Raw genomic sequence first — 56352 nt, 5'->3', positions numbered from 1 at the left:
TGGCCGGCGCCTGCAGCCGATCGACGACCGAATCCGTCTTGCGCTCTCCATGCACCAGGTAAGCCAGCGCCAGGCTCACCGCAAAGAACACGGTGGCCAGCCAAGCGGTCGTGCGCGACAGGAAATTGGCCGATCCGCGCGCACCGAAAACGGTGCCCGAAGCTCCGCTACCGAAAGCGGCACCCGCATCCGCGCCTTTGCCGTGCTGTAGCAGGATCAGACCGATCAATGCAACCGCGACGAGAACCTGGACGATGACCAGAACCGTATACATGCCGTGCTCACTTGCTCCGCGCCTGCGCAGCTGCGCAGATCGCCATGAATTCCACTGATTTCAGCGACGCGCCGCCAATGAGGCCACCGTCGACGTCGGGACAGCCAAACAAAGCTCCCGCATTTTCGGCCTTGACGCTGCCGCCGTAGAGAATGCGGACTGAGCTTGCAATTTTAGCATCTGATCGGGCGAGTCTGTCACGCAGGAATGCGTGGGCCTGCTGGGCTTGCTCGGGAGTCGCCGTGCGGCCCGTGCCGATGGCCCACACCGGCTCATACGCGATGACTGCCCGTCTGAACGCTTCGATGCCGCACCGATCGAGCACGGCCTGCAACTGCCGCGCGAGTACCGATTCGGTCTGTCCATTTTCGCGTTCCGCAAGCGACTCGCCGACACAGAGAATCGGGATCAGGCCGCAGATCTGCGCCGTGCGGAATTTTGCTGCGACCCGGTCGTCACCCTCGCCGTAAAGGGCGCGTCGCTCGGAATGCCCGACGATGACATGGGAACACCCGACGTCCCGCAGCATGCCGCCATGGATCTCGCCGGTGAAAGCGCCCGGCTTTTCCTGCTCGCATAGATTCTGCCCCCCCAGCTGGACCGGGCTGCCTTCGAGCTGGCGTCCAACCGATTCGAGATAAATCGCTGGCGGGCAGACCAGCACGTCGATATCGGGGTATTTGCGTACATCGAGCACGATGTCGTGGATCAGGCTGGCATTGCTGTCGCGCGACCCATTCATCTTCCAGTTGCCGGCCACCAGTGCGCGTCGGGCCATTGTCACTCCTTGCTTGGGCGGTTCACGAACAGGCATCACGCACGCGTTCGGCCAGATATTCGGCCATCTGCCGCGTTTCGGCCGGATCTTCGGCTTCTACCATGACACGGATCAGCGGTTCGGTGCCGGAGGGGCGCAACAGAATGCGGCCGCGTCCGGCCAGACGCGCACGCACATCGGCCTGCGCAGCGACGACCTGCGGAGTCTCCAGGATGGCGGCCGCTGCAGCCGACACCGGCACGTTGATCAACACCTGCGGATACTTCGGCATGGCGCAGGCCAGTTCCGCCAGGCTGCGATTCTCGCGCAGCAGCGCGGACAGCACTTGCAGCGCGGTGACGATGCCATCTCCTGTGGTGGTCTTGTCCAGGCAGATCGTATGTCCGGAGGTTTCCCCGCCGAGTATGCCGCCACAGGCGCGCAGCGTCTCCATGACATAGCGATCGCCGACTTTGGCGCGAACGAATGCGATGCCCAGGGCACGCAGGGCATGCTCAAGCCCCAGATTCGACATCAAGGTGCCGACAACCGGACCCGACAGACCGCCAGTGGCCTGCCGCAGGCGGGCGATGATGTAGAGAATTTGGTCGCCGTCGACTTCATTGCCCTGCGCATCGACCATCAGGCAGCGGTCGGCGTCACCATCGAGCGCAATGCCCAGATCGGCTCCGGTCTCGACGACTGCGCGCTGCAGCGATGCCAGGTGAGTCGATCCACATTCGAGGTTGATGTTGAGACCGTCGGGCTGATTGCCGATCACGGTGACGTCGGCATCCAGTTCCTGGAATACGGCCGGACCGACCTTATAGGCGGCGCCATTGGCGCAATCGAGCACGATGCGCAAACCCGCGAGGCTGCGTTCGCCAAAACTGCTCTTGCAGAATTCGATGTAGCGCCCGGGACCATCCGTGAGTCGCTTGGCGCGCCCGAGCCGGTCGGGTTCGACACAGGTCATGGGCTGTTCGAGCATCGCCTCGATTTCGAGTTCGATCTCGTCGCTGAGCTTGCAGCCGTCCGGCCCGAAAAACTTTACGCCATTGTCGTGATGCGGATTGTGCGAGGCGGAAATGACCACGCCGGCGCGCGCACGCAGCGCCCGGGTCAGATAAGCGACCCCCGGCGTCGGCAATGGTCCCAACAGGTCCGATTCCACGCCGGCAGCAGCAAAACCTGCCTCAAGTGCCGATTCGAACAGATACCCAGAGCGGCGCGTGTCCTTGCCGATGACAACGCGGGCCTGGTTCGTCCCCGCGCCGAGGACACGCCCCGCGGCCCAGCCGAGCTTGAGGGCGAAATCCGGGGTCATCGGCGGTGTGCCGACGCGTCCTCTCACCCCATCCGTTCCGAAATATTTGCGACTCAAGTTGCCGCTCTCCTCATCTTGAGGGCATGTGCGGTGCGCACCGCATCGACGGTGGCCGCGACATCGTGGGCGCGCACTATAACCGCGCCCTGGCTCACCGCAAACGCCGCCGCGGCCAGGCTGCCGGGCAGCCGCTGATCCACGGAACGGCCCAGCAGCGCACCGAACATCGATTTACGGGAGACACCGACCAGTAAAGGGCGCCCATGTACGGCGAGCCGGTCGAGATTCGCCAGCAAGGTCAGATTGTGCTCCAGACTCTTGCCAAATCCGATGCCGGGATCCAACACGATGCGCTCTGCTGCGATCCCGTTCCGCACACAGCAGGCCATCCGTTCCGCGAGAAAGTCGGAAACTTCCTGGACGACATCATCGTAATGCGGTGCCGCTTGCATCGTTTGGGGATCGCCTTGCATGTGCATCAAGCAGATCGCGGCCCCCGTTGCGACAGCGGCATCGAGCGCACCGGGCATCCGCAGCGCCATCACGTCGTTGATCAGCTCTGCACCAGCCGCACAGGCGGCGCGCATCACCGCAGGTTTCATCGTGTCGATCGAAATCACCGCGTCGGTACGTGCGCGCAATGCCTCGATCACCGGAATCACCCGATCGAGTTCCTCCTGCTCGCTCACAGGCGTCGCACCCGGGCGAGTCGATTCACCGCCGACATCGATGATGGCGGCCCCTTCCTCGACCATGGACAGGGCGTGCGCCACGGCCACCGCGCAGTCGGTATGGCGACCACCGTCCGAGAACGAATCGGGCGTGACGTTGAGCACGCCCATGACACAAGGCGTGCTCAGATCCAAAACCCGCTTGGGGAGAACGAGCTGCACGCTGCAAGGAAGCGCAGAACCGGGATCATCCGACCCCTTCAATCCAGAGAAACGGCCACCCGGTTAGGTCTGGCTCGCCGGCTTGGGAGGCACGCCCGGTTTGGCGGACGGCTCGGCCGCGGCCTTGGGGGAACCGCCCGCGTCTCCGGCATCCTGGGTGTCGTTCCAGCTCTCCGGCGGACCTGGATCCTGGCCAGCCATGATCCGGCGGATCTGCTCGGCATCGATCGTTTCGTATTTGATCAGCGCCTCGGCCATTGCATGCAACTTATCGAGGTTGTCCTCGAGGATCTTCTTCGCACGCGCATAATTGCTCTCGATGATCTTGCGGACCTCTTCGTCGATCGCGTGCGCGGTATCGTCGGAGACGTGCTTGGTCTGGGTCACCGACTTGCCCAGGAAGACCTCGCCGCTGTCCTCGGAGTACGACAGCGGGCCCAGGCGTTCGGACAGCCCCCACTTGGTGACCATGTTGCGGGCAATCTCGGTGGCGCGCTCGATGTCGTTGCTGGCGCCGGTGGTAACCCGGTCGGGGCCAAAGATGATTTCCTCGGCGAGGCGTCCGCCGAACAGCGAGCAGATCTGTGAGTTCAGCCGCTGTTTGGTATAGCTGTAGCGATCTTCCTCGGGTAGAAACATGGTCACTCCCAAGGCACGGCCACGGGGAATGATCGTGACCTTATAGACCGGATCGTGCTCCGGCACCGACAAGCCCACGATCGCGTGGCCCGCCTCATGGTAGGCGGTCAGCCGTTTTTCGTCTTCGGACATGACCATGGAGCGGCGCTCGGTCCCCATCATGATCTTGTCCTTGGCGCGCTCGAAATCGTCCTGATCGACCAGACGCTTGTTGGCGCGTGCCGCGAACAAGGCGGCCTCATTGACGAGATTGGCCAGATCGGCGCCGGAGAAGCCCGGCGTTGCGCGCGCGATGATTTCCGGCTTGACGTTGTCGGCCAGCGGCACCGAGCGGATATGGACCCGGAGGATTTGCTCGCGGCCGCGCACGTCCGGCAGGGGGACGACCACTTGTCGATCGAAGCGGCCCGGACGCAGCAGCGCGGGGTCGAGCACGTCCGGGCGGTTGGTCGCGGCAATGACGATCACGCCCTCGTTGCCCTCGAAACCATCCATCTCGACCAGCAACTGGTTCAGTGTCTGCTCGCGCTCATCGTGACCGCCGCCCAAGCCAGCCCCGCGATGGCGGCCGACGGCGTCGATTTCGTCGATGAAAATGATGCATGGCGCATGCTTCTTGGCCTGTTCGAACATGTCGCGCACGCGCGAAGCACCCACGCCGACGAACATTTCGACGAAATCAGAGCCCGAAATCGTGAAGAAAGGCACGCCTGCCTCGCCCGCAATGGCTTTGGCCAGCAGGGTCTTGCCGGTACCCGGGGGACCGACCATCAGCACGCCCCGCGGGATCTTGCCGCCCAGTCTCTGGAATTTGCCGGGATCCTTGAGGAAATCCACCAGCTCGGCGACTTCCTGCTTGGCTTCCTCGCAGCCGGCGACGTCGTTGAAGGTGATTTTCACTTGATCCGCATTGAGCATGCGGGCACGGCTCTTGCCGAACGACAGCGCGCCGCGCCCCCCGCCTCCGGCCTGCATCTGCCGCATGAAATAGACCCAGACCGCGATCAACAGCAGGATCGGGAAGGCGTTGAACAGCAGCTGCAGGATCCACGGGGTCTCCTTGGGCAGCTCGCCACTGAATTTGACTTTGTTGTCGAGCAATGTGCCGATCATGGCGCGGTTGTCCGTCTCCGGGCTGATCGTGACGAAGCGCGATCCGCCCTTGAGTTCACCGCGGATCACCGGGCCGTTGATCGTGACCTCGGCGACATTGCCCTGCTCGACCTGGGCCATGAATTCGGAATAGGCCAGCTCCGGCTGGGCCCGTGAGCGGGACGAAAAGCTCTGGAAAACGCTCATCAGGACGACGAGGATCACCACCCAGAGCAGCAGATTTTTGGCCAGATCGTTCAATGGAATTCCTCACAGTCGGGGACCCGCCTCGATCCGGCGGGCCGCATGATCAGAACACTACACCGCATGAAAGTTGCGCGCCAGCAGATAAACCTCGCGACTGCGCGGACGGGAGGCTTTCGGCTTGCGGATCGCGACGTTTTCGAACGCCTCCCGCAGGGATCCGAGGTAGGCATCAAAACCATCGCCCTGAAAGGCTTTGACCAGCAGCGTGCCGCGCGGTTTCAGATGCGCCTTGGCGAATTCAAAGGCCAGTTCGCACAGATACATGCTCGCCGCCTGATCAGCGGCGTCCACGCCGCTGATGTTGGGCGCCATGTCGCTCATGACGAGATCGACCATCTGGTCACCGACACGGGCTTCGAGCTGATGCAGTACGGCATCCTCGCGGAAATCGCCGATGATGATGTCCACCCCGGGAATCGGCTCAAACGGCAGAATGTCGAGCGCGAACAACTGGCCGCGGCTGCCCAGCAGTGGCCGCGCCACCTGGCTCCAGCCTCCGGGGGCGGCGCCGAGATCGACGACGATCTGGCCGGGTTTGAGAATGCGATCCCGCTCCTGGATCTCCTTGAGCTTGAAGGCCGCGCGCGAACGCAATCCGAGCCGCCGCGCTTCGTGCACGTAGGGATCGGCTTCATGCTCCGCCAGCCAGCGGGCCGAACTGGGACGACGTTTCTGACTCATGACGGACGGGAACGTGGAACGCGCGTACGATTCAGGGCAGGATGCACGGACGGCGATTCCCGACTCCCGATTCTCCGGTCATATGTGGTGCACTTTGAGGATTTCAAGCTCCCGTGCGCCGGCCGGCGTCGTCACCCGGACGATGTCGCCCTCGCACTTGCCGATCAAGGCACGGGCGATCGGCGAATTGACCGACAACAACCCGCTTTTGGCGTCGGCTTCGTCCTCACCGACGATCTGGTAGCGCAGCTCCTCGCCGGAATCGGCGTCGGCCAGATCGACGGTGACGCCGAAAATGACCTTGCCAGTTGCGGCCATCTGGGTGACGTCGATGATCTGGGCGGCGCTGAGTTTGGCCTCGATCTCCTGGATACGCCCCTCGTTGAACCCATGCTGCTCGCGTGCGGCATGGTATTCGGCGTTTTCACGCAGATCGCCCTGTTTACGCGCTTCCTCGATGGCCGCGATGATTTTCGGGCGCAGCTCGCTTTTGCGGTACCGGAGTTCTTCGCGCAGCTTTTCGGCGCCGCGGGCCGTCATTGGAATCTTGTTCATGGCAATCTTCGGGCAAAAACAAGGCCCGCCGCGCACCACGGCAGGCAAAAAAATCGGATGAATGCGGTAATGGTACTTACTGGATCGAGGCGTGCAAGCTCTGCAGGCGGTTGACGTCCAGGCGATCGAGATGATCCATCGCCGCCGCGGCGGCGAGCGCGCCGGCCATGGTCGTGAAATAACAGACTTTGTTCTGGATGGCCGAGGCGCGGATCGAGCGCGATTCCTCGATCGATTGCTTGCCCTCGGTGGTGTTTGCGATGAAGTGGATCTCCCCGTTCTTGATCATATCGACACAGTGGGGCCGCCCTTCCTTGACTTTGTTCACGCCCTGGCAGGGAATGCCGGCTTTCAGAATCGCCGCGGCGGTGCCGTGGGTGGCGATGATCCTGAACCCCTTGGCCGCGAGGATGCGGGCGAGCTCCACGGCTTTTTTCTTGTCCTGGTCGCGCACCGAGATGAACGCCGTGCCTTCGCGGGGGATGTTCATGCCGGCAGCGAGAATCGCCTTGTGGAAGGCCTCGCCAAAGTGGATGCCCGTGCCCATGACCTCCCCGGTCGAGCGCATCTCCGGCCCCAGCAGGGGATCGACGCCGGGGAATTTGTTGAACGGAAAGACCGATTCCTTGACCGAGTAGTACGGAGGCAGGATCTCCTTGGTCACGTTCTGCGCTTTGAGCGTCTGCCCGACCATGCAGCGCGCCGCAATCTTGGCGAGCGGCCGTCCCGTGGCCTTGGAGACGAAGGGTGCCGTGCGCGAGGCACGAGGATTGACTTCGAGCAGATACACCCGGCCCTCCTGCACGGCGAACTGGGTGTTCATCAATCCAACGACGTTCAAGGCCTTGGCCAGCTTGACCACCTGGCGGCGGATTTCGTCCTGGACCTTCTTGGGCAGGGAATGCGCCGGTAGCGAACACGCCGAATCGCCGGAATGCACGCCCGCCTCCTCGATGTGTTCCATGATTCCGCCGATGACAACGTCCTGCCCGTCCGCCAGTGCATCGACATCGACCTCGATCGCGTCATTGAGGAAGCGGTCGAGCAGCACCGGCGAATCATTGGACACCTGGACCGCCTCGCGCATGTAACGCAGCAGATCGGGGTCGTCGTAGACGATTTCCATCGCGCGGCCGCCGAGCACATAGGACGGCCGCACGACCAGGGGATAGCCGATCCGGCGGGCAACCGCGAGCGCCTGCTTCTCTGACGTCGCAGTGCCATTGGGCGGCTGCAGCAGACCAAGATCGTCGATCAGTTTCTGGAACCGTCCGCGATCTTCGGCGAGATCGATGGCATCGGGCGTGGTCCCGATGATCGGCGCCCCCGCCGCCTCGAGTCGCCGCGCCAGCTTCAGCGGCGTCTGTCCGCCGAATTGGACGATCACGCCCTTGGGTTTTTCGAGGTCGATGATTTCCATCACATCCTCGAATGTCAGCGGCTCGAAATACAGGCGGTCCGAGGTGTCGTAATCGGTCGAGACGGTCTCCGGATTGCAGTTGACCATGATGGTTTCGTAACCATCCTCGCGCAGGGCCAATGCGGCGTGCACGCAGCAGTAATCGAACTCGATGCCCTGCCCGATGCGGTTCGGACCGCCGCCCAGGATGACGATCTTCTCGCGGTTCGAGGGCGCGGCCTCGCATTCCTCGTCGTAGGAGGAGTACAGATAGGCGGTGGACGTCGGGAACTCGGCGGCGCAGGTATCGACGCGCTTGTAAACCGGGCGGATGCCGAGCTTGTGCCGCAGACGGCGCACCGAGTCCTCTTTGACGCCCATGAGTCTTGCGAGCCGCGCATCGGAAAATCCGAGCCGCTTGTAGCGGCGCAAGAGCTCGGCATCGAGTGCACTCAGTTTCTGACCGGCAAGCTGCCGCTCGGCGGCGATCAGTTCCTCGATTTGTTCGAGGAACCACGGATCGATTTTCGAAAGCTGATGGACTTCGTCGATGCTCATGCCGGCACGGAAGGCATCCCCGATGTACCACAGCCGCTTGGCGCGCGGAATCGCCAGTTCAGTCCGGATGCGATTGATCGACTCCTGCGAAAAATCGGGGACCTGCGACTCGAAACCCTCGGATCCGACCTCGAGCCCGCGCATCGCCTTGTGCAGGGCCTCCTGGAAATTGCGGCCGATCGCCATCACCTCGCCGACCGACTTCATCTGCGTCGTCAGTCGTGAATCGGCCTGCGGGAATTTCTCGAAAGTAAAGCGCGGAATCTTGACGACGACGTAATCGATGCTGGGTTCGAACGAAGCCGGGGTTCGCCCCCCGGTGATGTCGTTCTTGAGTTCGTCGAGGGTGTACCCGACGGCGAGCTTGGCAGCGATCTTGGCAATCGGAAAACCCGTGGCCTTGGACGCCAGCGCCGAGCTGCGCGATACGCGCGGATTCATCTCGATCACGATCATGCGCCCGTCTTTGGGGTTGATCGCGAACTGCACGTTGGAGCCGCCGGTATCGACGCCGATCCTGCGCAACACCGCAAGACTCGCGTCGCGCATGATCTGATATTCCTTGTCGGTGAGGGTTTGCGCCGGCGCAACGGTGATCGAATCGCCGGTGTGCACGCCCATGGGATCGAAGTTTTCGATCGAGCAGACGATGATGCAATTGTCCTTGCGGTCGCGGACAACCTCCATCTCGTACTCTTTCCAGCCGAGCAGGGATTCCTCGATCAGCACTTCAGTGGTTGGCGACAGATCGAGCCCGCGCGCGACGATTTCCTCGAACTCATCGACGTTGTACGCAACGCCGCCGCCCGTCCCGCCGAGCGTAAAACTTGGCCGGATGATCACCGGGAAACCGATTTCCGCCTGAATTCTGCGCGCCTCCTCCAGGGTGTGGGCGATGCCGGAACGGGCACAGCCCAGACCGATCTCGGTCATTGCATCGCGGAATTTCTGACGGTCCTCGGCGATGTCGATCGCCTCGGCCTTGGCGCCGATCAGCTCGACACCGTATTTCTCCAGAACGCCGTGCCTGACCAGGTCGAGGGCGCAGTTGAGCGCGGTCTGCCCGCCCATCGTCGGCAGCAGTGCGTCAGGCCGCTCCTTCTCGATGATTTTCTTGATCGCCTGCCAGCGGATCGGCTCGATGTACGTGGCATCGGCCATTTCCGGGTCGGTCATGATCGTCGCGGGATTCGAATTGACCAGGATGACGCGATACCCTTCCTGACGCAGAGCCTTGCAGGCCTGGGCTCCCGAGTAATCGAACTCGCAGGCCTGGCCGATGACGATGGGGCCCGCACCGATGATGAGAATGCTGTGGATGTCGTTACGCTTGGGCATGGATCGGATCATCCGCCGGCGACAACTGCCGGCCGGGCATTGAAGTGGGAAACGCGGCCTGCACGCCACGTCGGAGTGCCGTGCGCAGCATGAACGGCCCATTCGAATGAAGGCGGTACCCCACGGTCACCGCCCGATACCCCGGTGGCGAGGGTACTGGCACCGCACATGGTCAGTTACCGCCGGCCATCAGCCGCACGAAACGGTCGAACAGCTCACCGACATCGTGAGGACCGGGGCTGGCTTCCGGATGGCCCTGGAAGCTGAAAGCTGGTGCATCGAGCACACGCAAGCCTTGGTTCGAACCATCGAACAGCGAGCGATGCGTGACCTTCACATGCGCCGGCAAGGTCGATTCGTCGACGGCAAAGCCGTGATTCTGGCTCGTGATCATCACGCGCCCGCTTTCGAGATCCTGCACCGGATGGTTTGCGCCATGGTGGCCGAATTTCATTTTCAGCGTCTTGGCGCCGACAGCCAGCCCCAGGATTTGATGTCCCAGACAAATTCCGAACAAAGGCAGCTTTTTTTGTATTAAGGCCCGCGCGGCCTCGATGGCATAAGTGCAGGGCTCGGGATCGCCAGGGCCGTTGGAGAGCAGCACCCCGTCGGGTTTGAGCGCAAGCACCTCGGCAACGGGAGTCCTTGCCGGCACGACGGTGACGCGGCAGTCGCGGTCGACGAGCATGCGCAGGATGTTGCGCTTGACGCCAAAATCATAGACGACGACATGGTAGCGCCCACCCGGTCGCTCTGTTTCCCGGTTGGCTGCGAGCGTCCAGCTACCGCGGGTCCAGGTGTAAGCCGCGTCAGTGGAGACGACCTGCGCCAGGTCGGCGCCCTTGAGTCCGGGGTGGCGCTGCGCGGCCGACAGGGCTTTTTTTCCCGAGATGCGGCTGCCGGCGACGATGCAGCCATTTTGTGCGCCTTTATCGCGCAGGATACGGGTCAGCCGGCGAGTGTCGACACCGGCGATGGCAACCACCTTGTTGGCTCGCAGGTAATCGCGGAAATCTTGTGTCGAGCGGAAATTGCTCGGCCGCCGCGGTACTTCCCGCAACACCAGACCGGCAATGTGGACCCGGTCGGACTCGGCGTCTTCGGCATTGACTCCGACGTTGCCGATGTGCGGATACGTCAGCGTGACGATTTGCCCGCGGTACGAGGGGTCGGTGAGGATCTCCTGATACCCGGTCATCGCGGTGTTGAAGACCACTTCCCCGACTGTCTGTCCTTCTGCGCCGATGGAAACACCGTTGAATATGGAACCATCTGCGAGTACGAGCAGGGCCGGTTTGAGGTCTGGCATGGGTATCGTTTCTAATCCGGTCGTTGCATGAGGATCGACCCTGCAAGGCGCGCGGGCCGGTCCCATCGAAAGTTACGGTGTTTTGCCGAGAGGCTCGCTTCTTCAGCAAAACGGGGGCTTTATGCCCCCGCAGGATTAGGTCGGCATTATATCGCTGCGCTGCCGCATCGTCCATGCGGCCAAGATCGCGCCGCGCGCCGGGCCTGGGTATCTCGTCGCGGTCATAGTGGCAGCTCGATCTGGTCTCCGGCGCCCGGCGGCACACGGAAATGCGCCGTGGAAAGTACCGGCATCGGCTGCGCATTGAGCCCCAGCCGCTTGCACGCGGTGCGGAAGCGCTGGGCGATGACATCGGCGTAAGCTCCCTCCCCGCGCATACGCGTGCCGAAAGCGCTGTCGTAGTCCTTGCCACCGCGCATCTGCGTCACCAGGCTCATGACGTGCGCGGCCTTCAGGGGCAGATGTACATCGAGCCAGGCCCGGAACAGCTCCTTTACTTCGTGCGGCAGACGCAGCATCACATAAGCCGCATGGCGTGCCCCGGCATCGTATGCGGCTTCGAGCACGCGCTCGAGTTCGGCATCGTTGACGAAAGGGATCACCGGCGAAAACATCACCATCACCGGCACGCCGGCATCGGCGAGCTTGCGCATCACACGCAGCCGTGTCGCCGGCGCCGAGGCGCGCGGTTCCAGCGTGCGTTTGAGCGCGGGATCCAGGGTCGTCACCGAGATCGCGACCATGACGAGATCATCGCGCGCCATGTCCGCGAGCAAATCGATGTCACGCTCGATCAGAACCGCGCCTTTGGTGACGATCCCGACGGGGTGACGGAAACGGGCCAGGACCTCGAGGATGCCGCGTGTGATTCCGAGCCGGCGTTCCACCGGCTGCCATGGATCGGTGTTGGCACCGAGCGCGATCCATTGCGGACGGTAGCCCGGTTTGCGCAGCTCTGCCTCGAGCAAACGCGCGGCATCGGGCTTGTAAAACAGCTTGGTCTCGAAATCGAGTCCCGGTGAAAGATCGAGATAAGCGTGCGCAGGCCGGGCGTAGCAGTAGACGCAGCCGTGCTCGCAGCCACGATAGGGGTTGATCGACTGGCGGAACGGGATGTCGGGCGATACGTTGCGCGTGATGATCGTACGCGCATGGTCGATGAAAAGCTGGGTCGGCAGCTCGCGTGCGGCTTCCATCGATTCCGCGACGTCCTCGTCGGAGAGATCGGCCTGGCCATCCATGGGTGGATGATCCGAGCGCAGCGTCCTGCCCCATCCGTCATCGATGGGCTCGCGACGCAGGGTTTCGAAGCGCCCTTGCGGATTGATCGTGGCGCCACGCCCTTTGTGTGGGATCGGCGATCGAGTCAAGGTTCGCGCCTCCCGTCCAGATAGTCCCACACCAGATGCAGGAACAGCCGCATGCCGGTTGCCAGTGCGTGTTCGTCCATCGTGAAATGCGGTGAGTGATTGGCCGGGAACTCATCCGGCGGAATGTGTGGCGGCCGGATGCCGACAAAGAAATACAAGCCCGGGATCTCGCGCTGGAAGAATGAAAAATCCTCGGCTCCGAGAATCGGCTGGGCTTCGAACAAGGCATCGCCGAAGGCTTGACGCAGCCCCGGCAGCATGCGCGCCATCAATGCGGGATCGTTGTAGGTGACCGGATAGGCGTGACGTTCCGCGATGAACACCTCGGCGCTTGCGCTGGAAGCCTCGGCGATCTTCTCGGCAGTGCGTTGCACGCGTGCATGCAAATCCTGACGCATGTTTTCGTCGAGGGCACGCAAGGTGCCTTTCATCTCAACCCGATCCGGGATGATGTTGTCACGTACCCCACCCTCGATCTTGCCGATGGAAACGATCACCGGCGCCTTGGTCGCCTCGGTTTGACGGCTCGGGATCGTCTGCAGACCGAGTACGATTTGCGCCGCTGCGACGATTGGATCGATACCCAGCCAAGGGGCGGCGCCATGGGTTTGCTTGCCGCGGACCACGATGCGCAGATCGTCGGCACTGGCCATGATGCCGCCGGAACGGTAACCGACCCGGCCGACTTCGAATTGCGACAACAAATGCAAGCCAAAAATCGCCTCTGGTTGCGGATCGTTGCGCAGCACGCCCTCACGGATCATTTGTGCGGCACCACCCTCCTCTCCGGGAGGTGGACCCTCCTCGGCGGGCTGGAAAATGAGCTTGACCGTGCCCGGCAGGATGTCCCGCTGCTGCATGAGCACCTCGGCGACGCCGAGCAGAATGGCCATGTGGCCATCGTGCCCGCACGCATGCATGACGCCGACTTCCTTGCCATCGTAAGTTGTACGCACGGTGGACCGGAACGGCACATCGGTTTGTTCGGTAACCGGCAGCGCATCCATATCGGCGCGCAACGCGATCACAGGACCTGGACGAGCGCCCTTGATCACACCGACGACGCCTGTGCGCGCAATCCCCGTCTCGACCGGCACACCCAGTGCACGCAGCTGTTCGGCAATGTAAGCCGCCGTTGCGAATTCGCGATTGGACAACTCGGGGTGTGCGTGCAGATGCCGTCGATGCTCGATCACGTGCGGCTGCACGGCGTTGATCAGCGCCTGCAGATCGCGCGTATCCGGGCTCGCAGGGGGCATCTGCGACAGCGTCTGCGACAAGACTGCGGCGACGGAAACCGCGCTGGCTGTGTGCAGGATGCCCATCGTTCTCTCCTCAAGAAACGTCGCTATCGCCGTCTGTTCTAGCGCGGCCGCGCCTGGGCTGCCAGTGTATGGAGCGCCGGTCCGCTGATGCGGTGAACGGTCCAGTCTGCAAGCGCCTGCGCGCCGAATCTGCGGTAGAACGCGATTGCCGGTGCATTCCAATCGAGCACGGCCCACTCCAGGCGCCCGCATCCACGCGCCACCGCAACCCGCGCGACTTCTGCGAGCAGGGCCTTGCCGATTCCACGACCGCGGTATTCAGGACGCACAAACAAGTCTTCGAGATAAATCCCTGGCCGGGCGAGGAAAGTCGAGAAACTGTGAAAGTAGAGCGCAAACCCGGCCGCCTCGTCGCCATCCCAGGCCAGCACCGCCTCGGCATGCGGGCGCGGACCGAACAAGCCCGCATGCAGGGCTGCTTCAGTGGCTGTGACTTCGTGCAACAACTTTTCGTACTCGGCCAGCGCACGAATCAAGGCGAGGATCGTCGGTACATCCTGCGGCCGTGCCGGACGGATGCTCACTGCCGTCATCAGAGACCCAAGACGTCGCGCATCGAGTACAAGCCTGGCGCGCGGCCATGGATCCAGGCAGCGGCGCGCACGGCGCCGCGGGCGAAATTCTGGCGGCTCGAGGCCTTGTGCGTGATCTCCACGCGCTCACCTTCGCCCAGAAACATCACCGTGTGATCGCCGATCACGTCGCCGCCACGCACTGTCGCAAATCCGATCGCGCCCGCCGGACGCGGACCTGTATGCCCCTGACGGGCATAGACGGCGGCTTCCTCGAGCCTGAGTCCGGCACCGCGCGCAATTGCTTCCCCCATCGCCAGTGCCGTACCCGAAGGTGCATCGACTTTATGGCGGTGGTGTGCCTCGACGATTTCGATATCGAAATCAGACCCAAGCACCCGCGCGGCATCCTCGAGCAGCTTCAGGCAGACGGTCACCCCGATGCTGAAATTGGCGGACAGACAAATGGGAATCCGCCGCGCCGCCGCTTCGATCTGCGCCTTTTGGGCCGCATCGAAACCAGTGGTGCCGATGACCATGCCCGTGCCGGCGGCCACACACAGCGGCAGCGCGGACAGGGTGGCTTCCGGTCGCGTGAAGTCGATCAATACATCACAGGCATCGAGGCCGGCGCGCAGGTCTGCAGCGATCGGTACCCCGAGCTCGCCGACACCGGCCAGCGTACCGGCATCGCGCCCCATCTCGGTGTGGCCGGCGCGCTCTAACGCAGCGCCGAGTGTCACCGCCGGGGTTGCGGCCACAGCCTGGATCACCGCACGCCCCATGCGTCCCGTGGCACCGAGAATGGCAAGACGGGTAATGCTCATGCACGCTCCGTGAGATCAATGACGGGCGCATAGCTTAAGCGGTGCCGGCCCTGTGCTCACAGATCCAGTTCGTGTTCCTCGGCAGCAAATGCGATGGCGAGCGCACCCTCGCCGACGTTGATCCCGCCGGTGATACTCATGATGCTCTCGAAAACCTCCACACCCTTGCGCCGACAGACATTGATCATCGCGGCATAACCAGAAAGCTTGTGCACTTCGGCGAGTTCGCCGCCGTAGCTGATCGCAAGCGTGGGCGTCATCAACCCCTGTTCGATGCGGCGGGTGACGTAACCGAACAGCCTCTCCGCTGCGTCGTCGAAGTGCCGCAGCTTGGCCACCGGCCCGGTTTCGTTGCGATAGCCGCGCAGCAGCGGCTTGATGTCGAGCGCGGTTCCAAGCATCGCGCCAAACCAGCCGACACTGCGATCCCCCTTTTTCTGCGCGCGCACCCGCAGGTAGTGCAGATCGCGCGGAATCATGTAGCCATAGGTGTTGGGGATGATCTGCTCCAGCCGTTCGCGGATCTTGTTCGGATTGGCCACGCCCTGGCGGATCATGCGCACCACTTCGACCGCGGAGATCGCCTGTCCGGCGAACAGATTTTGCGTATCGACGACACGCAGCGAAAAAGGCCCTGGAACCCCGGCCTGCGCACGGATCGGCTTGTAGTCCGACAGAATCGCGAACGAAGCTTTCACCGCATTTTCGTAGATCGGGCTGCGGCTGCTCGCGATGGTGAGACAGAACACGAAGTCGTAATCGAGCACCAGGTTCGATAAGAACACGTCCTTGATCTGCTCGGGTGACAGCGGTGAAGTGCTGGCATCGGCGACTTCGGCACGATGGTGCCGATAGAACTCGAGTGTTTCCTGTGGGTCGCGCCGGTCCACCAGATCCCGCCCCTCGAGGTGGATCGTGATCGGCAGAATGCCGATCTTGTGCTGGGCAATGAATTCCGGCGGCAAATCACAGCCGGAATCGACGACGATTCCGATACGCATCGTTGTTCTCCTCCTGCGCCGGTATGCCCCCGCAAACCAGGCGCTCCTGCCTTCAGCTGGCGACTCGCCAGACCCTAACCGTTCTTTTCCAGACGCTTGGCTTCGAGCCAGAGCGCCTCCATCGCGTCCAGACGCCGAGCATCCCCGATCGGCGGCAGAAGCTCAAGCCGTGCGGCGACGTAGGCAAAGCGATGCGTGAATTTGGCATTCGTGCGCGCCAGCGCTGCAGCGGGATCGACACCGAGATGGCGTGCCAAGTTGACGACCATGAAAAGCAGATCGCCCAGCTCGGCTTCCACGGCATCGCCCCCCTGGGGCACGGCCTGCTTGAGTTCCTCGATCTCTTCGGCAAGCTTGGCCCACAGCTCGTGGAGATGGCGCCAGTCGAAACCCAGCTCGGCCGCATCGCGCTGCAGTGTCAGGGCATCTCTGAGCGGATCGGACGCGCTCATGCCGCTCCCACCTTCTGCACCAGATTCCACAGCATGCCGGCCGTCGCGCCCCAGATGCGATGCTGCCGCCAGTTCAGTTCGAGCACCGGCAGATGGATCCCCTCGCGGGACAGGCGCGTGCGCTTGAAATTCCGGGAGTCGAAGACGAAAGCGAGTGGCACCTCAAAGACCTCCGCGACTTCATTCTGATCGATGCTGAGATGAGGCTCACCCTCGATCAGACCGACGACGGGCGTCACCCGGTAACGCGACAGCGTGGGATAATCGTCGAGAAAGCCGATGACCTCGACGCAGGCGGGATCGAGCCCGATTTCTTCGCGCGCCTCACGCAACGCGGTATCGACGGCATTGCCGTCGGCGGCGTCGCACCCGCCGCCTGGAAAACTGATCTGGCCACTGTGCGAACGCAGATGGCCCGCGCGGACCGTGAACAACATCGATGCGTCATCGCCGCGGCGAATCACCGGCACGAGCACCGCCGCCGCACGCAGACGTGTGCCGAGCAGCGGTTCCAGCAGCTTCTGCGCCTTGAATGGCAAGGCCAGATCGACCATCGGCCGCGGCGGCGCAAGACTCGTACCGGCGAGCGCGCAGCGCAGACGCTGCTCCCATTCGGTCATCTCGGTTACCGGAGATTCGGCGTTCATTCCCGGAGTTTAGCGGATGCGATCTACAATCCAGGGCACCATGCCGATGCCGACTTTCCAGGACTCGCTGCGCCAGCGCCTGCTCGACTTCACGCCGCACATCGCGGCCTGCGGCATGCAGATCGAGCGACTCGACGCCACCGCCACCGAGCTCAGATTGCCGTTCCGCGAGGAGTGGATCGGCGATGCCGAGCGTGGATTCCTGCATCCCGGCATCATCACGACGCTGATCGATTCGGCCTGTGGCGCCGCCGTGCTGGCGCGCATCGGACAGGCAGAGATGATCGCGACGCTCGACCTGCGTGTCGATTTCCTGCGCGCGGCCGTCCGCGATGCCGACACCCTTTGCCGTGCGCACTGTCATCGCTTGACTGCCCACATTGCCTTTGCGCGGGCCACGGTCTGGCAGGCGCCCGAAGGCGAGCCGATCGCATCGGCACACGGTGTGTTCGTGCGGACGCAGCGATCCACGCGGGAACCGGCATGAGCGAGGCCCCGCTGGCCGAAATTCTCCGGCAGGCCCGCGAATCGGGTTGCTACGAGGCTTTGCTGGCACGGATGCCTTATGCGCGCTTTCTCGGCGTGCGCATCGAGCGGCACGGCGACATCCTGCGCTCACATCTGCCTTATCGCCCCGTTCTCATCGGTAACCCTGCGCTGCCGGCCCTGCATGGCGGGGTGACTGCCGCATTCATGGAAAACGCGGCGATGCTGCACCTGTTGCTCCAGCCCGGACAAGACCGCATACCCAAGATCATCGATTTCGCGATCGATTACCTGCTCCCGGGTCGGCCACAGGATTGTTATGCCGAGTGCCGCGTCGCGCGCGCCGGCTTGCGCATTGCGCAGACCCAGATCCGCTGCTGGCAGGGCGACCCGGACCGCCCGATCGCGATCGCGCGGGCGCATTTTCTGCTGGCATCGCCATGACCCGGGATGCACTGCTCGAGCGCGGCCGCACGCTGCGTGAGCTCGACCAGGCCGCGCACGCCCCCAAGGGCAGCGCCTTTCGTGCATTCAAGCATCTCGCGGAGCGGTTCGAAGAAGACCGCGACTACGTGGTGCTGCACCATGAACGCGACCGCGCACGGATCGAGGCGCTGCGCGCACGGCAGCGCATCTACGCCGGCAGCCTCAATGTCATCGTCCTGGCGCCCCACGCAGCCGAAGCGGTGGCGGCGGCATTGCGAGGCTCCGGGCCGGCTTCTCGGTAATGATGGTTTCTCTCATCCATTCGCAGGGTTGCGTGTGCAAGAGGCGATGGTTAGGATGCCTCACCGTTCACAACCTTTCCGGGAGCATCACATGTCTGCCGCTGCACTGCTTCACAAACTGCCCGCCGCCTTCAACGCCAGCCAAGCCGCCGGCACGAATTGCACGATCCAGTTCATGTGCTCGACGCCGGTGCATGCGGTGATCAAGAACGGGACGTGCACCGTTAACGATGGCCAATCCCCCAATGCCGACGTCACGATCACGATGGAAGACGACGACCTCGTCGCCCTGATGAAAGGCGAGCTCAACGGCATGACCGCATTCATGACCGGCAAGCTGCAAATCGAAGGCGATCTGATGCTTGCCCAGCGCATGGCGAGCTTCTTCGACGCCAGCAAGCTGTAAAAGCTTGTCCACAAGATGTTCCGCAACCCCGGGTGGCGACGCCCGGGGTTTTGCATTTGAACTGGTCGCCGGCGAAGCCGGACTGGAGCTGGTGGCGCGACATCATCCCGATTACAAGCCGCTGACCCTGGCCTGGACCGGCGCGTCACAGCGGCGGCGTATCGCCGCAGGCCGCAAGCAGTTGCTGGCGCGCGCCGTTGGTCTGCACAAGACGGACTCGCTGAGCGTGCTCGACGCAACGGCCGGTCTGGGGCGCGATGCCTTCACACTCGCCGCACTGGGCGCGACCGTCACGCTGGTCGAACGCCAGCCGTTGCTGGCCGCGCTTCTGCGCGATGCATGGCAACGCACCGCAACCGATCCAGTCTGGCAAAAAGCCGCCGCGCGCATGCAGATCATCGAAGGCGATGCGGCCGCCCTGCTCGCCGGCCCTGCACGCTGGGATGTCGTCCATCTCGATCCGATGTACCCGCACCGCGGCAAACAGGCGCTACCGCAAAAAGAAATGCAACTGCTGCGCGAGTTGTGCGGCCATGACGACGATGCGGCCGAGCTACTTGACCTGGCGCTCGGCGCCTGCCGTCGGCGGGTCGTGGTCAAGCGACCACTGAGCGCACCGTTTCTCGCCGGCCACCGGCCTGATTTCCAGTTGCGCGGCACCCAGGCACGATACGACGTCTACATCCCACCGTCATCCGCAGACCGATAAGATGGCATGACTCGGCAAACCGTTTACCCCATGCGCCTGCTCACGCTGGTCCGCCATGCCAAATCGTCCTGGGACGACCCGACCTGCGTGGACTTCGCCCGACCGCTCAACGAGCGCGGCCGTCGCGATGCGCCACGCATGGCCACGCATGTCTTACGCGCGCTCGGTCGCCCGGACCGGCTGATCAGCAGCCCGGCGCTGCGCGCGCTGACAACCGCGCAGATCTTCGCCGAGACGTTCTCGATCCCCCAGCACGCGATCGTCTGCGAGCCGCGAATTTATGAAGCGGCGCCAGAAACCCTGCTGGGTCTCGTGCAGTGGCTCGACGACGCCGACCGCCACGTGATGCTGTTCGGTCACAATCCGGGTCTTTCGGAACTCGCGCATCTGCTCGCGCGCTGCAGCTTCGACGATCTGCCCACCTGCGGCGTCGTCCAGATCGGCTTCGACAGCACGCGATGGTGCGACATCGACGAGCGCGCCGGCACACAGCGCTTCTACGCCTTCCCCAAGCAGCTGCGTGAGCGCAGTTGAGCGCACAGAATCGACGGGTCAGCGCACCGGCTGCAGGGCTCGCCGGTAACGGGCAGCATTGGCGACGTAGTGCTGGGCGGTTGCACGCAGGATCTGGATTTCCGTGTCCGTGAGCGCGCGCGCGACCTTGGCTGGCGCACCGAGGATGAGCACGCCATCCGGAAAGGTCTTGCCTTCGGTGACCAGTGCGCGTGCACCGACGATGCTATTGGCGCCGATACGGGCGCCATTGAGGACGACAGCGCCGATGCCGATCAGGCTGTTGTCGCCCACAGAGCACCCGTGCAGCATCGCCATGTGACCGATCGTGCAGCCGCACCCGATGGTCAGGGCGATACCCTCGTCGGTGTGCAGTACCGAGCCGTCCTGGACATTGCTGTCGTCACCGATGACGATGGGGTCGTTGTCGCCGCGCAGCACGCAGTTGAACCAGACGCTGGCGCGCCGTCCCAGCGTCACCGCGCCGATGACCTGGGCGTTGTCGGCCACCCAGGCATCCGTGCCGAGCTGCGGCTGGCGACCGTCGAGCGTGTAGAGCATCAGGAGCCCCGAACATGAAACACCAACGCAGCGTAGCGATCGTCCTGCTTTGGCTGCAAGCGCTGATCGGCTCGTCGATCATGGCCTGCAGCCAACCGGTCCCGCGTCTGCCGCCGCTGGCCACCGATGGCGTAGTCCTCGCCTTCGGCGACAGCCTGACCTACGGCACCGGTGCAAGCCGCGAGCAGGCATACCCGGCGCAGTTGTCGGCCTTGATCGGGCGTCCGGTGGTCAATGCCGGGGTGCCCGGTGAGACCACGGCCGAAGGACTGGCGCGATTACCGGCAACCCTCGATGAAATCCAGCCTGCACTGGTGATCCTGTGCCTGGGCGGCAACGACATGCTGCGCCAGATGGATCGCGCGTCGATGCGCGCCAATCTCGCGGCGATGATCCGCGAGATCCGCACTCGCGGCATTCCGGTCGTTCTGCTGGGGGTCCCGGAACCCAAACTGCTGCGCCTCAAGGCCGAACCCAGCTATGCGGCGCTCGCTGCTGAATTCGGTGTACCCCTCGAAGCCACCGTGATTCCCACCGTGCTCGGTGAGCGCACGCTCAAGTCGGACCAAATCCACCCCAACGCCGCCGGCTATCGCCGCATCGCCGAAGCCATCGCGGCATTGCTGAAAAAAGCCGGCGCCGTGTGAGAAAACGCTAGGCCGGCTCCATGGCGCGGGGACGTGCGCTGGCGATGAAGCCGTGGCCGTGATCGAGCAAATATTCCAGCCACTTGTTCAGCAGCAGATTGCGCCGCCATTGCGCGGATAAGAACGCATGCGCGGCGGGATCGCCGTCACGCTCGGCGAGCCACGGTGGACGGTGATTGCATGCCAGCGCCTCGGCCACACCTGCATCACGGTATAGCCGTACCCACAGATCGGGCTGCCGGCGGATACCCGACTCATCGGTGAATTCATAGGTCAGGCGCAACGTCAGCGTATAACGGTCGCGCTCGACGATTTCCAGATGCAACGGGCAGTCGCTCAAGCTGTGCGAGACGGCCCGATGGCATGGCGCATCGGGCTCCGGCACCAAACGCTGGATCAGTCGGTAATTGCGCTCGTACAGTTCGAGCAGGTGCGCGATCCTGCGCGGTTTTCCGCAACAGGGGCACGCGTGCATGGAGGCTTGCATGAGCGGACTATAAGATAGGCTCACGATCCGCGACAACGAATCGAGGCGAACAACATGCCCATACGTGAAATCACGACGAAACCCTACCTCGATCAGAAACCCGGCACCGCGGGATTGCGCAAGAAGGTCGCCGTATTCCAGCAGCCGCATTATCTGGAGAATTTCCTGCAGTCGATTTTCGACTGTGTGCCGGCGCTCAAGGGCGCGACCCTGGTCATCGGCGGCGATGGCCGCTATCACAACCGCGATGCCATCCGCACCGCCATCGCAATGGCCGCCGCCAACGGCGTTGCCCGTGTCGTCGTCGGCCAGGGGGGGCTGTTGTCCACACCGGCGGCCTCGCACCTGATCCGCAAGCTCGGTGCCGCCGGTGGTTTTTTGTTCACCGCCAGCCACAACCCGGCGGGGCCGGATGGCGACTTTGGCGTCAAGTTCAACATCGCCGGCGGCGGCCAGGCGGGTGAGGGGTTGACCGAGCGCATCTATGCCCAAAGCAAGACGATCAGCCGTTACCGCACGCTCGACGATATCGAGCTCGATCTCGACCGCCGCGGCACGCAGACCATCGCCGGCATGAGTGTCGCAGTGGTCGATTGTGTGGACGACTATGCCCAGCTGATGCAAAGCCTGTTCGATTTCGACCGCATACGCGACTGGATCCGGCGCGGCAACGCACTGCGCTTCGATGCCATGCACGCCGTCACCGGGCCGTATGCACAGCGCATCCTGGTCGAGCAATTGGGCGCACCGGCGGCGGCCGTGCTCAATGCGATCCCGCTCGAGGATTTCGGCGGGGGGCATCCCGACCCCAATCTCGTCTATGGCAAGCACTTGGTCGAGCTCGCCTTCTCCGACGGCGCCCCCGAACTGATCGCAGCCAGCGATGGCGATGGCGACCGCAACATGATTCTCGGCCGTGGCATTTTCGTTTCCCCGGGGGATTCGCTGGCAGTGCTCGCGGCGCATCTGCCGCAATTGCCGGGCTATCGCGACGGCCTGTGTGGCATCGCCCGCTCGATGCCGACATCGCGCGCCGCCGACCGCGTCGCCCACGCCATGCACTTGCCGCTGCACGAAACACCGACGGGTTGGAAGTTCTTCTGCAACCTGCTCGACGCTGGCCAGGCCACGATCTGTGGCGAGGAGAGCTTTGGCACGAGCTCCGCACACACGCGCGAAAAAGACGGACTCTGGGCCGTACTCGCCTGGCTCAACGTGCTGGCGATCACCGGAAAGCCGGTACAGGCGATCATGCGCGAGCACTGGCTGCGCTATGGCCGGCATTACTTCCAGCGCCACGATTACGAGAATCTGCCGGGCCCGGCAGCCGAGGCCGTAATGCAGGCCTTTGCTGGATCGCTGGCCAATCTGCGCGGGCAGAAACTGGGCGACTGGGAAGTCACGCTCGCCGATGAATTCAGCTATCACGACAGAATCGACGGCAGCATCGCCACCGGCCAGGGTTTACGCGTGGTCTGCGGTGAACACGCCCGCATCGTCATGCGCCTGTCCGGAACCGGCACCCAGGGCGCCACGCTGCGGGTTTATCTGGAGCGCTACGAGCACGATGCCAGTGCCCTGCACTGGAAACCCGCCGACGCGCTGGCACCGCTTTCTGCCGCCGCGGACCGGCTCGGCCGCATCGGCGAGCTGACCGGCCGCAGGGCAGCATCGCTGGTCACATGATCCGGGCTGCGCCCGGCAGAACGGGCATATGGCGGATCAAAACCCGAGATGGACACCCGGCGGCAGCTGCAGACCGGCGGTGACCTGCGCCATCCGCGCCTTGGATGCGTCCTCGACTTTTTGTGCGGCGTCGTTGATCGCGGCCGCGATCAGGTCCTCGAGAAACTCTTTACCTTCCTGCAAGGCTTCCGGTGCGATCTCGACCCTGCGTGCCTGATACTTGCCGCTGAGCGTGACCTTGACCATGCCGGCCCCTGCCTGGCCGGTCACTTCCATCCGCGCGATCTCGTCCTGTGCGCGCTTTAAGTTCTCCTGCATTTGCTGGGCCTGACGCATGATCTGGCCGATCGCCTGTTTCATGTCTGTTCTCCGTGGTTTGCCCGACTAGCCGTCGAGCGGATGGATGCTGCCGGCACGTACCTGCGCGCCGAATTGCTCGCGCAAGGCGCGCACGACCGGATCGGCGAGAATCGCGGCCTCGGCCTCCTGCTGGCGTTCGCGCTCGCGGCGCTGCGCCAGTTGCGCGGGTGATTCGACGGCTGCTTCGGCCTCGGCGATATCGATCTGCAGCCGTATCGGCATACCCAGTTGTACTGCCAGCGCCGCCTCCAGCGCAGCACGGCGCCCTTCGACGAGCAGATGGCGCGCCTTGGGGTCGAGCCCCAGACGGACGAGCGTGCCGTCACGTCCCAGCCAGGCGCAATGGCGCGCGAGCTGGCGCGTGAGGCCCTCAAGCGCCATGGCCTCGACGCGTTCTGGCCAGCTCGCATCCTCGGGCAGACGGGCCGCCGCCGTCGCGCCGGGTGTCCCGGCACGCGGTTCTGCTGCGCGCACGGCGCCGCTGTCGGCGGCCGGTGCGCCATCGGCGCCATCGGGCTGGAACGCGAACATGCGCAGCAGCGTCATCTCGAAACCGAGCCGCGGAGCCGGCGCCCATGGCAGATCACGCCGGCCGTGCACGGCGATCTGGTAATACAACTGCAAGTCCTCGGGCGCAAACCGCGACTTGAGCGCGACCAATTCGACATCGTCGTCCTCGGTTTGCGCATCCGGCAATAGTTGCAGCACGGCCAGGCGCTGCAGTGCACCGGCGAGCTCATTGAGCAATGCCGCATAGTCGGGCGCCTGCGTCTCCAGCCGCTGGATGCAGGCGAGCAGCGCCTGGGCGTCGCGGTCGGCCAGCGCTGCCAGGATCTCGAACAACAGACGGCGACCGGCGGTGCCGAGCATGTCCTCGACCACGGCACGGCGCAGCGTCTGCCCGCCGCAGAAAGCGATCGCCTGATCGAGCAGCGACAATGCATCGCGCATCGAGCCATCGGCGGCGCGCGCGATCTCGATGAGCGCCCCCGGCTCGAAGCTGACGCTCTCGGCCTCGAGGACCTTGGCGAGTTGCTCGCGGATCACCGCAACCGGCAGGCGTTTGAGACTGAATTGCAGGCAGCGCGACAGTACCGTCGCCAGAAGCTTTTGCGGATCCGTCGTCGCGAGGATGAATTTGACATGCGTCGGAGGTTCCTCGAGCGTTTTCAACAATGCGTTGAACGCGCTCTTGGACAGCATGTGGACTTCGTCAATCAGATAGACCTTGTAGCGGCCGCGTACCGGTGCGTACTGGGCGTTTTCGATGACCTGGCGGACGTCATCGACACCGGTATTGCTGGCGGCATCGATCTCCAGCAAATCGACGAAGCGGCCCTGATCCACTTCCTGACAGGCCGAGCATCGTCCGCAGGGCTGGGCGCTGACACCGGTTTCGCAGTTGAGGCATTTGGCGATGATGCGCGCCAGCGTGGTTTTGCCGACGCCGCGCGTGCCGGTCAGCAGAATGGCCGGATGCAGACGATCGCCGGCGAGCGCGTGGGACAAGGCTCTGACGACATGATCCTGGCCCATCACGTCCTCGAAGCGGCGCGGACGGTACTTGCGGGCGAGTGCGAGATAGCTCATGCGTCTAGTGTCCGGTGTGCAGTGTGCGGTTTTCTACCGTCGCGGGCCTGCGCATGGACGATCGATCCGCTGCCGTGGATCGAGATCGGGCGGTGGACCCGCACCAGCGGACTCCGGCACCCGGCGTCACCGCTACCGTTGCTCCCTTCCGGGCCTGGCGGGGTTCACGGCTAGCCGTCGCGGAGGGCCGGCGCGGGCCACCATAGACGATGCGGGGAAATCCGCAAAGGACGCGCAGTGTGCCTGAATCGCTGGGCGATGTGTAGCACACCCCCATGGTCGGACCTACGACCGCCGCAGGGCCTGCTGCTCGTCCAGCGTCAGGGCGACCTTGTCGCGCAGATAGGCTGGCGTCAGCGCATCGGCCGAAGCGCCCTGCCCGGCCGCAAGCTGCGCCAGACCGATCGTCAGCGCATCCTGTGCGCGCGGCAGTGCCTGCTCATCGATGCGGGTGATTTCGGCCCTGGTTGCTACACGCAAGCGCTCTGCGTAGCGCCCCCAGCCGGTGCCGGTGGCCGCCCACAGACCCGGCGCCACGACGGGCGCATGCGCCGGATCGCACACGCGTTCGGGCATCATTGCCTCCGGCAGCCCATCGCCGCCCCGCCGATAGCAGCCGAGATAAACCTCGCGCATGCGTGCATCGATGGCGGCGATCACGCATTCGGCGCCAGAATCGAGCATCGGCAAGGCCAGTGTCGCCAGCGAAGAGACGGCGGCCACCGGTCGATCGTGCGCAAGCGCAAGACCCTTGACATAGCCGACACCGATGCGCACGCCGGCGAAACTGCCGGGGCCGATGCCACAGACATAACCGTCGAGCTGGGCAAACCCGAGCCCTGCCTCACTCATCAGGCCGAACACCATCGGCATCAGACGCTCGGTATGCGAACGCTCGACGATCTCATGACGCGCCAGAACATGCCCGCCGACGGACAAGGCTACCGAGCAGGCTTCGGTCGCGGTATCGATGGCCAGTACATTCATGGTGTGAACAACGGTAACGGCGGACTCGTCTTTCGTCATCTGTTGCAATCCATCGCCGTGGTACGGCGGGTCATCTCGGACAGCCAATGCCGCACGGCATCGAGGTCGCGCAGCAACGGCATCGATGGCAACGCGGCGAGCACCTGACGTCCGTAGGATTTTTCGGTCAGACGTGGATCGCACAGCATCAGCAGCCCGCGGTCGTCGGGATCGCGGATCAGGCGGCCGATCCCTTGGCGCAGGGTGACGATCGCCTCCGGCAGCTGGAGTTCCCGGAATGGATTGCCGCCGCGCGCCTGGATGGCTCGCCGCCGGGCCTCGAGCACCGGATCGCCAGGCGCGGCGAACGGCAACCGGTCGATGACGACCACGCGCAGCGCCGGTCCGCGCACATCGACTCCCTCCCAGAAACTGCTGGTGCCCACGAGCACGGCGTTGCCATCGGCAACGAAGGCATCGAGCAAAGCGGAGCGTGCATCCTCGCCCTGCACCAGCAGGCGACAGGACAGATGGGCACGCAAATATCCGGCGATGGTGCGCACCGCCCGATGGCTGGTGCACAGCACGAAAGCCCCGCCTTGAGCAGCCTGGATCACCGGCAACGCCGCTTCGGCGACCGCCTGCGCATAATCGGACGCGTTCGGATCGGGAAGTCCGCCGGGAAGATACAAACGGGCCTGGCGCGCGTAATCGAAAGGACTGTCGAGCTGCACCGTCTCTGCTTCGTCCAAGCCCAGCGCGCGCGTGTAATGCGTAAAATCCGCGCCCGATGCGAGCGTGGCCGAGGTAAAAATCCACGCCCCCGGGTACGTTTGACGCATACGCCGGAACCCCTCGGCCTGCTCGATCGGTGTCGCATGAAAACTGCCGCCACGGGTCAGGGGTTCGACCCAGCGCACCTCGGTGGGAACCTCATCGGTCGTCGCCGATTCGGCCTCGCCTTCGAGGATGTGCGTCCAGTTGTCGCGCAGCGTCAGTGCGCGTTCAAGATCGGAAGACAATTCGGCATTGCGCTCTTCGAGCGGACGCAGAGCCTGGTACAAGTCCTCGATCGATTGCCGCACGCGCGTGAGCGCACCGCGTACCTCCCCATCGGCCATGAAAACTTGCAGCGGCAGGCGTCCCATCCCGGCGCGAAAACATCGCTCCAGTTGCTCGACGTCGGCCGACAGACGCTGCGCGCACTCGACGAGATCGGGCAGATCACCGCAGTTGCGGGCGTCGAGCTGGACATCGCCGGCGAGCTCGTGGATCTGGCGCGTCGATACGCGGCAACCGAAGAACTGGGCGGCGAGTTCCGGGAGCTGATGCGCTTCGTCGACGATCACCGCATCGGCGCCGGACAGGATCTGACCGAAACCCTGATCCTTGAGCAGAAAATCCGCGAACAGCAAATGATGGTTGACGACGACGAGGTGCGCAGCCTGGGCCTGGCGGCGTGCGCGCGCCACGAAGCAATGCTCGAACTCGCCGCAGCGACTACCCAGGCAGTTGTCCGGGGTCGAGGTGATCTGCCGCATCAGCGACGATTCCTCACGGAAATCCCCGAGCTCGGATAACTCCCCGGTTTCGGTACGGCGTGCCCACGTTTCGATCTTCTGCCAGATCTGGGCGGCATCGCGCACAAGCGGCAAGCCGCGGGCCCGCTTCATGCGGTGCAGACACAGATAATTCGTCCGCCCCTTGAGCAGCGCGACGCGCACCGGCGAAGCCAGCGCTGCACGCACGCGCGGTAGATCACGGTGGAACAACTGGTCCTGCAGGGTATGGGTGCCGGTGGACACCACCGTGCGCAAGCCCGACAGCAATGCGGGAACGAGATAAGCATACGTCTTGCCGGTGCCGGTCCCCGCTTCGATCACCAGGCAGGTGCGGCTGGCGAGCGTGCGCGCGACCCTGTCGGCCATGCGCTGCTGCACCACCCGTGGCGCGAAATCCGGCAGATGACGCTCGAGCACACCGCCGCTGGCGAGCGCCGCGGCGACCTGCGCACCGAGCTCGCGATTCATGGCGAAGACTGGAACGACAGCGAGCGCTCCAGTTCATCCGCGTGCAGGCTTGCGCTGCGCGCGCCCTCGGCGTCGCCCAAAGCCTGGCGCGCTGCTGCGATCGTGCGCCAGTTCACCAGTTCGACATACACATTGCCGCGCGCCAGGGCATTGGACTTGGCGGCAAGGTTCGCCGCCTGGGCGGGGTTGTTCTGCGCGAGATAGGTCTGTGCCAGCAGCGACCAGACGAAGTAATTGCGCGGTTCGATGCGTAGTGCGCGCTCCAGCGCGGCGGCCGCCTGCTGCGGACGGCCGCCATCGAGCGCCGTGCGCGCCTGCCGCATCAGTGCCGTCACCGCCGCACTGCTGATCTCCTCCGGGGTGCGCGGATACTGCGGCAAATCCGACGCCGGCGTCTCCGGAGCCGCGGGCTGCGGTTCGATCTGCGGCGCAGGCGGCGCCGGTGCGACGACGATCCCCGGCTCATCCTGCGGCCAGCTACGTCGGGTGCCGTGGCTCGTGCCACAGGCGGCAAGGGCAAAAGCGAGGAAGACGACGAAAAAGCGGGATGTGATCACACCGGTTAGTGTAACGGCGTACCGCCGGCGAATCAGCCGAAGATCTCCCGCAGCCATTGCAGCGGGTCGATCGGGCCTTCGTGTTCGTATGCACAGGGCGCCCAGTCCACCGGAGCGGAACCGCGCACGAACGGCACCTCGATCACCTCCGCGCAGCCCGCGTCGGCACGCAGCCCGGTCTGCATGTCGATCAGCAGCATCTCGATGCTTTCGGGGACGATCGGCTCGAAGCTCTGCACCCGCAGATCGCGCATCAGCCGCGCCCACACGGGCAACGCACCGCTGGCCCCCGACAAGCCCGTGGGCTGATTGTCATCGCGGCCGACCCAGATCACGGCGACGCGGTCGCCCGAAAAACCGGCGAACCAGCTATCGCGGTAGTCATCGGTCGTGCCGGTTTTGCCGGCCACGGCGATGTCGGCGGGTAAAGTGGCATAGACACCCCGCCCCGTGCCCTCGGTGACGACGCGGCGCAATGCCCAGTCGACGAGATAGACCGGGCCATCCGGCAGGGTTTGCTGGAGCTGGACCGGATAACGGGATAGCGGTTCACCATCGCGGGTCTGCACCTCACGGATCGCCGTCAGCGGCGCTTGGAATCCGCCGGCGGCCAGCGTGGCATAGATCTGAGCGACGTCGAGCGGCGCCATGCCGAGTGCACCGAGAAACAGCGATGGTAATGGCTGCACATCACCGGAGTAGCCGGCGCGGCGCAGCGTGCGCACCACCTGCTCGGCCCCGACACGCAGACCGAGATGCACGGTCGGCAGATTCAGGGACTGCACCAGTGCGCGATACAGCGGCTGCGGCCCATGCAACTGCCGGTCATAGTTCGCCGGCGACCACAGCTTGCCGTGCGGCAGTCGCAAATCGACCGGCTCATCGGGCAGGATCGTGTACAGGTTGAATTCGCCGGAACGTTCCAGCGCCGTCAGATAGACGAAAGGTTTGACCAGCGAACCGATCGGGCGCTGTGCATCGAGTGCGCGGTTGAATCCGGGGAAGCGCACATCGCGGCCGCCGACGAGTGCCAGCACCTCCCCGCCATCGACGCTGGTGACGACGCCGGCTGCCTCGAGCGTACCGGCTTTCATTTTGCGTGCGCGCTCCAGTTCCGGCAGCGTGCCGACGATGTGACGTTCCAGCGTCTCCTGCACACGCGGATTGAGCGTCGTGAAGATGCGCAGGCCTTCATCGGTGAGGTCCTCGTCGCGATACTGCCCGCGCAATTGGCGGCGCACCAGCTCGACGAACGCCGGATACCGCTCGATCCCACCGGCACGGCCGGCATCGACTCCGAGCGGCTGGGCCGTGGCATGGGCGAAGGTCTGATCGTCGATCAAACCTTCTTCGTGGAAAACCGCGAGCACGAGATTGCGCCGCTCCAGCGCGCGTTGCGGGTTCCGCCGCGGGTTGTAATAGGACGGCCCCTTGACCACGCCGACCAGCAGGGCGATTTCGTGCGGCTGCAATTCGGACAGCGGCTTGTTGAAATAAAACTGCGCGCCCAGCCCAAAACCGTGAATCGCACGGTTGCCGTCCTGACCCAAGTGAACCTCGTTGAGATAGGCCTCGAGAATTTCGTCCTTGTCATAGTGGCGCTCGAGCAGGACCGCCATCAGCGCTTCGTTGAGCTTGCGGGTCCAGCTCTGGCGGCTGGTCAGGAAAAAGTTCTTGACCAACTGCTGGGTGATCGTCGATCCCCCCTGCACGACGCGTCCGGCTCGCAGGTTGGCCAGCGTCGCGCGCAGAATCGCGCGCAGACTCACACCCGCGTGCTCATAAAAGTGACGATCTTCGACGGCGATCAAGCCGGCGGGCAACAATGGCGGCACCTCGGCCAGACGCACCAGCACACGGTCCTCGCCATGCCGTGGATAGATGCTGCCGATCAGCATTGGATCCAGGCGCACGATGTCGGCCGGCTCACCGCTGTCGAGGCGTTGCAGCGAATCGATGCGGTTGCCGCTGAAGCGCACGGCGAGCTTGAACGCCGGCTGCTCCCCGTCCCAGAAGCGGAACGGACGCACATGGATGTCGATCTGCGTGCGTGACGGCAGATAAGTGCCGGTGCTCGCCAGATGGGGATCCTCCCGATACCCCAGGCGACCGAGCTCGTGAACCAGATCGGCAGGCGCCAAGCCCAGACCGGCGTACAGCTCCAGCGGCGCTGCATAAACCTGGGCAGGCAGCGCCCAGCGCACCCCGGCAAAACGCTCGCGGATCTCACGATCCAGTTTGACCAGATAGGCGCTGAACACGATCAGCCCCGCGCTGAGAACGAGGATCAGTGCGGTGGCGGCGAAAACCCAGAGGGTGCGGCGACGGTTGCGCGACATAAGGGCGCGAAGTGTAGTCGATCACCCGCACAGCCGTGATCCCGCGCGGGTGCATCAGCCTCCTGCACCGTGCCCATGCCTCGGGATGCGCAATCCTTGCCGCGCAGCGCACGAACACTCCGTCCAGTGCATCTGTCCCTGGCCATTTCTGGGCCGACACCGCCTCATGGTCTGGCTGTCACAGAACCGCAAAAGATCGCGGGCATGCTTTTGCGGATTGATCAACCGTCTGGGAGAACGCAATGCATGCGAACGTGTGGACCGCCGCCCTGGCCGGCGTCACGATGACCCTGCTCGGGGGCTGCGGCGTCAAAGGTGGATGGATGGGCGCCGATGCCGAGAAAGCCTATGAAGCGCAGATGAAAGCCAAAGCCGAAGCGGCCAAGCTCAACAACGACGATTACTACGAAATCCACCGCGATGGCCGCATTTACGTGTTCTCCGATCTCGATGAGTATCAGAGCTTCCGTAAAGTTGGCGAGATTCCGTTGGTGGTGACCAAGATCGGGGCCGGCCCCAATGGAGAGACGGTGAAGATGGGCTTGCTCAAGTCCGAGGCCAAAGCCATGGAGAAAACCGTCGGATACAAGGGCTCCGCACAACGGATGTTCGAAGGCGAGCTCAAGGGCGCCGACAAAGGTTTCTACGGCGAGCTACACAAAAATGGCCGCATTTACGTCTTCACCGACTGGAAAGATCTGGAAGCGTTCAAGGCAACCGGCGAAGCACCCTTTGGCGTGACCCATATCGGCAAGGGTCCGAACCGGGAGACCGTTGTGTTCGTGCAGAACAGCGCCAGCGCGAAATCTGCACCGACCGAGGCAATCGCCCGCTTCGAATCGATCTACGCCGCAAAGTAAGTTCTGCGCTGCCTGCAGCCGGCCCCTGTGTATTGCACTCTCGATCCGCAGGGGCCGGTGCGCCGGCTTCTCAGACCTCGCTTTCCACCAGCTCCTCGCGCGACAACCCGTACTTGCGCAGTTTTTCAACCAGAGTGGTGCGCCGGGTATTGAGGAGCTTTGCGGCATGGGCGACGACACCGCCGGCCTGTGCCAGTGCCTGCCTGATCAGCGATAGTTCGATGCGCTCGATGTGATCCTTGAGGTTGACACCCTCGGGGGGTAGCTCGCCAAGCGGGTGACTGGCCGCGATCGCCACCGGTTCGCTAACCGGCGGCGGTAGATCCGGCACTACGGGCCGCGCGATGCCACTACCGGTGGCCTCGTATCGCGCGTCGGTAGTAACAGCCAGCGACGCTGGCTCGGACGAGGCCTGCACCTTGGCCCGATAGCGCTGCGGCAACTCGGCGACGCCGACCACGGCGCCCGGATGGAGTACGGCCAGGCGCTCGATCAGATTGGACAGTTCGCGTACGTTCCCGGGCCAGTGATAGCTGCGCAGGGCGTGGATGGTCTCGCTGGCCAGCCGCACGCTGCCGTGACCACTGCGCTCAATTGCGTGTACCAGATCGTCGATCAGCAGCGGCAGGTCCTCCATGCGATCGCGCAGGGCTGGCATCTCGATCGGAAAGACATTGAGCCGATAGTACAAATCTTCACGGAACGTCCCTTTGACGATCGCATCTTCCAGATTGCGGTGTGTCGCGGCGATGATGCGCACATCGCAGTGCGAGCTGCGGTTGGCTCCGACGCGCTCGTACGTGCGCTCCTGGAGCACGCGCAGAATCTTGACCTGCATCGACAGCGGCATGTCCCCGATCTCGTCGAGGAACAGCGTGCCGCCATCGGCCATTTCGAAACGGCCTTTGCGTGCGGTGATCGCACCGGTGAAGGCGCCCTTCTCATGCCCGAATAATTCGCTCTCCAGCAGCTCGTGCGGAATGGCGCCGCAGTTGACGGCGACGAAAGGTTTGCCCGCGCGGGGAGAACGCTCGTGGATGGCGCGCGCAACGACTTCTTTGCCGGTTCCGGATTCACCCGTGATCAGCACGGTGGTATCGAAGGCTGCAACCTGCTCGATCATCCGGCGCACACGGCGGATCGCCGGCGAGTTGCCGGTCGGTCCCGATAGGCGCACGGCCTGCGCCGCCTTTTCCATGCCGAGCAGACTGGCGCGCCGCAGCAGTTCAGAGAGCTGGGCGTACTTGACGGGAACATCGAGCTGCAGGCAGGCACTACGGTCGAGGCCCGACACCTCGAGCACGGCTTCGTAATACGGTTGCAGCACCAGCAACGGCGGATGCAGCCGGTCGCGCCGCAGCCAGTCGATGAAAGGCATCAATGCCGAGGGTTCCGATTTGCCGACGGTCACGGCCGCCCACTCGCGCGGCTTGTGCTGGTGTAGGTCGAGCATGGCGACGCTCTCGACGACCACCGGACGGTGGTCGATGAAATCCAAAACCGTGCGCAAGCTCTCGGCGCGTTCGACGTCGGCATCGATGACCAGTACCCGTGCTTCATTCATGAGTGATTACCCCCGAGAGATTGCGGATGAAGGCGATGACCTCGGTTTCATAACGCTGCTTGTTGATGAAGCCATCGGCTCCGACCTGGGCAACGAATTCGCGGTGTGCCGGATCGTCGTAGTGCGATGCGATGAGGATGATCGGAGGCTTATCTTGCGCCTTGATCAGACGTGTGGCCTGCAGGCCGCCCATCCCCGGCATGGCCAGATCCATGATGAGCAGATCGGGACGCAGCGTCTCGGCGAGCATCACGGCCTGATGGCCGTCGTAGGCTTCTCCGATCACGTCGATCTGCGGATAGTCGGCAAGCAGATGCCGAGCCAGCACTAGGAATGGCCGGTTGTCGTCCACCAACACCGTACGCCACTTCCTCACCTCGGCACTCCTTTGTCCATATGCACGCGCCGCGCTCAACCCACCAGACGCAAGCGCCGACGCGCAACCCGTGCACATCGCTCCTTGGCAGGCGGGATACCCATGGCCTCGCGATACTTCGCCACCGTGCGCCGGGCCACGTGTACGCCATGGCGGGCCAGGATCGCAGCGATTTCGCCATCACACAGCGGATGGCTGGCGTTTTCGGCATCGACGATGCGGCGGATCATCGCTTTCACGGCCGTGCCTGAGGTCTCGCTGTCTGCGCCCATGATCTGTGAGGGGAAGAATGCCTTGAGTTCGTAGATCCCCCAAGGCGTTTGGGCCCATTTGTTGGTCGTGACCCGACAGACGGTCGATTCATGCATGCCGATGGCATCGGCGATCTCGCGTAAGGTCAGCGGCGCCATGCCCTCCTCGCCCCGCTCGAGGAACCCTTGCTGACGTTCGAAGATGGCGCGCGCCGTGCGCAGCAAGGTTTCGTTGCGCATTTCGACACCCCGCACGAGCCAGCGTGCTTCCTGCAACTGATCACGCAGCGTGCGCTCGCTGGCGCCTGCGAGCAGGCGCTCATAAAGACGGTTGATCCGCACGCGCGGCAGGCGTTCGGCATTGAGCTCGATCTTCCATGCGCCGGGAACACCGCTGACCACCACGTCCGGCAGTGCCGCCTCGGCTGCCACCGCCATCGCCGCGCCCGGTTTCGGGTTGAGCGAAAGAATCAGCTCGACGGCATCGTGCAAATCCATCCGATCGACACCCAGCGCTGTACAGATGCCGTCGAATTCACGATTCGCGAGCCGATCAAGACAGGTCGAGACGATACGCTCGGCGAGAGCACGCCCCCGCGTAGCGGGCGGCAGTGCGTGGATCTGTAGCAGCAGGCACTCGCGCAGATCGCGTGCGCCGAAACCCGTGGGCTCGACGCTTTGCACCTTTTGCAATGCCGCCTCGACTTCGGCAAGACCGGGCAACGGGTCGAGACCCGATTCGCGGGCGATGCCATCGAGTGGCTGCTCGAGATAGCCGTTATCGTCGATCGCCTCGAGAATGACGGTGACGAGGCGGGCTTCGCGCGGCGTAGTGACGATGAGTTTGAGTTGCTCGATCGCCGCCAGACGGGCGTCCTGCACCGCCGGCTCGGCGATACGCGCTTCCCAGGGAGCGTCGTCTTCGTCACGAGACTCGCCGCCCCACCAGCTGTCACGACCCGATCCATCGAGATCCGCGGTGACGGACGCTCCGGCAAGCATGCCGTGCGCGCATATCTGATCCGCGCCGCTGGTCGCTTCCGTTTCGTCTTCGCCGCTTTCGCTGTCATCGACCGTTTCGAGCAGAACGTTGCGCTCGAGGGCCTCGCGCAGCTCTTGTTCGAGTTCGAGTGACGAGAGTTGCAGCAGCCGGATCGATTGGAGCAGCTGTGGCGTCATCGCCATCGCCTGGACTGGCTGCTGGCGCAGGGTCGGTTTCATTCTGGGTTCTCCTTCCGTTCCGAACTTGGCCAAGCCAGCTTCCCGGAAGCGGGAGAATCCCTAAAGCACGATTTTCCCTACAGAGAGTAAGGTTTTACCTGACAGACGTCGGATTCCCGACGCGACTACCGAATTTTCAGAGATGTGCGTAATCCAGACCCGTGCGGATCGCATAGCGCATCAGCGCATTGGTGCCGTACAAACCCAGCGCGTTCATCAGCCGCGCACGATGCGTCTCCACGGTCTTGATGCTTACGCCCATCAGTGCGGCGATTTCCTTGGTGGACTTGCCGCGCGCGATGAGCTGCAAAACCTGGCGCTGGCGGGGCGTCAGCATCACCTGATCCTCCTGGCGCAGGGCGCCGCCACGGCGCTCGACCGCGGCATGTGAGATCGAGGGGCTCAGATAAATCTGCTTGCGTTGTACCGCACGCAACGCGAGGTGCAGTTCCATCGGGTCGGCGTCCTTGTCGAGAAAACCGGCGGCACCGTGGCGCAGCGCTGCCCGCACGTGCTGACCATCCGTCAGCGACGAAAGGATGAGCACCGCGACCTCGGGATAATGGCGATGGATCTGGACTAGGGCTTCGATGCCGGTGATCTTCGGCAGCTCGATCTCGGTGAGCACGGCGTCCGGGTGCAGTTGCCCGACCTTCTCCAGCAGCGCCTGGCCGTCGGCGACCTCACCGACGATTTGTGCATCCGTGTGTTCTTGCAGGAGTCGCTTCAAACCGGCGCGGACGAGGGTTCGGGGGTCGGCCAGGATGATGCGCATGTGACGACTCGCAGGTGATCCACAACGCGCTCATTGTCGGGAGACTCCTGACACCGCGCCGCCACCACCCGGCGAACGTGCGCCGGCGACCGACCGTCGGTGCCGGGTGAACACCAGGCGCTCGATCGCCGCGCCCAGTGCGTCGGTCATGGCGACGAAGCGGGCGCAGACCTCACCCTCGTGCACGCCGAGAATTTGCACCGGCCAGCACAGTGGTGCCGGCGCACTACCATGGAGATCGAGGGATGCCAGCCATTGCGTGCCCGGCGCAGGCGAATCCGGTGCGACCGGCCAGCTCAGCCCTTCCCGGCTCAGGCGCACCGGTCGCGTCGGCAGATCGCCGCGGCGTGCACGCACCACCGCCCCGAGCAATTCGAGCACGACGTCCAGCTTCTGGTGCAGACGTTCGATTTCGCTCTCGATCGCCCCGCCGGGTTCGCCACGCTGGTGACGCTCGTCGAGAATCGCGATCACGTGCAGCGTGCGCAGATTCTGTTCGTGCCAATGCGCGAGCTGTGCGGTGCCCGGTGGCTCCACGAGAGGTTCGAGCGTCAGCGGCAGGCAATCTCGATAACCGAGCCACTGATCGAGCAAGCCTTCCATGACGGTGTCCATTCAGGCCATCGGCGCGATGGCATCCCAGGCCGACTTGATGCGCCGTGTCAGATCCAAGAGCTCGTCGATCGCATCGACGTCGTCATGCAGGTTCGCCTGCAGCAGACGGCGGCCCATATAGTCATAGAGAGCATCCAGATTGCGGGCAATCTCGCCGCCGGATACATGATCCAGGCTCAGCCGCAAATGCTCGACGATGGCCAGCGCCGACGACAATGCGCGCAGCTTGGTCTGCCGGTCGCCGTGCCCGATGGCCCCACGCGCGGTGATCAACCGCTCGAGAATGCCGGCATAGAGCATCTCCACGAGCTTGTGCGGCGTCGCGGCTTCGACACCGGCATGGGCGGAAGTGGCGCGGTAATAATCGAGGGCAGCGGAGGACATGGGATGATGGGCATCGCGGCAGTCTTGCGCTCTGTATCGGCGATGCTGCGCGATCCTTGAGCGCTCACGAGCGCTTGTTGAGCTGGGCCAGACCGGTCAATTGCTGCGTCAGGAAGTTGCTGGTCGAGTTCATCTGCGCGATCAATGCATCGAGCGCGCTGAACTGTGCCTGGTAGCGCGCCTGCACACGCGCCATGCGGTCATCGAGCGCCTGCTGCTGGCCGTCGAGATCGCGCAGGCGCGCCTGCAGAGCCTCGGTCTTGGTGCCGATGCTGCCATCAGCGCCCAGCACCTCGTCGAGCACGGTAGCAAGACGCACGGCATAGCCGTTCTCGGCCGTGAACAGGCGCTCGACCGAACCGCGGTCGCTGGCAAGGGCAGCCGCCAGCTTGCCGCCATCGAGAACGAGAGTGCCATCCGTGCGGGTAGTGATGCCGATGTCGGCGAGATAGTCGAAACTGCCGGCTTCCACGGTCGCCCCAAGAACGTTGCGCAGGTTCTGCATCGCACTGCGCACGGCACCATCACCAGTGAGCGGCGCGGCACTGCGCTTTTCGGCGTCATAGCGTGTCAGCGAGGCGACTGTCGTCACCGCCGCGTTGTAGGCGTTGACGAAGGCCGAAACCGCCTTGGTGACCGCCTCATCGTCCGGCGCGAGCGTCAACGTGTGTACCTGGCCGGGATCGGCTCCGGTCAGGTGGAGCGTGACACCGTCGATGGCATCGCTGATGGTGTTGGACGACGCAAAATGATCGTAGCCCTCGATACGCACGTGCGCATCCGCAGCGGCTTGCTGCTCGGTGAACGACACCAGGCCGCTGGTGACGACGATCGCATGATCGGCGCCGGTCCGTGTGGCAGTGAGCAGCAAGCGTGTCCCGCCATCCGTGTTGATCAGCGTCGCACTGACGCCGGTATTGTCGCTGGTCGCGTTGATCTTGCTGCGCAGATCCGCGAGCGTGTTCTCGCCACCGCCGAGCGTGACCGTGAACGACTCCCCGCCGACGCTGATCTCGACGTCGCCATCGCCGAGCACCGTGGCACCACCGCCTGGATAGGCGGCACTGACGAGCTTGTGTGCGCGCGCCAGTGAAACGACCTCGATATCGTAGCGGCCGGCCGTGGCCGCGGCCGTCGCGCTTGCCGTGAAGGCGTCTGGATTGGAGACCGTCGCCTTGAGCGCACCGAGCACACCATCGGAGCGGAGCGCATCGAGCTTGGCCTTGACGTCGGACAGCGCGCCCTTGAACGTCCCCAGTGCCGAGAGCTGGACATTGAGCTTGTTCTGCGCCTGCGTGATGCGTGTCTGCGTCGGCGAACGCTCGGCAGCCACCAGTTGCGCGACCAAGGAGGCAATGTCCAAACCGGAGCCGATGCCGGAAGAGGTGATCGAAGGCATGGGTGTGTCGTCTCCTGTGCTTGAGGTCAGGCCACCGTGTCCACGACATGAGAAATCTGCTCGGCGAGGTAGCGAGCGATACGCATCGCCTCCTCGCTCGGAATCTGCCGCAGGATCGTGCCATCACGCCGGTCGAGTACGGTGATGACGATCCGTCCGAGTTCTTCATCGACGCGGAAGCTCAGCTCCGCCCCTGCACGTTCGGCATGTTTTTGCAAAGCCGCAGCGAGATCTTCCGGCGTGGCCGGTATCTCCGCGGTCAACGGCGGTCGTGGCACAGGCATGGTGTGTGTGGATGGCGCAGCAGCGACGCGACCGTCACCCCACGGTGCGGTCGGCGCCACCACGGCATTCGGCGCATTCAGCGCATTCACCATCTCCGGATCCTCCGGCTCGCTCCCCGGCCTGTGCTCCGTGGCCAGGCGAAGCCCCGGGGTGATGCACCCCGGGGTTCGTCCCTACTCTCATCCGCGGAGCAGGCTGAGGACGTTCTGCGGCATGCTGTTGGCCTGGGCCAGCATCGCAGTACCCGCCTGTTGCAGGATTTGTGCCCGCGTCAGATTGGCGGTCTCCACGGCAAAGTCGGCATCCTGGATGCGGGAACGCGCTGCCGAGAGGTTCTCCGAGGTCGTGGCGAGATTCGCCACCACCGACTCGAAGCGGTTCTGTACGGCACCGAGGCTGGCGCGCGCCGAGTTCACGGTAGCAAGCGCACTGTCCACCGACTGGATCGCGAGCTGGGCGGCCGCATAGGACGCGACGCTCAGCGTGTCGATGCCGGTGGTCGTGGTCAGCGTACTGAAGGAACCATTGGCATAACCGGCGATCGTGGCGTCGTCAGTCGTGCCTCCGATCGTGATCGCCACGGCGCTGGTCAGCGTGATCTGGCCGGTGGCGGCGTCGTACGAGGCTCCGACCCCCGACTGCTGCGAAACCGCGTTGATTGCGTTGACGAGCTGGCCGGCACGTTCGGCAGCACTCGTTGCCGCGCCGATGGCACCGATGTCCACACCGTTGATGGTGACACCACCGGCGGCGATCGCCGTCGCGTATCCGGTCAGGGTGGATGCAGAAACCGACAGACCCGCAGAGGTGTTCTGCGTCACCGAACCCAGCGCCGCAGTGTTGGCATCGACGATCGAGGAGACGGTGATGGTCTCACCGGCGTTGGCGCCGACCTGGAATACGGCACCGCTGAAGCTGCCGTCGAGCAGTTTCACGCCGTTGAAGCTGGTCTGATTGGCGACACGATCGATTTCCGCCAGCAGTTGCGTGACTTCGGTTTGCAGCGCAGCGCGGTCGGTATTGGTGTTGGTGGCGTTCGACGACTGGACGGCCAGCTCGCGGATGCGCTGCAGATTGCTCGTCACCGTGGCGAGGGCGCCTTCAGCGGTCTGCGCGAGCGAAATACCGTCGTTGGCATTGCGCTGAGCCTGGTTGAGTCCGCGGATCTGGGACGTGAACCGCTCGGAAATCGCCATGCCGGCGGCATCGTCCTTGGCGCTGTTGATGCGCAAACCCGATGACAGGCGTTGCAACGAAATGGACAGAGAACTCTGCGAGGTCGTCAGATTGCGCTGGGCATTGAGCGACATCACATTGGTATTGATCACTTGCATGGATAGCTCCTTCGTGAACTGAAACCGGACCCGGCGCCGTCCGGCTCCGGTCCTGCCGCAGCGGTCCCGTTGCCGGGCTCGATGATGGCCGCTGTTGCCGCCTTTATCGGGATGTCCCGCGAAAAACTTGAGAGAAAACGCCGACACGGGATAAACGGTCGTTCTACTGCGGAAGAACGGTATTCGTGGGTAGCTCGATAGTGGCCACGGCGCCGCTGGGTTCCGGATATCCGCACACCCGTCGGTGAATCCGCTGGTGCAAAAAAAGAGCGCAGTCCATGTCAGATATCGACATGATTTCCCTTGCGCGATCTGCCTGTGTCCATGCCGCAGCGCGTATCATCGGCGTGTTTACCCCATCGAGTCCGCGCCGTGTGGTTGTCCGACATTTCCATCAAACGCCCGGTTCTCGCGACCGTCATCAACTTGCTGCTGGTGGTCTTCGGCGTATTCGGACTGGCCAACATTTCGGTCCGCGAGTACCCCGACATCGACCCGCCGGTCGTCTCGGTGCGGACGAGTTATCCGGGCGCCTCCGCACAGATCGTCGAAAGCCAAATCACACAGGTCATCGAAGACCGCATTTCCGGTATCGAGGGAATCCGCTCGATTTCTTCTTCCTCGCGCGATGGCAGTTCGCAGATCACGATCGAGTTCTCGCTCGCCCGGGACATCGACGCTGCAGCCAACGATGTGCGGGATCGCGTCTCGCGCGTGATCGACGATCTGCCGGATCAGGCCGATCCACCGGAAGTCGTCAAAGCCGATGCAGACGCAAGCCCCATCCTATGGATGGTGCTGACCAGCGACCGGCTGGATGGCATGGCCCTCACCGACTACGCCGAGCGGTACTTGGTCGACCGCTTCACGAGCGTACCCGGCGTCGCGGAAATCCGCCTCGGCGGTGCCCAGCGCTATGCAATGCGTATCTGGCTCGACCGCGCACGTCTGGCTGCCCGCGGACTGACAGCGGAAGACGTCGAGAACGCACTCGTCCAGCAGAACATCGAGCGACCTGCTGGCCGCATCGAGTCCGAACAGCGCGAGTTCACGCTGCGCACGGCGCGACCATTCCGCACCCCGGAAGACTTCGCCGAGCTCGTGATATCCCGTGGCGCCGACGGTTTTCCGGTCCGCTTGGGTGACATCGCACGCATCGAGCTCGGCCCGCAAGACCCACGTGGCAGCTTCAAGGCCAATGGCGTCAGCTCGCTAGGGCTGGGCGTGATCAAAACCTCGAAAGCCAATACCCTGGAAGTCGCCGAGGGCATCCGCGCGGTGATGCGGCAATTGCAGCCGACACTGCCCGCGGGCATGAAGCTCGAGATGAATTACGACTCCTCGGCATTCATCGCCGCATCGCTCGATGAGGTGATGATGACCCTGATCATCGCCGCAGCGAGCGTGATCGTCGTGCTGTTGCTTTTCCTGGGCAGCGTGCGTGCGACCCTCGTACCCGCGGTGACGGTACCGATCTCGTTGATCGCGTCTTTCCTGTTTCTGTATCTGTTCGATTTTTCGATCAACATCCTGACCCTGCTCGCACTGGTGCTCGCGATCGGCCTGGTCGTGGACGATGCCATCGTCGTCGTCGAGAACATCCACCGCCGGCTGGAACTGGGCGAGCCGCCGCTGCTCGCGGCATTCCGGGGGACGCGCGAGGTGGGTTTCGCAGTCATCGCGACGACCGTGGTGTTGTGTGCGGTATTCGTGCCGATTGGGTTTTTGCAAGGTAACATCGGCCGGCTGTTTCGCGAGTTCGCGCTGGCGCTGGCCAGCGCGGTCGCGTGCTCGTCGATCGTCGCGCTGTCCTTGTCATCGGTGCTGTCGGCCGCGCTGCTGCGCAAGAATGACCATCGCAGCCGGGTGCTCGATGCGCTGGAACGAGGCTTCGAACGACTGTCGAACGCCTACCAGGCGTCGCTGCGCCGCATCCTGCCGCATCGGACGATATCGGTTCTGGTGCTGGCTGCACTGGTCGTTGGCGTGATCTTTCTGTTGCGGCTCATCCCGGAGGAATTCACGCCACCGGAAGACCGGGGCGGATTTTTTATCGGGGTGCGCGCGCCCGAGGGCGCGAGTTTTGCCTACACCGAGTCGTATGTTGACCAGATCGAAGCTCGCATTATGGCGCAGCTCGGCCAGGGCGAGATCGAGCGTATCATCGCCCGCATCCCCGATTTCGGAGGTGGCGAAGAAATCAACACGGCGCGGTTCATCGTCACCTTGACACCTTGGGACGAACGCACGCGCAGTTCCCAGCAGATCGCCGAAGATTACGTTGCCAAGCTCGGCGATCTCACCGGTGTCCGCATCAGCATTTTTCAGCGCGCCGGATTCGGCGTTGGCGGATCAAGCGTGCCAGTACAGATCGCCATCGGCGGTAGCCACTATGCGGAGCTGGCCGAGTGGCGAGATCGGGTTTTACAGCGCGCGCGTGCAATCCCCGGATTACTGCGCCTGGATTCGGATTATCAGGAAAACAAGCCGCAGATCGAGCTCGAGGTGGATCTCGCGCGCGCGGCGGATCTGGGCGTGCCGGTGGCCAGTATCGCCCGTGCCCTTGAAACCTTCATGGGCGACCGCCGGGTCACGCGCTTCGAGCGCAACGGCGAGGAGTACGACATCATCCTGCAATCACCGGATGACGCACGCCGCTCGCCTGCCGATCTGTCGGACATCTACGTGCGCGCCGCCAGCGACGGATCGCTCGTGCCGCTGTCGAGCCTCGTCAAGATGCGCGAATCCGCCGCGGCGGCGGCATACAACCGTCTCGACCGCATGCGCGCGATCACGATCAGCGCTGCGCTCGCGCCCGGCTACACGCTGGGCCAGGCCCTCGATGACCTCGAGTCGATCATTCGCGAGGAACTCCCTGATACGGTGCAGATCGGGTATCGCGGTGATTCGCGCGAATTCCGCGACGCAGGATCAGCGGTCGTGTTCACTTTTGCCATGGCCTTGCTGATCGTCTATCTCGCACTGGGTGCGCAGTTCGAGAGCTTCATCCATCCGATCGTGATCATGACGACCGTGCCGCTTGCGATCTTCGGCGCGCTGGCGGCGTTGTGGTCGCTGGACATGACGCTGAACATTTACTCGCAGATCGGCATCGTCATGCTGATTGGGCTTGCGGCAAAAAACGGCATTCTGATCGTTGAATTCGCCAACCAGTTGCGTGATGCCGGCCATGCATTCGATGACGCGCTCATCGAAGCCAGCCGCATCCGCCTACGCCCGATCCTGATGACCTCGTTCGCGACGATCGCCGGCGCCGTGCCGCTGATCCTCGCCTCCGGTGCCGGCGCGGAAGCGCGCCAAATCCTCGGCGTGGTGATTTTCTTCGGCGTTGCTTTCTCGACGGTGCTGACGCTGTACATCGTGCCGGTGTTCTACGGTCTGCTGTGCCGGCGCACCGGCTCGCCGGGGCGCCATGCAGCGCGCCTGCACAGCCAGATACGGCAAAGCAGCGAAGAGATCGTATGAAGCAGGATGCGTGTTGCTAGCGTCAGTCCAGAACCGCATGTGTCGATGTCTTCACGAGACATCGTGCAATTTGTACTTGCGTAACTGGCCGCGAAACTGGTGATAACTGAGCCGCAGCAGCTCGGCCGCTTTTTTCTGGTTGTAGCGTGCCGACGCGAGCGCGCAGCGCAGCAGGCGCATCTCGAATTCGGCAACCGTCCGCGCGAAGTCGAGCGGCAAGGCCGGATCGGCGTCGGCCACCGTGGTGGATGCCTGTGACGCGGTCATGGCAGTAGATGCTGGCGGCGGGCTCTCTCGCGTCCGTGGCCGGTACGGCGAGGCAAACGGATCGAACTCGATGTGCTCGACGACTTGCCGGGCGTTGTCGAGCCGATACACCGCGCGCTCGACGACGTTGCGCAACTCGCGCACATTGCCGGGCCAGTGATATTCCAGCAGCGCGCGTTCGGCTGCGGGAGAGAAGCCGGCAAAATACTCACGACCGAGTTCGGCCGCCATAGTCTCGGCGAATTTCCGCGCGAGCAGCAGGATGTCCTCACGCCGCTCGCGCAACGGCGGCACGGTGATTACGTCGAAGGACAACCGGTCAAGCAAGTCCTCGCGGAACTGCCCGGCGCGGGCGAGCGCCGGTAAATCGACGTTCGCGGCCCCGATCAGACGCACATCGACGCGGATCGTCTCGCTCGATCCGACCCGCTCGAATTCACCATACTCGACGACGCGTAGCAGCTTTTCCTGCAGGCGCAGGGACATCGACGAGAGCTCATCGATGAACAAAGTGCCACCATGGGCGAGCTCGAAACGGCCGACGCGCGCACGTGCCGCTCCGGTGTAAGCACCTGCAACATGGCCGAACAGCTCGGACTCGAGAAGCTCCTCGTTGAGCGCCGCACAGTTGAATTTCACGAACGGCCGCGCCCAGCGCTCGGACAGGTAGTGCAGCCGCGCTGCGATCAACTCTTTTCCCGTACCGCGTTCACCGATGATCAGAACCGGCTTGCGCAGCGGCGCAACCCGCGAGATGCGTTCCAGAACCGCGAGGAAATTGTCGGACTGCCCAAGAATCGGCTCGGGCGCATCGCGGGCATCCACGTCCATGGCGGAATCATCTCACAAAGTGGCTAAATCTGCCACTTGATGGCGGAAAATATCGCAAGCCACTGCGGGCAGCCCGGATCCGCACTGATGAGTTCTTTTAACATCAAGGTGTTACAAAAAGACAGCAGGTTGGCATGACCTTGGCTATGAGGGTGGTACTACCGCTGGACTCCAGGAGCCCGCCATGAACCGTTTTGCCTCGCTGCGCCTGTACACGCTCGTTATGACGGCAACCCTCGTCAGCCCCGCCATGGCCGTAGCGGGGGATGGCACAACCCCTTCCGTCGTCACCGGCATTGGCCGGATCATCGCCGCTCAGGGTAATGCCGCGCTCCTCCAGATCCGCCATGAACTGCGCGAGGAGCTCGAGCGCACCCTCAGGTCGTGGTGGTCGCCGCAAGACGTTTCTGCGCCGTCAGCGCAAACGTCTGCGCTTGAAACCACTGCGCAAGATCTTGACGGCTGATCCGTCACGTTTCATCGGAGCCATCCCATGGGCATCTTTTCCCGCCTTTCGGACGTCATCAATTCCAACATCCACGCCATGCTCGACAAGGCGGAGGATCCAGAGAAGATGGTCCGCCTGATCATTCAGGAAATGGAAGACACGCTCGTTGAAGTCCGCTCGATGGCGGTACGCACGTTGGCGCGCAGAAAGGAGCTGGAACGCACGATCGCACGGCTGCAGGCCGAGATCGACGACTGGGAACGCAAGGCTGAACTGGCGGTCAGCAAAAACCGCGAGGATCTGGCACGCGCCGCGCTCGGCGTGCGTCAACGCCTGGCCGAGCAACGAGCCTCCATCGAAAAAGAACTCGACCACGTCACCGAAGAACTCGCCAAACTCGACGAAGACACCCACAAGCTCAAAGCCAAACTCGCCGATGCGCGCCAGCGCCAGAAATCCATCATCCTGCGCCAGCAATCGGTCGCCTCGCGCCTGAAGGTCAAGACCCAGATCAGCGACCGCAAGATGGCCGATGCGATGCTGCGCATGGAACAATACGAGGGCAAAATCGATCGCATGGAAGCCGAGCTCGAGGCCTACGATCTCGGGACACGCAGCATCACGGACGAATTTGCACGACTCGAATCCGACGATAAGATCGAGGCGGAGCTGGCAAAATTGAAAGCCAGACTCGGTCGGTCCGATGCCCCGGGCCCGGACGACAAAGCCGGTGGCTGATCGGCCCTCTCACACCACTTAAGTGGGGAAACTCGTGTGGAAGCGCTGACGGAAGAGCTGGTTCCGCTGGTCGCGATCATCTGCATCTTCGTCATCATGCCGGGGATGGTGATGTATTTCATATACGCGGCCGTTATCGATCGCAGACGCCATCAGCGCGATGCGCAAACGGCCAGTGCGTCTGCCCATGCCGAACTCATCGCCCTGGCCGAGCGCATGGAACAACGCATCGAGGCGCTGGAGCAGATTCTCGATGCCGAATCGCCCGGTTGGAGAAACAAATACCATGACCGTCCGTAACCGCCTGCGCGACGAGATCAGCCTGTTCCGGCGCATGCGCCGCTTGCCGGCGCAGGGCTGGATCGCCGGCGTCTGCGCGGGTCTTTCCGAGTTTTTTGACTGGAACGTCAAGCTGATCCGCCTGCTCTTCGCGGCAGGCTTCATCTTGGGCGGCTTCTTCCCGGTGGGCGTGATTTATCTCGCGCTCTGGTACCTGATGGAGCCGGGCGATGGACCTGCCTCTGCGCGTACACCGGATACGCCGGACATCACCACGCTCAAACTCCGGTTTTCACGTCTCGAACAGCGGCTGCGCCATATGGAGGACTGCGTGGCCAGCCGCGACTTTGAACTGCGCCGGGAGCTGCGCAAACTCGAGGGCTGAGCTGCGTGGAACGCCGCGGCGCCCGGTGACCGCCGTTCATTCGATGCCAATGGCCGACACACCGCCGCCGGTCAGGCGCCGCAGCATGCGCTGCAGATTGCCGCGGGCCGGCGTCTCGTAGCGGCTCCGAAACCACTCGGTGTGGTATAGCTGCGGCCGCTGCAAGTAATCGCGCAGGATTTTCTTGCGCATGGTTGTGTACAGCGTCTGGGGCACATGGTGATGCTCCTGCCGTAGCTCGCGCTCATAAGCCTCATATCGCCGTGGCCGTGCCCCCAGAATCGCCAGATCGATGTCCGCGATCAGGCATTCATCTTCCGTCACTGGATCGACCTGCGGCGCCGTTGCCAGAATGAGCCCATAGACCCGCTCCACCGTGCCCGGATCCGCGCCAACCCGGCGCAAAACCGCCACCGCCCACTCGGCACTGCGGAGTTCGTTATCGCTGCGGCGCGCATCACAAACGGCATCGTGAAACCAGAGCGCGAGCTCCACCTCTTGCGGGTGGACGCAGTGTGCGCGCACACGCTCGAAGAGATCCAGACATTCGCAGACGTGGTGCAGGTTGTGATAGGCGCGACCCGGCCCGCTGTAGCGACAGCGCAACTCGGCATGGACCTCCGGATCGGCCGGCAATCCCAGCTCTGCGAAGATCTCATTCCAGCGCGCGAGATTGGCCATGCTCCATCCCGTGGAACGGACTGCCGTGGACACAGCCCCCGCCATTGCATCGGCATCCAAGCGGCAAGCTTGAGCAACCCGAGACAGAAACCGGCGCTATGCTTCAGAATCAAAGGGTGCGTAGCCACTCCCGTCATCCTCCCTTCGGTCACGTCGTGCGTCGATGCCCCCGGTTCTTCACCGCCGGTGCAGCATTCGCTACCGTGATCACTTTGCTCGCCGGCTGCAGCGGCGAATCGCCGGGTGCCGCCGAAGCGCCTGCGCGCGTGACTGTCCCCGTCGAAGTGCACACGGTGTCGGCGCGGCCGCTGGCGCATGAACTCGTCGCGGTCGGAAGCATCCGCGCAGACGAATCGGTGGTCGTCCGTCCAGAAATTGCCGGTCGCATCGCGCACATCGGCTTTGCCGAAGGGCAGGCTGTCAAGGCTGGCCAGCTGTTGTTTGCGCTCGACGATGCGATCTACCGCGCCGAGCTGGACCAGGCCCGCGCCAGTCTCGTGCTGGCCCAGCGCAATTTCGAACGCGCCACCGAGTTGTTTGCGCGCAAACTCGTTGCCCAGGCTGAACGCGACCAGGCCGCCGCGGCTTTCGATGCCGCAAAAGCAGCGATGGCCCTGGCCCAGGCACGGCTCGATAAGACCCGCATTCTCGCGCCTTTCTCCGGCGTCGCTGGGTTGCGTCAGGTCAGCCCCGGCGATTACGTCGCCCCGGGCCAGGATCTGGTCCATCTCCAAGCGATGGACCGGGTGAAGGTGGATTTGCGCATCGATGAGAGCGCACTGCCGATGCTCCGCGTCGGCCAGACGCTGGCGGTCGAGGTCGATGCCTATCCCGGCGAGCGTTTCTCTGGCGAGGTTTATGCGATTGATCCACGGATCGCCGACACCACGCGCTCGATCGCATTGCGCGCCCGTCTGCCCAATCCCGAGGGGCGCCTGCGCCCGGGCCAGTTCGCGCGGGTGCGGCTCGTACTCGGGCACAAAGCGGATGCGATCGTGATTCCGGAGCAGGCGATCTTCCCGCGCGGTGAGCGGCAATTCGTCTATGTCGTCGACGACGGCAGCGCCCGCCTGCGCGAGATCCGCGTCGGGCTGCGCATCCCTGGCGAAGCGGAAGTCTTAGACGGCCTGCGCGCCGGCGAGCGCCTGATCATCGCCGGATTGCAGCGTTTGAGTGACGGCACTCCCGTGCACGAGCAATAGGATCTCTGGCGATGGGACCAACCGCCACGCGCATCCTCGCCTTCGTCGTGCCGCTCGTGTATGAACGGCGTCGGCTGAATTTCGCCATCTTGCTGGCATTCACGGTCTGGATGTTCATGCTGGCGCTGCGCCTGGAACCCGATGCGGGCTTCGAAAAGCAGATCCCGCTCCAGCATCCGTACATGCAGATCTTCAAGCAGTACGAACAGGCTTTCGGCGGTGCCAACCTGATTTCGATCGCGCTGCTGCGCCGTGACGGTGGCGACATTTACGACGCCCACTTTCTCGAGACTCTGCGCCAGGTCACCGACGCGGTGTTCTTCCTGCCCGGTGTGGATCGTTCGCGGGTGACCTCGCTGTTCACCCCTGGGGTGCGTTACATCGAAGTCGTCGAGGGCGGTTTTGCCTCGGGCGATGTGGTGCCCCGCAACTACCGGCCCACGCCGCAAACCCTTGCGCTGATCCGCGAGAACGTCGGCAAGGCCGGCATCATCGGGCGTCTGGTCTCTGCCGACCAGCGCGGCGCGATGGTCGTCGCCGAATTGCTCGAGCACGATCCGACGACGGGCGAGCGCTTGGACTACGTCCGTGTCGCCGCCCAGCTCGAGGACATCCGGCGTCGCTACGAAAGCGAGACGATCGGCATCCATATCATCGGCTTCGCCAAGGTGGTGGGGGACGTGACCGACGCCAGTGGCGAAGTCGCGGCCTTCTTTGGCATCGCGCTGCTCTTGACGATGGCGCTGCTGTGGCTGTTCTGCGGTTCTTTCAGGCTGTCGCTGCTACCCCTGGGTGCGGCACTGACCGCCGTCGTCTGGGAGCTGGGCCTGCTGCGCCTGGCGGGTTTCGGGCTCGACCCATTCGCCATCCTGGTGCCATTCTTGATCCTGTCGATCGGCGTATCTCACGGCGTCCAGTACATCAATGCCTGGGGGCACGAGGTCGCCGAGAACGGACGCGACTCGTACGAAGCCTCGGTCGAGACGTTTCGCCGACTGTTCATCCCCGGCACGGTCGCGATCGTCACCGACGTCATCGGCTTTGCAACCCTCGCATTCATCCAGATCGAGATCGTGCGCGAAATGGCGCTCAACGCGGCGATGGGCATGGCCGCGGTGATCGTCACCAACAAGCTGATGCTGCCGATCGTGCTGTCCTGGGTCCGCCTGCCGGACATCGAAAAATTCCGGCATCGTGCGCAACGGCGCGCCCACATCGGGGATCGGGTGTGGCGGCATCTGTCCGTGTTCGCAACAGGCCCGTATGCGCGCGTTACCCTCGCCGGCGCTGCCGCCGCGCTGCTCTGGGCGCTGTCCATGTACCCGCAGCTCACGGTCGGCGACAGCCAGGTTGGGGTACCCGAGCTGCGGCCGGACAGCCGCTACAACCAGGATTCACGCACGATCGCCGCGCATTTCGCGATCGGCGTCGATTTACTCAAAGTGCTCGCGATCGCCGGCGAACAAGGCTGTGTCGATCCGGTGAAGATGGAAGCGATCGACCGCTTTACTTGGCATATGCGCAACACCGAAGGCGTGCAATCGGTATCGTCATTGCCGATGATCGCCCGCCAGGTGCGAGCGGGCTGGTTCGAAGAAGCACCGAAATGGCGCGTGCTGCCACGCAATCAGGCGGCACTGGCTCCGCTGGTCGCGCCGGTACCGACCGCACTGGGTCTGCACAACCCCGACTGCAGTGTGATGCCGGTACTGGTGTTCACGACCGATCACCGCGCCGAGACCATCGACCGCGTGATCGAACGGGTCAAGCGCTTCGACGCCGAAAACCGCGGCAGCGGTGTGACCTTCGCGCTTGCCTCCGGCAACATCGGTGTGATGGCGGCGACCAACGAGGAGATCCGGGCCCGTGAGCTTCTGGTCATCATCTGGGTGCACGCGACTCTGGGTTTGTTTGCCTGGCTGTCCTTTCGCACCGTAGCCAGCGTCGTCTGCATCCTCACGCCCCTCGTGCTCTGTTCGCTGCTCACCTATGGACTGATGGCAACGCTCGGGATTGGCATGAAGCCGGCCACTCTGCCGGTTGCTGCCTTTGGTGTCGGCATCGGGGTTGATTACAGTATTTACCTGTGGAGCGTCCTTGCCGCACAACTCAATCGCGGACATGATCTGCAAGCCGCTTACTTTGAGGCATTGCGGCATACCGGCAAAGCCGTGATCTTCACCTCGGCCTCTCTGATCGTGAGCGTCTGTACCTGGCTGTTTTCCGGGCTGCAGTTCCAGGCCGACATGGGCTTGTTGCTGCTATTCATGTTCAGCGCCAATCTGCTCGGCGCGATTCTGCTGCTGCCTGCCCTAGCCTACCTGATTCTGCCATCACGACGAACGGCCTGAACTTCGATCCCGCGCGAAGCTCAAAGCAACCAAAACGACGAGGAGACGCGCCACTTTGGCGTAAGACCATCCGATGCCAAGACCGATCCGTTCTCTGCTTCTCTGTCTGTGCAGCCTGACGCTGCTGCTTGCGACCGCCCATGTCCAGGCCAAGGTATCGGCCGCCGAAGCCGCGAAGCTCGATCGGGAATTGACCCCCATCGGCGCCGAGCGCGGTCCATCGGCCGACGGCCGCATCCCCGAATGGACCGGCGGCCTGCCGCAGCGGGAAATGAAACGGGGCGAAAACCCCTATGCGGCAGACAAACCCTTGTTCGTGATCACAGCACAGAACGTCGCCGCATATGCCGACGTGCTCACCGAAGGCTACAAGGCGCTGTTCAGAACCTTTCCGGACTACAAGATGATCGTTTACCCCACCCGCCGCTCGGCGTCTTATCCGGACTGGTTCTACAAGGCCACGAAAGACAATGCGACGAAGGTGGAACTGGTCAACGAGGGCTATGGCTTCTGCTGCACGGCGCAGGGATACCCCTTCCCGATCCCCAAAAACGGCACGGAGGTGATGTGGAACCACATCATGCGCTACAACACGCGCGGCTACAGAGGCTATGTCAACGCAGCGGCCACCGCTGCCGACGGGTCTTTCGTCGTCCAGCGCGACTATCTCGAGCTCACCTACGTATACAACAACGTCAAATCGACGGTCGAGTCGCTCAAGGGAATGAATCTCTACGCGTTCACCAAGACCGTTGCGCCACCTAACAAGGCCGGCGAAGCGCATCTGCTGCACGTACCGATCGACCGAATCAAGGATCAAACCGGCGTCTGGGTTTATAACAACAGCGTCGGTCGCGCGCGACGCATTGGCGAAGTCGGTTACGACAATCCCCTGTTCGACGGGCTGATGACGCACGACCAGATCGACATGTTCAACGGCCCGCTCGACCGATACACGATCAAGCTCCTCGGCAAGAAGGAGATGATCATCCCGTACAACAGCTACAAGCTCTACGACCCGACGCTCAAATACAAAGACATCATCCGCAAAGGTCACATCAATCAGGATCTCGCCCGCTACGAGCTGCACCGCGTCTGGGTCATCGAGGCCGAAGTCAAGCCTGGATTCGCACACCGCTACAAACGTCGTACCTTCTACCTGGACGAAGATTCCTGGATCGTCCACCTGCAAGACATGTACGATGAACGCAACCAGTTCTGGCGGACGGCGGAGTCACATTCGATCGCTTTCGCCAACGTCCCGGTCGTGGTCAACGGGGTGCAGGTGCACTATGACCTGCAATCGCGCCGTTACGTGGCGATCAACCTCACCAACGAGGAGCGTGAGATGATCGAATACGACTGGGAAAAAGACCCCGGCTATTTCACGCCCGCCACGCTCAAGAAGTTCGCAACCACCTCACAGAAATGACGGCTGTGCCACCATCGCCCGAAATGGCCGGCCGCACGGTGTCTAAAGTTCAGTACGAATTCAGCTCGGCAGTCTAGGCTTGTCACAAGCCTGTCGTGTCAGGCGGCCTTATGTGGAGTCAGCCATGAACCGATCCATGCCCGGTGTCATCGCAATGGCCATCGCGCTAGCCGCCCCTCTTGCTCATGCCGATCACCGCCGCTACGAGGACATCGAGTACGCCAAGGTAATCCGTGCCACACCGATATACCGCAGCGTGCGCATCGAGGAGCCCCTGCGGGAATGCTGGGACGAGCGCGTCGTCTACCCAGGCCGTGGTGGGTACTGGACCGACAGCGGGACCAGCGGCGCACTCATCGGCGCCATCGCCGGTGGGGTCGCCGGGCATCAGTTCGGCAAGGGACGCGGCCGGGATGCGGCTACGGCGGTCGGCGCCCTCATCGGCGCCAGCATCGGCCATCAGATCGCAGTGCAGCATACCCCGCCCGTGCGCGAGCGCATCGGTTACGAACGGCGATGCAGCACCGCCTACGAGACCCGCTACGAGGAGCGTATCGAGGGCTACGACGTGACTTATCGCTACAACGGGCGCCTTTATCACACGCGTATGCCATACGATCCGGGCGATCGCATCGCGATCCGGGTCGATGTCCGTCCGGTCGGATATGCCCGGTACTGATCCGGCGATGATGCCCTGCTCTCTTGCTGCCCGTGGTGAAGACACGCGTCTGCGCGGACCGGCGCATCTGGGGGGATGCACAAACCGGCGCATTTGTGCAAAAACTGCGCGGCATGCACACGCATGACCGATGTCCGAACACATTCAACCGGTTCGATGCGCAGATTGCTTCTCATCCTGTGCTTGATCGCGGCCGCGCCGCTCGCCTTCGCCCGGGGCAAGGTCGACCGTGATCGTCCGCCCGAGCGGATCCCGGAACCGGAGCTGGTCGCGCCGGGGCTTGTACCGCCCCGGGATGGGCGCCAGGCACTGCCGATGATGCAGCCCGCCATGACGCCTGCGGAGGCGGCGCGGCAGGTGCAGCGACAGCATGGCGGCCGCATCCTGGCCGTACAGCCCGATGGTCTGGGCTATCGTGTGAAAGTACTCAAAGACGGCGAAGTCCGTATCTACTCGGTCACACCCTGATTCCATTGGACGAACAACCCATGCGCGCATTGGTCATCGAGGACGATCCGGCGTTGCGCGAGCAAGTCGTACGCTTTCTCACTGCGGATGGTTTCGTCGTGGACGCCGCCAGCGATGGAAACCAGGGCGCCTACATGGCCCAAGAATATCCGGCCGACGTCGCCGTCATCGATCTGGGCCTGCCCGGCACACCCGGGATCGACATCATCCGCCGGGCCCGCGCCAGCGGGCGCAAGTACCCGATCCTGATCCTGACCGCGCGCGATGGCTGGCAAAGCAAGGTCGAGGGTCTCGAAGCCGGCGCCGACGACTATCTGGTCAAGCCTTTCCACCGCGAGGAATTCATTGCGCGCGTGCGGGCATTGCTGCGTCGTGCCGGCGGCTGGACCTCGGCCCGGCTCGTCTCCGGTCTTTACGTCATCGACACCAGCGCCAAGACCGTGACGGTCGATGGCAAACCGGTGGATCTCACCAGCTACGAATACCGGGTCCTGGAATACCTGGTCATGCACGCCGGCAAGGTCATCTCCAAGGCCGAGCTGACCGAGCATCTTTATGCCGAAGACGAGGAGCGGGACAGCAACGTCATCGAGGTCTTCATCCGCCGGCTGCGAGCCAAGCTCGATCCGGACAGCCGCTACAATCCGATCACGACGATCCGCGGCGCAGGTTACCGCTGGGACTTGCCGCGCAACTGAATCCGCCCGGAGGACGGGATACGCCATGAACTCGCTGCGCGGCCGGCTGCTGGTCGCGGCCGCGGTGATCCTCGCGGCTTTCGGCAGCCTGGCCGGGTTGATCCTCGAACGCGCTTTCATCGGCGGCTTGCTGCAGGCCCAGCAGGACAAACTGCAGACACTCGTCTACTCATTGCTCGGCGCGGCATCGACGAATGCCGCCGGCGGGCTGACGATCGCGCTCGACGCCGTGCCAGACCCGCGCCTGCGCCAGCCGCTGTCCGGTCTGGAGGCCGCTCTGCTCGACGAAAACGGCGCGATCGCCTGGAGCTCGTCCGATTCTTTGCGCCTGACGCCACCGCAACTGCCCCAGGTCGGCGAATGGCGATTCGACCGTCGCGACGATCTCCACGCCTTTTCGCTGAGCTTTGGCCTGCGCTGGATCGATGCATCGGACGATCCGCGGCGCTATACCGTCGTCGTGCTAGAAGACGCCACGGCCTTCGACCGCCAGGTCGGCGTGTTCCGGCGCACGCTCTGGGGATGGCTGGGCGCAACGCTGATCGCGCTGACCTTGATGCTGCTGGTGCTGCTGCGCTGGGGGCTGGCGCCGCTGCGCCGTCTGGCATATGAACTCCAGCAGATCGAACGCGGCGAGCAGACGCAGATCACCGGCCAGTATCCCGACGAATTGCAGCCACTCACCCGCGATCTCAACGCGATGATCGTCAACGAACGGAATCAGCAAACGCGCTACCGCAATGCGCTGGGCGATCTGGCGCACACGCTCAAAACGCCGCTCGCGGTCCTGCGCGGACTGACGGCGGAGGCCCATCTGGATCCGGTACACCGGCGTCAGATCCACGAGCAGGTCGATCGCATGCAACACATCGTCGATCACCAATTGCGCCGGGCCGCTGCCGTCGGCACACGCACGCTGACCGAGCCGGTGGCGCTGCGCGGGCTCGCCGACAAGCTACTCAGTGCGATCGCCAAGGTGTACGCGGACAAGAACCTGCAGATTGAGAACCAGATTCCCGAAACACTGCGCGTGCGGGCCGATCAGGGCGACCTCTACGACCTGATCGGCAACCTGCTGGACAATGCTGCCAAGTACGGCCACACCCGGGTGCGCATCAGCGCGCTGAACGCGCATCGCCAGTGCCTGATCGTGGTCGAAGATGATGGCGAGGGCTTCCCCCCCGATGCCGACCGGCTCTTGCGCCGCGGCGCACGGGCGGATACCCGTGTACCGGGTCAGGGGCTCGGTCTGGCTGCCGTCGACGAGATCGTGCAGGCCTACGGCGGGCAGTTGCATCTGGAGCGCTCTGAACTCGGCGGCGGCAAGGTGGTTGTCGTCCTGCCCGTGCACTGACCGGGCATGATCCTCCACCGTGAACCAAAATCCACGCCGGCTCAAACCGGGGGCAGACGCAGAAAGTGCTCGCGGTAATACCGCAGCTCGTCGATCGAATCGCGAATGTCGTCGAGCGCAAGATGGGTGGAACTCTTTTTCACGCCCTGGGCCAGCTGCGGCGCCCAGCGCAGACACAGTTCCTTGAGCGTGCTCACGTCGAGATTGCGGTAATGAAAATACCGTTCCAGCTCGGGCATCCAGCGTGCGAGGAAGCGACGGTCCTGGCAGATCGAGTTGCCGCACATCGGTGACTTGCCGGGGGGCACCCAGCGCGCCAGAAAGTCGAGCGTCAGCGCCTGGGCTTCGGCTTCATCGATGCGGCTGTCGCGCACGCGCTGGATCAAGCCTGAACCGCCGTGCTGGCGGGTGTTCCATTCATCCATCGCCGCGAGCGCTTCTTCCGGCTGATGGATGGCGATCACCGGCCCCTCGGCGAGCACGTTCAGATGCGCGTCGGTGACGATGGTCGCGATCTCGATGATGCGGTGGCGCTCCGGAATCAACCCGGTCATTTCCAGATCGATCCAGATCAAGTGGCTGGGGTCGGGACTCATCTCAGGCAATGGCAGCGAGCGGGTGATATCTTCGGCTGACCGACCCCACCCCGGCAAGAATATCGCGCAGAGGCAGAACATGACTGGTCGCGGCGGCATTCTCGG

General features: G+C 63.7%; 58 protein-coding genes and 1 other RNA gene (2 of these 59 cut by a window edge). 22 read left to right on the top strand and 37 right to left on the bottom strand.

The genetic code is table 11. The features are described 5' to 3' along the window. The 16 genes from secG to BMZ48_RS02970 all read right to left on the bottom strand — a co-directional run. On the bottom strand, positions 1-274 hold the 5' portion of the coding sequence (gene secG, locus BMZ48_RS03045; RefSeq protein ID WP_091531639.1) for a preprotein translocase subunit SecG. Its footprint begins 86 nt before the window's first position; only the first 274 of its 360 coding nucleotides appear in the window; it begins with the start codon at positions 272-274; its stop codon lies off the left edge, out of view. A gap of 7 nt (positions 275-281) precedes the next feature. After that, positions 282-1052, bottom strand: a complete 771-nt coding sequence (tpiA, locus tag BMZ48_RS03040) for a triose-phosphate isomerase (protein WP_091531635.1) — start codon at positions 1050-1052, stop codon at positions 282-284. Between the two features lie 22 nt (positions 1053-1074). Then, entirely contained in the window at positions 1075-2415 is a 1341-nt protein-coding gene (gene glmM / locus BMZ48_RS03035; protein ID WP_091531632.1) for a phosphoglucosamine mutase, read from the bottom strand. Then, positions 2412-3251 carry a dihydropteroate synthase gene (gene folP / locus BMZ48_RS03030; protein WP_234981496.1) on the bottom strand — a complete coding sequence of 280 codons (840 nt, stop codon included), beginning with the start codon at positions 3249-3251 and terminating at the stop codon, positions 2412-2414. The genes glmM and folP overlap by 4 nt, the downstream gene beginning before the upstream one ends. Positions 3252-3314: 63 nt before the next feature. After that, the gene (gene ftsH, locus BMZ48_RS03025) at positions 3315-5243 is read right to left on the bottom strand and encodes an ATP-dependent zinc metalloprotease FtsH (RefSeq protein WP_091531625.1); all 1929 of its coding nucleotides are present in this window, start codon (positions 5241-5243) and stop codon (positions 3315-3317) included. Between the two features lie 57 nt (positions 5244-5300). Then, complete coding sequence (gene rlmE / locus BMZ48_RS03020; protein ID WP_091531622.1) at positions 5301-5930, bottom strand: 23S rRNA (uridine(2552)-2'-O)-methyltransferase RlmE; 630 nt, start codon at positions 5928-5930, stop codon at positions 5301-5303. Between the two features lie 78 nt (positions 5931-6008). Further along, a complete protein-coding gene (gene greA, locus BMZ48_RS03015) occupies positions 6009-6485 on the bottom strand; it encodes a transcription elongation factor GreA (protein WP_091531619.1) in 477 nt (158 codons plus the stop codon). A 76-nt stretch (positions 6486-6561) separates the two neighbouring features. Further along, a complete protein-coding gene (carB, locus tag BMZ48_RS03010; protein WP_091531616.1) occupies positions 6562-9780 on the bottom strand; it encodes a carbamoyl-phosphate synthase large subunit in 3219 nt (1072 codons plus the stop codon). Positions 9781-9952: 172 nt separating this feature from the next. After that, a complete protein-coding gene (carA, locus tag BMZ48_RS03005) occupies positions 9953-11089 on the bottom strand; it encodes a glutamine-hydrolyzing carbamoyl-phosphate synthase small subunit (protein WP_091531612.1) in 1137 nt (378 codons plus the stop codon). A 221-nt stretch (positions 11090-11310) separates the two neighbouring features. Beyond that, on the bottom strand, positions 11311-12459 hold the full coding sequence (locus BMZ48_RS03000) for a PA0069 family radical SAM protein (RefSeq protein ID WP_091531608.1): 1149 nt from the start codon (positions 12457-12459) through the stop codon (positions 11311-11313). Continuing rightward, the gene (locus BMZ48_RS02995) at positions 12456-13784 is read right to left on the bottom strand and encodes an amidohydrolase (RefSeq protein ID WP_091531604.1); all 1329 of its coding nucleotides are present in this window, start codon (positions 13782-13784) and stop codon (positions 12456-12458) included. The genes BMZ48_RS03000 and BMZ48_RS02995 overlap by 4 nt, the downstream gene beginning before the upstream one ends. 38 nt (positions 13785-13822) lie before the next feature. Beyond that, positions 13823-14317: a GNAT family N-acetyltransferase gene (locus BMZ48_RS02990; protein WP_091531600.1), complete on the bottom strand. Its 495-nt coding sequence runs from the start codon at positions 14315-14317 to the stop codon at positions 13823-13825. After that, positions 14317-15117, bottom strand: a complete 801-nt coding sequence (gene dapB, locus BMZ48_RS02985) for a 4-hydroxy-tetrahydrodipicolinate reductase (protein ID WP_366449987.1) — start codon at positions 15115-15117, stop codon at positions 14317-14319. The genes BMZ48_RS02990 and dapB overlap by 1 nt, the downstream gene beginning before the upstream one ends. A 62-nt stretch (positions 15118-15179) precedes the next feature. Continuing rightward, positions 15180-16124, bottom strand: coding sequence for a DegV family protein (locus tag BMZ48_RS02980; protein WP_091531593.1), 945 nt, complete (start codon positions 16122-16124; stop codon positions 15180-15182). Between the two features lie 74 nt (positions 16125-16198). Beyond that, complete coding sequence (locus tag BMZ48_RS02975) at positions 16199-16576, bottom strand: MazG nucleotide pyrophosphohydrolase domain-containing protein (protein WP_091531590.1); 378 nt, start codon at positions 16574-16576, stop codon at positions 16199-16201. Next, on the bottom strand, positions 16573-17223 hold the full coding sequence (locus tag BMZ48_RS02970; RefSeq protein ID WP_091531586.1) for a CoA pyrophosphatase: 651 nt from the start codon (positions 17221-17223) through the stop codon (positions 16573-16575). Before BMZ48_RS02970 ends, BMZ48_RS02975 begins: the two co-directional genes overlap by 4 nt. A gap of 46 nt (positions 17224-17269) precedes the next feature. Here BMZ48_RS02970 and BMZ48_RS02965 point away from each other — a divergent pair, with 46 nt between their 5' ends. From BMZ48_RS02965 to BMZ48_RS02940, 6 genes are all read left to right on the top strand, one after another. Next, a complete protein-coding gene (locus BMZ48_RS02965) occupies positions 17270-17710 on the top strand; it encodes a PaaI family thioesterase (protein WP_234981495.1) in 441 nt (146 codons plus the stop codon). Then, on the top strand, positions 17707-18153 hold the full coding sequence (locus BMZ48_RS02960; protein ID WP_091531583.1) for a PaaI family thioesterase: 447 nt from the start codon (positions 17707-17709) through the stop codon (positions 18151-18153). Before BMZ48_RS02965 ends, BMZ48_RS02960 begins: the two co-directional genes overlap by 4 nt. Beyond that, positions 18150-18437 (top strand): hypothetical protein, encoded by a 288-nt coding sequence (locus tag BMZ48_RS02955; protein ID WP_091531580.1) that lies wholly within the window; start codon positions 18150-18152, stop codon positions 18435-18437. The genes BMZ48_RS02960 and BMZ48_RS02955 overlap by 4 nt, the downstream gene beginning before the upstream one ends. Positions 18438-18528: 91 nt before the next feature. Beyond that, positions 18529-18843, top strand: coding sequence for an SCP2 sterol-binding domain-containing protein (locus BMZ48_RS02950; protein WP_091531577.1), 315 nt, complete (start codon positions 18529-18531; stop codon positions 18841-18843). Between the two features lie 4 nt (positions 18844-18847). Continuing rightward, positions 18848-19552, top strand: coding sequence for a class I SAM-dependent methyltransferase (locus BMZ48_RS02945; RefSeq protein ID WP_200769485.1), 705 nt, complete (start codon positions 18848-18850; stop codon positions 19550-19552). A 6-nt stretch (positions 19553-19558) separates the two neighbouring features. After that, a complete protein-coding gene (locus BMZ48_RS02940; RefSeq protein ID WP_234981494.1) occupies positions 19559-20086 on the top strand; it encodes a SixA phosphatase family protein in 528 nt (175 codons plus the stop codon). An 18-nt stretch (positions 20087-20104) separates the two neighbouring features. Here BMZ48_RS02940 and BMZ48_RS02935 read toward each other — a convergent pair whose 3' ends face one another. After that, the gene (locus BMZ48_RS02935) at positions 20105-20629 is read right to left on the bottom strand and encodes a gamma carbonic anhydrase family protein (protein WP_091531567.1); all 525 of its coding nucleotides are present in this window, start codon (positions 20627-20629) and stop codon (positions 20105-20107) included. 11 nt (positions 20630-20640) lie between these two features. Between BMZ48_RS02935 and BMZ48_RS02930 the strand changes: the two genes are divergently transcribed. Next, entirely contained in the window at positions 20641-21273 is a 633-nt protein-coding gene (locus BMZ48_RS02930) for an arylesterase (protein ID WP_091531563.1), read from the top strand. 7 nt (positions 21274-21280) lie between these two features. Here BMZ48_RS02930 and BMZ48_RS02925 read toward each other — a convergent pair whose 3' ends face one another. Continuing rightward, entirely contained in the window at positions 21281-21760 is a 480-nt protein-coding gene (locus BMZ48_RS02925) for a DUF1249 domain-containing protein (protein WP_234981493.1), read from the bottom strand. 54 nt (positions 21761-21814) lie between these two features. Between BMZ48_RS02925 and BMZ48_RS02920 the strand changes: the two genes are divergently transcribed. Continuing rightward, positions 21815-23446: an alpha-D-glucose phosphate-specific phosphoglucomutase gene (locus tag BMZ48_RS02920; RefSeq protein ID WP_091531560.1), complete on the top strand. Its 1632-nt coding sequence runs from the start codon at positions 21815-21817 to the stop codon at positions 23444-23446. A 36-nt stretch (positions 23447-23482) separates the two neighbouring features. Here the strand turns inward: BMZ48_RS02920 and BMZ48_RS02915 are convergent, their stop codons facing one another. The 7 genes from BMZ48_RS02915 to mrcB all read right to left on the bottom strand — a co-directional run bounded on the left by BMZ48_RS02915 (position 23483) and on the right by mrcB (position 31288). Next, entirely contained in the window at positions 23483-23806 is a 324-nt protein-coding gene (locus BMZ48_RS02915; RefSeq protein ID WP_091531558.1) for a YbaB/EbfC family nucleoid-associated protein, read from the bottom strand. 24 nt (positions 23807-23830) lie between these two features. Then, on the bottom strand, positions 23831-25396 hold the full coding sequence (dnaX, locus tag BMZ48_RS02910; RefSeq protein ID WP_091531553.1) for a DNA polymerase III subunit gamma/tau: 1566 nt from the start codon (positions 25394-25396) through the stop codon (positions 23831-23833). Positions 25397-25493: 97 nt separating this feature from the next. Further along, positions 25494-25590, bottom strand: an RNA gene (ffs, locus tag BMZ48_RS02905) — signal recognition particle sRNA small type. 91 nt (positions 25591-25681) lie between these two features. Next, complete coding sequence (gene tsaB / locus BMZ48_RS02900) at positions 25682-26383, bottom strand: tRNA (adenosine(37)-N6)-threonylcarbamoyltransferase complex dimerization subunit type 1 TsaB (RefSeq protein ID WP_091531917.1); 702 nt, start codon at positions 26381-26383, stop codon at positions 25682-25684. 35 nt (positions 26384-26418) lie between these two features. Next, positions 26419-28392 carry a DNA repair helicase YoaA gene (gene yoaA, locus BMZ48_RS02895; protein ID WP_091531549.1) on the bottom strand — a complete coding sequence of 658 codons (1974 nt, stop codon included), beginning with the start codon at positions 28390-28392 and terminating at the stop codon, positions 26419-26421. Next, complete coding sequence (locus tag BMZ48_RS02890) at positions 28389-28949, bottom strand: tetratricopeptide repeat protein (RefSeq protein WP_159431055.1); 561 nt, start codon at positions 28947-28949, stop codon at positions 28389-28391. The genes yoaA and BMZ48_RS02890 overlap by 4 nt, the downstream gene beginning before the upstream one ends. A 32-nt stretch (positions 28950-28981) precedes the next feature. Further along, positions 28982-31288, bottom strand: coding sequence for a penicillin-binding protein 1B (gene mrcB / locus BMZ48_RS02885; RefSeq protein WP_091531543.1), 2307 nt, complete (start codon positions 31286-31288; stop codon positions 28982-28984). A gap of 242 nt (positions 31289-31530) precedes the next feature. On the opposite strand from mrcB, the gene BMZ48_RS02880 reads away from it, so the two are divergent. Then, the gene (locus tag BMZ48_RS02880; protein ID WP_091531540.1) at positions 31531-32148 is read left to right on the top strand and encodes a hypothetical protein; all 618 of its coding nucleotides are present in this window, start codon (positions 31531-31533) and stop codon (positions 32146-32148) included. A gap of 70 nt (positions 32149-32218) precedes the next feature. Here the strand turns inward: BMZ48_RS02880 and BMZ48_RS02875 are convergent, their stop codons facing one another. The 9 genes from BMZ48_RS02875 to BMZ48_RS02835 all read right to left on the bottom strand — a co-directional run bounded on the left by BMZ48_RS02875 (position 32219) and on the right by BMZ48_RS02835 (position 40352). Then, on the bottom strand, positions 32219-33712 hold the full coding sequence (locus BMZ48_RS02875) for a sigma-54 dependent transcriptional regulator (protein ID WP_091531537.1): 1494 nt from the start codon (positions 33710-33712) through the stop codon (positions 32219-32221). Then, positions 33705-34088: a response regulator gene (locus tag BMZ48_RS02870; protein WP_091531535.1), complete on the bottom strand. Its 384-nt coding sequence runs from the start codon at positions 34086-34088 to the stop codon at positions 33705-33707. Before BMZ48_RS02870 ends, BMZ48_RS02875 begins: the two co-directional genes overlap by 8 nt. Before the next feature lie 35 nt (positions 34089-34123). Then, entirely contained in the window at positions 34124-35560 is a 1437-nt protein-coding gene (gene rpoN, locus BMZ48_RS02865) for an RNA polymerase factor sigma-54 (RefSeq protein WP_091531532.1), read from the bottom strand. Between the two features lie 136 nt (positions 35561-35696). Then, the gene (locus BMZ48_RS02860) at positions 35697-36335 is read right to left on the bottom strand and encodes a response regulator (RefSeq protein WP_091531529.1); all 639 of its coding nucleotides are present in this window, start codon (positions 36333-36335) and stop codon (positions 35697-35699) included. A gap of 30 nt (positions 36336-36365) precedes the next feature. Continuing rightward, positions 36366-36950 (bottom strand): PilZ domain-containing protein, encoded by a 585-nt coding sequence (locus BMZ48_RS02855; protein ID WP_091531527.1) that lies wholly within the window; start codon positions 36948-36950, stop codon positions 36366-36368. Then, a complete protein-coding gene (gene fliS, locus BMZ48_RS02850; RefSeq protein WP_091531524.1) occupies positions 36951-37334 on the bottom strand; it encodes a flagellar export chaperone FliS in 384 nt (127 codons plus the stop codon). A 64-nt stretch (positions 37335-37398) separates the two neighbouring features. Beyond that, positions 37399-38733 (bottom strand): flagellar filament capping protein FliD, encoded by a 1335-nt coding sequence (gene fliD / locus BMZ48_RS02845; RefSeq protein WP_091531522.1) that lies wholly within the window; start codon positions 38731-38733, stop codon positions 37399-37401. Positions 38734-38759: 26 nt separating this feature from the next. Next, positions 38760-39110, bottom strand: a complete 351-nt coding sequence (locus BMZ48_RS02840; RefSeq protein ID WP_091531518.1) for a flagellar protein FlaG — start codon at positions 39108-39110, stop codon at positions 38760-38762. An 87-nt stretch (positions 39111-39197) separates the two neighbouring features. Next, the gene (locus BMZ48_RS02835; RefSeq protein WP_091531514.1) at positions 39198-40352 is read right to left on the bottom strand and encodes a flagellin; all 1155 of its coding nucleotides are present in this window, start codon (positions 40350-40352) and stop codon (positions 39198-39200) included. Between the two features lie 372 nt (positions 40353-40724). Here BMZ48_RS02835 and BMZ48_RS02830 point away from each other — a divergent pair, with 372 nt between their 5' ends. Then, complete coding sequence (locus BMZ48_RS02830) at positions 40725-43838, top strand: efflux RND transporter permease subunit (RefSeq protein WP_091531511.1); 3114 nt, start codon at positions 40725-40727, stop codon at positions 43836-43838. 51 nt (positions 43839-43889) lie between these two features. Here BMZ48_RS02830 and pspF read toward each other — a convergent pair whose 3' ends face one another. Continuing rightward, a complete protein-coding gene (gene pspF / locus BMZ48_RS02825) occupies positions 43890-44936 on the bottom strand; it encodes a phage shock protein operon transcriptional activator (protein WP_234981492.1) in 1047 nt (348 codons plus the stop codon). Positions 44937-45120: 184 nt separating this feature from the next. On the opposite strand from pspF, the gene BMZ48_RS02820 reads away from it, so the two are divergent. Genes BMZ48_RS02820 through BMZ48_RS02805 form a run of 4 tightly spaced genes read left to right on the top strand, consistent with a single transcriptional unit; the run spans position 45121 to position 46786 of the window. Further along, on the top strand, positions 45121-45402 hold the full coding sequence (locus BMZ48_RS02820; protein ID WP_091531507.1) for a hypothetical protein: 282 nt from the start codon (positions 45121-45123) through the stop codon (positions 45400-45402). Positions 45403-45429: 27 nt separating this feature from the next. Next, entirely contained in the window at positions 45430-46122 is a 693-nt protein-coding gene (pspA, locus tag BMZ48_RS02815; RefSeq protein WP_091531503.1) for a phage shock protein PspA, read from the top strand. 36 nt (positions 46123-46158) lie between these two features. Next, positions 46159-46422: an envelope stress response membrane protein PspB gene (gene pspB, locus BMZ48_RS02810; RefSeq protein WP_143383604.1), complete on the top strand. Its 264-nt coding sequence runs from the start codon at positions 46159-46161 to the stop codon at positions 46420-46422. After that, positions 46409-46786, top strand: a complete 378-nt coding sequence (locus tag BMZ48_RS02805) for a PspC domain-containing protein (RefSeq protein WP_159431054.1) — start codon at positions 46409-46411, stop codon at positions 46784-46786. The genes pspB and BMZ48_RS02805 overlap by 14 nt, the downstream gene beginning before the upstream one ends. A 36-nt stretch (positions 46787-46822) precedes the next feature. Here BMZ48_RS02805 and BMZ48_RS02800 read toward each other — a convergent pair whose 3' ends face one another. Beyond that, positions 46823-47467 carry an HD domain-containing protein gene (locus BMZ48_RS02800; protein ID WP_091531496.1) on the bottom strand — a complete coding sequence of 215 codons (645 nt, stop codon included), beginning with the start codon at positions 47465-47467 and terminating at the stop codon, positions 46823-46825. A gap of 203 nt (positions 47468-47670) precedes the next feature. On the opposite strand from BMZ48_RS02800, the gene BMZ48_RS02795 reads away from it, so the two are divergent. From BMZ48_RS02795 to BMZ48_RS02765, 7 genes are all read left to right on the top strand, one after another. After that, a complete protein-coding gene (locus BMZ48_RS02795; protein WP_200769483.1) occupies positions 47671-48669 on the top strand; it encodes an efflux RND transporter periplasmic adaptor subunit in 999 nt (332 codons plus the stop codon). Between the two features lie 11 nt (positions 48670-48680). Continuing rightward, complete coding sequence (locus tag BMZ48_RS02790; RefSeq protein ID WP_091531490.1) at positions 48681-51020, top strand: efflux RND transporter permease subunit; 2340 nt, start codon at positions 48681-48683, stop codon at positions 51018-51020. A gap of 73 nt (positions 51021-51093) precedes the next feature. Then, positions 51094-52452 carry a DUF1329 domain-containing protein gene (locus tag BMZ48_RS02785; RefSeq protein ID WP_091531489.1) on the top strand — a complete coding sequence of 453 codons (1359 nt, stop codon included), beginning with the start codon at positions 51094-51096 and terminating at the stop codon, positions 52450-52452. A 124-nt stretch (positions 52453-52576) separates the two neighbouring features. Continuing rightward, positions 52577-53131, top strand: a complete 555-nt coding sequence (locus BMZ48_RS02780) for a glycine zipper 2TM domain-containing protein (protein ID WP_091531487.1) — start codon at positions 52577-52579, stop codon at positions 53129-53131. Positions 53132-53287: 156 nt separating this feature from the next. Next, a complete protein-coding gene (locus BMZ48_RS02775) occupies positions 53288-53599 on the top strand; it encodes a hypothetical protein (RefSeq protein WP_143383603.1) in 312 nt (103 codons plus the stop codon). A 20-nt stretch (positions 53600-53619) separates the two neighbouring features. Beyond that, positions 53620-54297 carry a response regulator transcription factor gene (locus BMZ48_RS02770; protein WP_091531479.1) on the top strand — a complete coding sequence of 226 codons (678 nt, stop codon included), beginning with the start codon at positions 53620-53622 and terminating at the stop codon, positions 54295-54297. A gap of 25 nt (positions 54298-54322) precedes the next feature. Beyond that, on the top strand, positions 54323-55651 hold the full coding sequence (locus BMZ48_RS02765; protein ID WP_091531476.1) for an ATP-binding protein: 1329 nt from the start codon (positions 54323-54325) through the stop codon (positions 55649-55651). A 41-nt stretch (positions 55652-55692) separates the two neighbouring features. On the opposite strand, the gene orn is transcribed toward BMZ48_RS02765, so the two are convergent. Next, positions 55693-56247: an oligoribonuclease gene (gene orn / locus BMZ48_RS02760; protein ID WP_091531472.1), complete on the bottom strand. Its 555-nt coding sequence runs from the start codon at positions 56245-56247 to the stop codon at positions 55693-55695. Positions 56248-56326: 79 nt separating this feature from the next. Here orn and BMZ48_RS02755 point away from each other — a divergent pair, with 79 nt between their 5' ends. Next, positions 56327-56352, top strand: the start of a protein-coding gene (locus tag BMZ48_RS02755) for a pyridoxal-phosphate dependent enzyme (RefSeq protein WP_091531469.1). 1342 nt of this gene lie beyond the right edge of the window; 26 of the gene's 1368 nt are visible here — the first part of the coding sequence; the start codon lies at positions 56327-56329; the stop codon falls past the right edge of the window.

It is taken from the genome of Fontimonas thermophila (assembly GCF_900113085.1).
In the GTDB taxonomy this organism is placed as follows: Bacteria; Pseudomonadota; Gammaproteobacteria; order Nevskiales; family Nevskiaceae; genus Solimonas; species Solimonas thermophila.
This window is presented reverse-complemented; position numbering and strand designations above follow the sequence as displayed.

Excerpts from the sequence above, each read along its gene's own strand:
- BMZ48_RS02765 (WP_091531476.1), top strand. The coding sequence starts at position 54,323 with ATGAACTCGCTGCGCGGCCGGCTGCTGGTCGCGGCCGCGGTGATCCTC.
- pspF (WP_234981492.1), bottom strand. The coding sequence starts at position 44,936 with ATGGACGTGGATGCCCGCGATGCGCCCGAGCCGATTCTTGGGCAGTCC.
- BMZ48_RS02835 (WP_091531514.1), bottom strand. The coding sequence starts at position 40,352 with ATGCAAGTGATCAATACCAATGTGATGTCGCTCAATGCCCAGCGCAAT.
- BMZ48_RS02860 (WP_091531529.1), bottom strand. The coding sequence starts at position 36,335 with ATGCGCATCATCCTGGCCGACCCCCGAACCCTCGTCCGCGCCGGTTTG.
- greA (WP_091531619.1), bottom strand. The coding sequence starts at position 6,485 with ATGAACAAGATTCCAATGACGGCCCGCGGCGCCGAAAAGCTGCGCGAA.
- tpiA (WP_091531635.1), bottom strand. The coding sequence starts at position 1,052 with ATGGCCCGACGCGCACTGGTGGCCGGCAACTGGAAGATGAATGGGTCG.
- orn (WP_091531472.1), bottom strand. The coding sequence starts at position 56,247 with ATGAGTCCCGACCCCAGCCACTTGATCTGGATCGATCTGGAAATGACC.
- BMZ48_RS02970 (WP_091531586.1), bottom strand. The coding sequence starts at position 17,223 with ATGAACGCCGAATCTCCGGTAACCGAGATGACCGAATGGGAGCAGCGT.
- yoaA (WP_091531549.1), bottom strand. The coding sequence starts at position 28,392 with ATGAATCGCGAGCTCGGTGCGCAGGTCGCCGCGGCGCTCGCCAGCGGC.
- BMZ48_RS02940 (WP_234981494.1), top strand. The coding sequence starts at position 19,559 with ATGACTCGGCAAACCGTTTACCCCATGCGCCTGCTCACGCTGGTCCGC.
- rlmE (WP_091531622.1), bottom strand. The coding sequence starts at position 5,930 with ATGAGTCAGAAACGTCGTCCCAGTTCGGCCCGCTGGCTGGCGGAGCAT.
- BMZ48_RS02800 (WP_091531496.1), bottom strand. The coding sequence starts at position 47,467 with ATGGCCAATCTCGCGCGCTGGAATGAGATCTTCGCAGAGCTGGGATTG.
- fliS (WP_091531524.1), bottom strand. The coding sequence starts at position 37,334 with ATGTCCTCCGCTGCCCTCGATTATTACCGCGCCACTTCCGCCCATGCC.
- BMZ48_RS02855 (WP_091531527.1), bottom strand. The coding sequence starts at position 36,950 with ATGGACACCGTCATGGAAGGCTTGCTCGATCAGTGGCTCGGTTATCGA.
- fliD (WP_091531522.1), bottom strand. The coding sequence starts at position 38,733 with ATGCCTTCGATCACCTCTTCCGGCATCGGCTCCGGTTTGGACATTGCC.
- tsaB (WP_091531917.1), bottom strand. The coding sequence starts at position 26,383 with ATGAATGTACTGGCCATCGATACCGCGACCGAAGCCTGCTCGGTAGCC.
- rpoN (WP_091531532.1), bottom strand. The coding sequence starts at position 35,560 with ATGAAACCGACCCTGCGCCAGCAGCCAGTCCAGGCGATGGCGATGACG.
- BMZ48_RS02785 (WP_091531489.1), top strand. The coding sequence starts at position 51,094 with ATGCCAAGACCGATCCGTTCTCTGCTTCTCTGTCTGTGCAGCCTGACG.
- BMZ48_RS02775 (WP_143383603.1), top strand. The coding sequence starts at position 53,288 with ATGCGCAGATTGCTTCTCATCCTGTGCTTGATCGCGGCCGCGCCGCTC.
- BMZ48_RS02955 (WP_091531580.1), top strand. The coding sequence starts at position 18,150 with ATGACCCGGGATGCACTGCTCGAGCGCGGCCGCACGCTGCGTGAGCTC.
- BMZ48_RS02880 (WP_091531540.1), top strand. The coding sequence starts at position 31,531 with ATGCATGCGAACGTGTGGACCGCCGCCCTGGCCGGCGTCACGATGACC.
- pspA (WP_091531503.1), top strand. The coding sequence starts at position 45,430 with ATGGGCATCTTTTCCCGCCTTTCGGACGTCATCAATTCCAACATCCAC.
- carA (WP_091531612.1), bottom strand. The coding sequence starts at position 11,089 with ATGCCAGACCTCAAACCGGCCCTGCTCGTACTCGCAGATGGTTCCATA.
- BMZ48_RS02995 (WP_091531604.1), bottom strand. The coding sequence starts at position 13,784 with ATGGGCATCCTGCACACAGCCAGCGCGGTTTCCGTCGCCGCAGTCTTG.
- BMZ48_RS02980 (WP_091531593.1), bottom strand. The coding sequence starts at position 16,124 with ATGCGTATCGGAATCGTCGTCGATTCCGGCTGTGATTTGCCGCCGGAA.
- BMZ48_RS02930 (WP_091531563.1), top strand. The coding sequence starts at position 20,641 with ATGAAACACCAACGCAGCGTAGCGATCGTCCTGCTTTGGCTGCAAGCG.
- BMZ48_RS02915 (WP_091531558.1), bottom strand. The coding sequence starts at position 23,806 with ATGAAACAGGCGATCGGCCAGATCATGCGTCAGGCCCAGCAAATGCAG.
- mrcB (WP_091531543.1), bottom strand. The coding sequence starts at position 31,288 with ATGTCGCGCAACCGTCGCCGCACCCTCTGGGTTTTCGCCGCCACCGCA.
- BMZ48_RS02960 (WP_091531583.1), top strand. The coding sequence starts at position 17,707 with ATGAGCGAGGCCCCGCTGGCCGAAATTCTCCGGCAGGCCCGCGAATCG.
- dnaX (WP_091531553.1), bottom strand. The coding sequence starts at position 25,396 with ATGAGCTATCTCGCACTCGCCCGCAAGTACCGTCCGCGCCGCTTCGAG.
- carB (WP_091531616.1), bottom strand. The coding sequence starts at position 9,780 with ATGCCCAAGCGTAACGACATCCACAGCATTCTCATCATCGGTGCGGGC.
- BMZ48_RS02975 (WP_091531590.1), bottom strand. The coding sequence starts at position 16,576 with ATGAGCGCGTCCGATCCGCTCAGAGATGCCCTGACACTGCAGCGCGAT.
- BMZ48_RS02950 (WP_091531577.1), top strand. The coding sequence starts at position 18,529 with ATGTCTGCCGCTGCACTGCTTCACAAACTGCCCGCCGCCTTCAACGCC.
- BMZ48_RS02790 (WP_091531490.1), top strand. The coding sequence starts at position 48,681 with ATGGGACCAACCGCCACGCGCATCCTCGCCTTCGTCGTGCCGCTCGTG.
- BMZ48_RS02805 (WP_159431054.1), top strand. The coding sequence starts at position 46,409 with ATGACCGTCCGTAACCGCCTGCGCGACGAGATCAGCCTGTTCCGGCGC.
- BMZ48_RS02840 (WP_091531518.1), bottom strand. The coding sequence starts at position 39,110 with ATGGTGAATGCGCTGAATGCGCCGAATGCCGTGGTGGCGCCGACCGCA.
- BMZ48_RS02990 (WP_091531600.1), bottom strand. The coding sequence starts at position 14,317 with ATGACGGCAGTGAGCATCCGTCCGGCACGGCCGCAGGATGTACCGACG.
- BMZ48_RS02920 (WP_091531560.1), top strand. The coding sequence starts at position 21,815 with ATGCCCATACGTGAAATCACGACGAAACCCTACCTCGATCAGAAACCC.
- BMZ48_RS02770 (WP_091531479.1), top strand. The coding sequence starts at position 53,620 with ATGCGCGCATTGGTCATCGAGGACGATCCGGCGTTGCGCGAGCAAGTC.
- BMZ48_RS02780 (WP_091531487.1), top strand. The coding sequence starts at position 52,577 with ATGAACCGATCCATGCCCGGTGTCATCGCAATGGCCATCGCGCTAGCC.
- BMZ48_RS02820 (WP_091531507.1), top strand. The coding sequence starts at position 45,121 with ATGAACCGTTTTGCCTCGCTGCGCCTGTACACGCTCGTTATGACGGCA.
- BMZ48_RS02965 (WP_234981495.1), top strand. The coding sequence starts at position 17,270 with ATGCCGACTTTCCAGGACTCGCTGCGCCAGCGCCTGCTCGACTTCACG.
- BMZ48_RS02875 (WP_091531537.1), bottom strand. The coding sequence starts at position 33,712 with ATGAATGAAGCACGGGTACTGGTCATCGATGCCGACGTCGAACGCGCC.
- BMZ48_RS02925 (WP_234981493.1), bottom strand. The coding sequence starts at position 21,760 with ATGCAAGCCTCCATGCACGCGTGCCCCTGTTGCGGAAAACCGCGCAGG.